The 56,154-nt window shown below is 54.0% G+C and carries 55 protein-coding genes and 1 pseudogene (2 of these 56 cut by a window edge); 33 read left to right on the top strand and 23 right to left on the bottom strand.

Annotation, left to right across the window (positions count from 1 at the left end; all coding sequences use genetic code 11):
* Positions 1-540, bottom strand: the 5' portion of a protein-coding gene (locus tag ACVLVH_RS01350; RefSeq protein WP_498948468.1) for a Vmh family MBL fold metallo-hydrolase. Its footprint begins 312 nt before the window's first position; 540 of the gene's 852 nt are visible here — the first part of the coding sequence; its start codon is at positions 538-540; the stop codon falls past the left edge of the window.
* Between the two features lie 122 nt (positions 541-662).
* Between ACVLVH_RS01350 and ACVLVH_RS01355 the strand changes: the two genes are divergently transcribed.
* A complete protein-coding gene (locus tag ACVLVH_RS01355) occupies positions 663-1,541 on the top strand; it encodes a LysR family transcriptional regulator (RefSeq protein ID WP_498948470.1) in 879 nt (292 codons plus the stop codon).
* 119 nt (positions 1,542-1,660) lie between these two features.
* Here the strand turns inward: ACVLVH_RS01355 and ACVLVH_RS01360 are convergent, their stop codons facing one another.
* Positions 1,661-2,431 (bottom strand): AraC family transcriptional regulator, encoded by a 771-nt coding sequence (locus ACVLVH_RS01360; RefSeq protein WP_498948472.1) that lies wholly within the window; start codon positions 2,429-2,431, stop codon positions 1,661-1,663.
* Positions 2,432-2,548: 117 nt separating this feature from the next.
* On the opposite strand from ACVLVH_RS01360, the gene ACVLVH_RS01365 reads away from it, so the two are divergent.
* Entirely contained in the window at positions 2,549-3,337 is a 789-nt protein-coding gene (locus tag ACVLVH_RS01365; RefSeq protein ID WP_498948474.1) for a sulfite exporter TauE/SafE family protein, read from the top strand.
* Positions 3,338-3,594: 257 nt separating this feature from the next.
* On the top strand, positions 3,595-3,864 hold the full coding sequence (locus ACVLVH_RS01370; protein ID WP_498948476.1) for a hypothetical protein: 270 nt from the start codon (positions 3,595-3,597) through the stop codon (positions 3,862-3,864).
* On the opposite strand, the gene ACVLVH_RS01375 is transcribed toward ACVLVH_RS01370, so the two are convergent.
* The 3 genes from ACVLVH_RS01375 to ACVLVH_RS01385 all read right to left on the bottom strand — a co-directional run bounded on the left by ACVLVH_RS01375 (position 3,851) and on the right by ACVLVH_RS01385 (position 6,314).
* Positions 3,851-4,579, bottom strand: coding sequence for a substrate-binding domain-containing protein (locus tag ACVLVH_RS01375; RefSeq protein ID WP_498948478.1), 729 nt, complete (start codon positions 4,577-4,579; stop codon positions 3,851-3,853). The two genes, ACVLVH_RS01370 and ACVLVH_RS01375, sit on opposite strands and share 14 nt — an antisense overlap.
* Positions 4,548-5,618 carry an ABC transporter substrate-binding protein gene (locus tag ACVLVH_RS01380; RefSeq protein ID WP_498948480.1) on the bottom strand — a complete coding sequence of 357 codons (1,071 nt, stop codon included), beginning with the start codon at positions 5,616-5,618 and terminating at the stop codon, positions 4,548-4,550. Before ACVLVH_RS01380 ends, ACVLVH_RS01375 begins: the two co-directional genes overlap by 32 nt.
* Positions 5,619-5,705: 87 nt before the next feature.
* On the bottom strand, positions 5,706-6,314 hold the full coding sequence (locus ACVLVH_RS01385) for a TetR/AcrR family transcriptional regulator (protein WP_498948482.1): 609 nt from the start codon (positions 6,312-6,314) through the stop codon (positions 5,706-5,708).
* Positions 6,315-6,579: 265 nt separating this feature from the next.
* On the opposite strand from ACVLVH_RS01385, the gene ACVLVH_RS01390 reads away from it, so the two are divergent.
* Complete coding sequence (locus ACVLVH_RS01390) at positions 6,580-7,023, top strand: DUF417 family protein (RefSeq protein ID WP_277975028.1); 444 nt, start codon at positions 6,580-6,582, stop codon at positions 7,021-7,023.
* 48 nt (positions 7,024-7,071) lie between these two features.
* The gene (locus tag ACVLVH_RS01395) at positions 7,072-7,407 is read left to right on the top strand and encodes a DMT family transporter (RefSeq protein ID WP_008106908.1); all 336 of its coding nucleotides are present in this window, start codon (positions 7,072-7,074) and stop codon (positions 7,405-7,407) included.
* Between the two features lie 39 nt (positions 7,408-7,446).
* Here the strand turns inward: ACVLVH_RS01395 and ACVLVH_RS01400 are convergent, their stop codons facing one another.
* Positions 7,447-8,499, bottom strand: a complete 1,053-nt coding sequence (locus ACVLVH_RS01400) for an SDR family oxidoreductase (protein ID WP_192413110.1) — start codon at positions 8,497-8,499, stop codon at positions 7,447-7,449.
* A gap of 97 nt (positions 8,500-8,596) precedes the next feature.
* On the opposite strand from ACVLVH_RS01400, the gene ACVLVH_RS01405 reads away from it, so the two are divergent.
* From ACVLVH_RS01405 to biuH, 4 genes are all read left to right on the top strand, one after another.
* The gene (locus ACVLVH_RS01405) at positions 8,597-9,496 is read left to right on the top strand and encodes a LysR family transcriptional regulator (RefSeq protein ID WP_498948485.1); all 900 of its coding nucleotides are present in this window, start codon (positions 8,597-8,599) and stop codon (positions 9,494-9,496) included.
* A gap of 199 nt (positions 9,497-9,695) precedes the next feature.
* A complete protein-coding gene (locus ACVLVH_RS01410; protein ID WP_498948487.1) occupies positions 9,696-11,144 on the top strand; it encodes an amidase in 1,449 nt (482 codons plus the stop codon).
* Complete coding sequence (locus ACVLVH_RS01415; RefSeq protein ID WP_498948489.1) at positions 11,137-12,447, top strand: purine-cytosine permease family protein; 1,311 nt, start codon at positions 11,137-11,139, stop codon at positions 12,445-12,447. Before ACVLVH_RS01410 ends, ACVLVH_RS01415 begins: the two co-directional genes overlap by 8 nt.
* Positions 12,440-13,147: a biuret amidohydrolase gene (gene biuH, locus ACVLVH_RS01420; RefSeq protein ID WP_101761567.1), complete on the top strand. Its 708-nt coding sequence runs from the start codon at positions 12,440-12,442 to the stop codon at positions 13,145-13,147. Before ACVLVH_RS01415 ends, biuH begins: the two co-directional genes overlap by 8 nt.
* Here the strand turns inward: biuH and ACVLVH_RS01425 are convergent.
* A complete protein-coding gene (locus ACVLVH_RS01425; protein WP_498948492.1) occupies positions 13,144-14,046 on the bottom strand; it encodes an alpha/beta hydrolase in 903 nt (300 codons plus the stop codon). The two genes, biuH and ACVLVH_RS01425, sit on opposite strands and share 4 nt — an antisense overlap.
* Before the next feature lie 183 nt (positions 14,047-14,229).
* Here ACVLVH_RS01425 and ACVLVH_RS01430 point away from each other — a divergent pair.
* Positions 14,230-14,412: pseudogene (locus tag ACVLVH_RS01430) on the top strand (PIN domain-containing protein); the annotation flags it as partial.
* A 42-nt stretch (positions 14,413-14,454) separates the two neighbouring features.
* Here the strand turns inward: ACVLVH_RS01430 and betA are convergent.
* From betA to betI, 3 genes are read right to left on the bottom strand one after another with little or no spacing between them, the layout of a single operon-like run.
* On the bottom strand, positions 14,455-16,134 hold the full coding sequence (gene betA, locus ACVLVH_RS01435) for a choline dehydrogenase (RefSeq protein WP_498948494.1): 1,680 nt from the start codon (positions 16,132-16,134) through the stop codon (positions 14,455-14,457).
* Between the two features lie 28 nt (positions 16,135-16,162).
* Positions 16,163-17,635: a betaine-aldehyde dehydrogenase gene (gene betB, locus ACVLVH_RS01440; protein ID WP_192413098.1), complete on the bottom strand. Its 1,473-nt coding sequence runs from the start codon at positions 17,633-17,635 to the stop codon at positions 16,163-16,165.
* Between the two features lie 13 nt (positions 17,636-17,648).
* A complete protein-coding gene (betI, locus tag ACVLVH_RS01445; protein ID WP_101761563.1) occupies positions 17,649-18,242 on the bottom strand; it encodes a transcriptional regulator BetI in 594 nt (197 codons plus the stop codon).
* 255 nt (positions 18,243-18,497) lie between these two features.
* Here betI and ACVLVH_RS01450 point away from each other — a divergent pair, with 255 nt between their 5' ends.
* Positions 18,498-20,528 carry a choline transporter gene (locus tag ACVLVH_RS01450; RefSeq protein WP_192413096.1) on the top strand — a complete coding sequence of 677 codons (2,031 nt, stop codon included), beginning with the start codon at positions 18,498-18,500 and terminating at the stop codon, positions 20,526-20,528.
* A gap of 83 nt (positions 20,529-20,611) precedes the next feature.
* A complete protein-coding gene (gene uvsE / locus ACVLVH_RS01455; protein WP_192413094.1) occupies positions 20,612-21,586 on the top strand; it encodes a UV DNA damage repair endonuclease UvsE in 975 nt (324 codons plus the stop codon).
* On the opposite strand, the gene yfiB is transcribed toward uvsE, so the two are convergent.
* From yfiB to yfiR, 3 genes are read right to left on the bottom strand one after another with little or no spacing between them, the layout of a single operon-like run.
* Entirely contained in the window at positions 21,573-22,046 is a 474-nt protein-coding gene (gene yfiB / locus ACVLVH_RS01460; RefSeq protein WP_192413091.1) for an outer membrane lipoprotein YfiB, read from the bottom strand. The two genes, uvsE and yfiB, sit on opposite strands and share 14 nt — an antisense overlap.
* On the bottom strand, positions 22,043-23,257 hold the full coding sequence (dgcN, locus tag ACVLVH_RS01465) for a diguanylate cyclase DgcN/YfiN (RefSeq protein ID WP_137387329.1): 1,215 nt from the start codon (positions 23,255-23,257) through the stop codon (positions 22,043-22,045). Before dgcN ends, yfiB begins: the two co-directional genes overlap by 4 nt.
* Position 23,258: 1 nt before the next feature.
* Entirely contained in the window at positions 23,259-23,915 is a 657-nt protein-coding gene (yfiR, locus tag ACVLVH_RS01470; RefSeq protein WP_225614491.1) for a regulatory sequestration protein YfiR, read from the bottom strand.
* 378 nt (positions 23,916-24,293) lie between these two features.
* On the opposite strand from yfiR, the gene ACVLVH_RS01475 reads away from it, so the two are divergent.
* Positions 24,294-26,342, top strand: coding sequence for an FUSC family protein (locus ACVLVH_RS01475; protein WP_192413089.1), 2,049 nt, complete (start codon positions 24,294-24,296; stop codon positions 26,340-26,342).
* A 174-nt stretch (positions 26,343-26,516) separates the two neighbouring features.
* Here the strand turns inward: ACVLVH_RS01475 and ACVLVH_RS01480 are convergent, their stop codons facing one another.
* Positions 26,517-27,953, bottom strand: coding sequence for a 6-phospho-beta-glucosidase (locus ACVLVH_RS01480; RefSeq protein ID WP_192413087.1), 1,437 nt, complete (start codon positions 27,951-27,953; stop codon positions 26,517-26,519).
* A gap of 11 nt (positions 27,954-27,964) precedes the next feature.
* Entirely contained in the window at positions 27,965-29,416 is a 1,452-nt protein-coding gene (ascF, locus tag ACVLVH_RS01485; RefSeq protein WP_192413085.1) for a PTS cellobiose/arbutin/salicin transporter subunit IIBC, read from the bottom strand.
* Between the two features lie 249 nt (positions 29,417-29,665).
* Here ascF and ACVLVH_RS01490 point away from each other — a divergent pair, with 249 nt between their 5' ends.
* A complete protein-coding gene (locus ACVLVH_RS01490) occupies positions 29,666-30,685 on the top strand; it encodes a LacI family DNA-binding transcriptional regulator (protein ID WP_312462077.1) in 1,020 nt (339 codons plus the stop codon).
* Positions 30,686-30,870: 185 nt separating this feature from the next.
* Here the strand turns inward: ACVLVH_RS01490 and ACVLVH_RS01495 are convergent, their stop codons facing one another.
* Entirely contained in the window at positions 30,871-31,260 is a 390-nt protein-coding gene (locus ACVLVH_RS01495; protein WP_192234762.1) for an acyl-CoA thioesterase, read from the bottom strand.
* Between the two features lie 232 nt (positions 31,261-31,492).
* On the opposite strand from ACVLVH_RS01495, the gene ACVLVH_RS01500 reads away from it, so the two are divergent.
* The 8 genes from ACVLVH_RS01500 to ACVLVH_RS01535 all read left to right on the top strand — a co-directional run bounded on the left by ACVLVH_RS01500 (position 31,493) and on the right by ACVLVH_RS01535 (position 38,019).
* Entirely contained in the window at positions 31,493-31,918 is a 426-nt protein-coding gene (locus ACVLVH_RS01500) for a RidA family protein (protein ID WP_008106850.1), read from the top strand.
* 13 nt (positions 31,919-31,931) lie between these two features.
* On the top strand, positions 31,932-32,606 hold the full coding sequence (locus tag ACVLVH_RS01505; protein ID WP_192413082.1) for a DUF1028 domain-containing protein: 675 nt from the start codon (positions 31,932-31,934) through the stop codon (positions 32,604-32,606).
* Positions 32,607-32,614: 8 nt separating this feature from the next.
* Positions 32,615-33,766: an acetylornithine deacetylase gene (gene argE / locus ACVLVH_RS01510; RefSeq protein WP_498948501.1), complete on the top strand. Its 1,152-nt coding sequence runs from the start codon at positions 32,615-32,617 to the stop codon at positions 33,764-33,766.
* 39 nt (positions 33,767-33,805) lie between these two features.
* Positions 33,806-34,954 (top strand): ABC transporter ATP-binding protein, encoded by a 1,149-nt coding sequence (locus tag ACVLVH_RS01515; RefSeq protein ID WP_498948503.1) that lies wholly within the window; start codon positions 33,806-33,808, stop codon positions 34,952-34,954.
* Positions 34,955-34,972: 18 nt separating this feature from the next.
* On the top strand, positions 34,973-35,971 hold the full coding sequence (locus ACVLVH_RS01520) for an NAD(P)H-quinone oxidoreductase (protein WP_498948505.1): 999 nt from the start codon (positions 34,973-34,975) through the stop codon (positions 35,969-35,971).
* Positions 35,968-36,579 carry a glutathione S-transferase family protein gene (locus ACVLVH_RS01525; protein WP_192413074.1) on the top strand — a complete coding sequence of 204 codons (612 nt, stop codon included), beginning with the start codon at positions 35,968-35,970 and terminating at the stop codon, positions 36,577-36,579. The genes ACVLVH_RS01520 and ACVLVH_RS01525 overlap by 4 nt, the downstream gene beginning before the upstream one ends.
* A 64-nt stretch (positions 36,580-36,643) precedes the next feature.
* On the top strand, positions 36,644-37,093 hold the full coding sequence (locus ACVLVH_RS01530) for a type II 3-dehydroquinate dehydratase (protein ID WP_192413071.1): 450 nt from the start codon (positions 36,644-36,646) through the stop codon (positions 37,091-37,093).
* Positions 37,090-38,019, top strand: a complete 930-nt coding sequence (locus tag ACVLVH_RS01535; RefSeq protein WP_498948508.1) for a 2-hydroxyacid dehydrogenase — start codon at positions 37,090-37,092, stop codon at positions 38,017-38,019. The genes ACVLVH_RS01530 and ACVLVH_RS01535 overlap by 4 nt, the downstream gene beginning before the upstream one ends.
* A 32-nt stretch (positions 38,020-38,051) precedes the next feature.
* Here ACVLVH_RS01535 and ACVLVH_RS01540 read toward each other — a convergent pair whose 3' ends face one another.
* Positions 38,052-39,014, bottom strand: a complete 963-nt coding sequence (locus tag ACVLVH_RS01540) for a LysR substrate-binding domain-containing protein (RefSeq protein WP_137387342.1) — start codon at positions 39,012-39,014, stop codon at positions 38,052-38,054.
* A gap of 79 nt (positions 39,015-39,093) precedes the next feature.
* Between ACVLVH_RS01540 and ACVLVH_RS01545 the strand changes: the two genes are divergently transcribed.
* From ACVLVH_RS01545 to ACVLVH_RS01565, 5 genes are all read left to right on the top strand, one after another.
* Positions 39,094-39,393 (top strand): hypothetical protein, encoded by a 300-nt coding sequence (locus ACVLVH_RS01545; RefSeq protein ID WP_277975009.1) that lies wholly within the window; start codon positions 39,094-39,096, stop codon positions 39,391-39,393.
* Positions 39,383-40,414: a polyamine ABC transporter substrate-binding protein gene (locus tag ACVLVH_RS01550; protein WP_192413067.1), complete on the top strand. Its 1,032-nt coding sequence runs from the start codon at positions 39,383-39,385 to the stop codon at positions 40,412-40,414. The genes ACVLVH_RS01545 and ACVLVH_RS01550 overlap by 11 nt, the downstream gene beginning before the upstream one ends.
* 63 nt (positions 40,415-40,477) lie before the next feature.
* Positions 40,478-41,332 carry an ABC transporter permease gene (locus ACVLVH_RS01555; protein ID WP_101761544.1) on the top strand — a complete coding sequence of 285 codons (855 nt, stop codon included), beginning with the start codon at positions 40,478-40,480 and terminating at the stop codon, positions 41,330-41,332.
* Between the two features lies 1 nt (position 41,333).
* On the top strand, positions 41,334-42,152 hold the full coding sequence (locus tag ACVLVH_RS01560; protein ID WP_498948512.1) for an ABC transporter permease: 819 nt from the start codon (positions 41,334-41,336) through the stop codon (positions 42,150-42,152).
* Between the two features lie 126 nt (positions 42,153-42,278).
* Positions 42,279-43,529, top strand: a complete 1,251-nt coding sequence (locus ACVLVH_RS01565; protein WP_217548293.1) for a flavin-containing monooxygenase — start codon at positions 42,279-42,281, stop codon at positions 43,527-43,529.
* Between the two features lie 90 nt (positions 43,530-43,619).
* On the opposite strand, the gene mqo is transcribed toward ACVLVH_RS01565, so the two are convergent.
* Positions 43,620-45,266 (bottom strand): malate dehydrogenase (quinone), encoded by a 1,647-nt coding sequence (gene mqo / locus ACVLVH_RS01570; RefSeq protein ID WP_110866851.1) that lies wholly within the window; start codon positions 45,264-45,266, stop codon positions 43,620-43,622.
* A gap of 456 nt (positions 45,267-45,722) precedes the next feature.
* Here mqo and leuC point away from each other — a divergent pair, with 456 nt between their 5' ends.
* Genes leuC through ACVLVH_RS01590 form a run of 4 tightly spaced genes read left to right on the top strand, consistent with a single transcriptional unit; the run spans position 45,723 to position 49,686 of the window.
* Positions 45,723-47,144 carry a 3-isopropylmalate dehydratase large subunit gene (leuC, locus tag ACVLVH_RS01575; protein WP_498948515.1) on the top strand — a complete coding sequence of 474 codons (1,422 nt, stop codon included), beginning with the start codon at positions 45,723-45,725 and terminating at the stop codon, positions 47,142-47,144.
* A gap of 1 nt (position 47,145) precedes the next feature.
* Positions 47,146-47,781 (top strand): 3-isopropylmalate dehydratase small subunit, encoded by a 636-nt coding sequence (gene leuD, locus ACVLVH_RS01580; RefSeq protein WP_498948517.1) that lies wholly within the window; start codon positions 47,146-47,148, stop codon positions 47,779-47,781.
* Positions 47,778-48,692, top strand: a complete 915-nt coding sequence (locus ACVLVH_RS01585; protein WP_312462710.1) for an alpha/beta fold hydrolase — start codon at positions 47,778-47,780, stop codon at positions 48,690-48,692. Before leuD ends, ACVLVH_RS01585 begins: the two co-directional genes overlap by 4 nt.
* 31 nt (positions 48,693-48,723) lie before the next feature.
* Positions 48,724-49,686 (top strand): LysR substrate-binding domain-containing protein, encoded by a 963-nt coding sequence (locus tag ACVLVH_RS01590; protein ID WP_498948519.1) that lies wholly within the window; start codon positions 48,724-48,726, stop codon positions 49,684-49,686.
* A gap of 129 nt (positions 49,687-49,815) precedes the next feature.
* Here ACVLVH_RS01590 and ACVLVH_RS01595 read toward each other — a convergent pair whose 3' ends face one another.
* Together ACVLVH_RS01595 and kup are read right to left on the bottom strand one after the other, a co-directional pair.
* A complete protein-coding gene (locus ACVLVH_RS01595) occupies positions 49,816-50,121 on the bottom strand; it encodes a YdgH/BhsA/McbA family protein (RefSeq protein WP_101761538.1) in 306 nt (101 codons plus the stop codon).
* Positions 50,122-50,471: 350 nt separating this feature from the next.
* Positions 50,472-52,340, bottom strand: a complete 1,869-nt coding sequence (kup, locus tag ACVLVH_RS01600; protein WP_309837536.1) for a low affinity potassium transporter Kup — start codon at positions 52,338-52,340, stop codon at positions 50,472-50,474.
* Positions 52,341-52,688: 348 nt separating this feature from the next.
* Between kup and ACVLVH_RS01605 the strand changes: the two genes are divergently transcribed.
* The gene (locus tag ACVLVH_RS01605; protein WP_192413049.1) at positions 52,689-53,798 is read left to right on the top strand and encodes an SDR family oxidoreductase; all 1,110 of its coding nucleotides are present in this window, start codon (positions 52,689-52,691) and stop codon (positions 53,796-53,798) included.
* Between the two features lie 41 nt (positions 53,799-53,839).
* Here ACVLVH_RS01605 and ACVLVH_RS01610 read toward each other — a convergent pair whose 3' ends face one another.
* The 3 genes from ACVLVH_RS01610 to ACVLVH_RS01620 all read right to left on the bottom strand — a co-directional run bounded on the left by ACVLVH_RS01610 (position 53,840) and on the right by ACVLVH_RS01620 (position 56,006).
* The gene (locus ACVLVH_RS01610; protein WP_101761535.1) at positions 53,840-54,640 is read right to left on the bottom strand and encodes a MetQ/NlpA family ABC transporter substrate-binding protein; all 801 of its coding nucleotides are present in this window, start codon (positions 54,638-54,640) and stop codon (positions 53,840-53,842) included.
* A 91-nt stretch (positions 54,641-54,731) separates the two neighbouring features.
* Positions 54,732-55,535 carry an MBL fold metallo-hydrolase gene (locus ACVLVH_RS01615; RefSeq protein WP_312462729.1) on the bottom strand — a complete coding sequence of 268 codons (804 nt, stop codon included), beginning with the start codon at positions 55,533-55,535 and terminating at the stop codon, positions 54,732-54,734.
* 141 nt (positions 55,536-55,676) lie between these two features.
* Complete coding sequence (locus ACVLVH_RS01620) at positions 55,677-56,006, bottom strand: gamma-glutamylcyclotransferase family protein (protein ID WP_312462702.1); 330 nt, start codon at positions 56,004-56,006, stop codon at positions 55,677-55,679.
* Positions 56,007-56,140: 134 nt separating this feature from the next.
* On the opposite strand from ACVLVH_RS01620, the gene ACVLVH_RS01625 reads away from it, so the two are divergent.
* Positions 56,141-56,154: the beginning of an MBL fold metallo-hydrolase gene (locus tag ACVLVH_RS01625; protein ID WP_312462701.1), read on the top strand. Its footprint extends 1,006 nt past the window's final position; only the first 14 of its 1,020 coding nucleotides appear in the window; the start codon lies at positions 56,141-56,143; the stop codon falls past the right edge of the window.

The raw sequence follows: 56,154 nt of genomic DNA on the forward strand, positions 1-56,154 counted from the left end.
AGCCACGCCGGTGCCGCCTAGAATCGCTTTGTTCGCCGGGATCCAGACGTAGGCGGCGTAATCATTGGCGTGACGCAGTTCCAGCGTTTCACCATCAATTTTAAACGTCGTGGCATGCGTAACCTGCGGAACATACAACTGCTTTGGCGCGCCGTCCTTCATCTGCGGACCCCAATACGCCAGCTTGGCGGCTTTGCTGGCTTCGATGTGTTTTACCACATCCGGCGTCGCCACGATCTTCACCTGAGGGAACGCTTTTACAATCGGTTCCAGACCAAAATAGAAGTCAGGATCGCCGGAAGTGATGACAATCTGCGTCAGTTTTTTGCCGCTGGCTTTGATCATCTGCACCAGCTTCTCGCCGTCTTTGGTGCTGAACTGCGCATCAAACAGTATCGCTTCATGCGGGCCTGAAACCAGCGTCGAAGAGACCGGGAAAATGCCGTTCTCCTGCGGGTTATACACTTCTAAATTGAGTGGCGCAGCGAAGGCAGGCAGGGCGGCAAAGGCCAATGCCAGTGTTAGCGTTTTCATTTTCATCGAATTTTCCTTTATCCGGCACCTTGCCGTCTTTGAGGGCTTTATTGTAGAGAAATTGCTGGCTGGTAGAATTCCCGAAACTGGGTATGATCAGTTTCATAAAACGATCAGATGGAGCCCACATGGACAGAGTTACGGCGGCAACGGTGTTTAACCGCATTTGCGAGCTGGGCAGCTTAAGTGCTGCGGCGCGTGCATTGGATATTTCGCGGCCGATGGTCAGCCGCTATCTGGATGAAATGGAGAAGTGGGCTGGTGCACGTTTGCTGCACCGATCATCGCGCAAACTGACCATTACGCCCGCTGGCGAGAAGATCCTCGAAAAATCGCGCGCGCTGACGAGATTGGCTGAAGAGATTGCCGAGCAGGGCGCGGATAGCGAACCGCACGGCACCTTGCGCGTCGCCTGCGCGCACTCCACCGCCACGCATATTTTGGGCCCGATAATTCCGGCATTTCTCGCGCGTTTTCCGGCGGTGCGCATCGAGCTGGAGATCAACAATCAGCCGGTCAGTTTAATCGGCGAGCGCATTGATGTGGCGGTGCGGATTACCGACGATCCCGAACCAGGCGCCATTGCGCGCCGCTTAGGCGAGTGTATTTCGGTGGTGTGCGCCTCGCCAGACTATTTGCAGGCGCGCGGTGCGCCGCAAACGCCTGCCGATCTCGCACAGCATAATTGCCTGCATTACAGCCGTTTCGCCGGGCAGAGCTGGCAGTTTTCAGATGCGCAGGGCGAAACTGTTTCAGCGGCGGTGCACGGCAATTTCAGCGCCGGTATCTCGTCGGTGTTGTGTGATGCGGCGATTGCCGGTTGCGGTTTAGCGATGGTGCCGGAAATGGAGGCGCGTCACGCCCTCGACAATGGACAGCTACAAACCGTGCTGCCGGCTTATCAGCCAAAAACGCTGGCGATCTATGGCCTCTACATGTCGCGTGAACGGCAACCGGCGGCGCTGCGGGCGTTTTTAGATGCGGTGCAGCAGCAGTTAACCGACTGAATTTCGACACGTATCTGTTTCAAAATAAATTAGATTATTTTCAGTGTGTTATGCATGAGATCGTAGCCTCAGAAAGCCGATTTCAGCCTGAAATCGCCAAATGAGTGGTGAAACTTTGCTCAGTTATGGTCGATGTAAAATGATGGCGCCTGACCGGTGACGCGACGGAACATGGTGGAGAAAGCGGAGCTGCTGTCATAGCCGAGCGAGAGCGCTACGTCGTTAACGGATTTGCCCGCCACCAGCCACGCCAGCGCCGTCACCACGCAGGCGCGCTGTCGCCAGGCGGAAAAAGACAAACCGGTCTGCTGCAGGAAATGGCGGCGGAAGGTGCTGGGACTCATAAACAGTGTGCTGGCCCAACGTTCGGCCGGGTCGTGAATGGTTGGTGCTTGTAAGAAGTTCTGGCATTGCGCCAACAGCGCCGGATGTTGCGGCAGCGGAATATCAAATTCCCTTACAGGCATCGCCGCTAACTCAAGCAGCAGCAACTGCACCAGCGCTCTATCGCGATCGGATGCGTATAACAGCGGTAATTCAACGGCTTCAATCAATAGCTGTCGCAGCAGCGGCGAGACGCTGATGACGCGACAGCGATCGCTTTCACGCAGAGCTGCCGCACAAACCGGCTCGATATACAGACTGCGCGTAGAAACACCCACAAACTTAACGCTGTGCGCGGTGTCAGGCGGAATCCACACCGCATGCTGCGGCGGTACCACCCATTCGCCCGCCTGCGTTGCGACGTGCATCAAACCCGTTGCGCCATACAGCAGTTGCGCGCGACGATGGCGATGCGCTGGCAGCACAAATCTCTGCGCGTAGTCATTGCCCAGCGCCACCACGTCACGATCAATATGGTCGTATTCATCAATGTGGCTATTTCGCATCCCCGACATCCACCGCAAATTGACTGATTTGCAAGGGTAATTGAGCGCTGCACAAATGGGAAGCTGGCAGGTTGCTGCGTAAGCTACATCACTCTTTTCATGACGCAGAGAAAGACGATGAACGAGCTGTTAATCATTGGGCTGGCGGGTTTTGCTACCGGCATCACCACGGTGCTGTTTGGTTTTGGCGGCGGTTTTGTCGTGGTGCCGTTTGTCTATCAATTGTTGTTGCAGCAGCCGTTACTGGCGGCTCAGGCGATGCATATCGCGGTGGCGACCTCGACCGCCGTGATGATTTTCAACGCCGGCTGGGCCAGTTATCAAAACTGGCGGGCTGGCAAATTGCATGATGTTCCTTTGTTGCCGCTAATTTGGTTTATCGCGCTCGGAGCGGTGATGGGATCGTGGCTGGCGGGCGTGATGAGCGACATTTGGGTGCGCAGGCTGTTTATGCTTTACATGATGGTGACTATCGCTGATTGCCTGCTGCGGAAAGGCTTCTTTAGCCGCACTGCACCGCGAAGGTTGTCACGGTTGACCGTCAGCGCGGGCGGCACAATGATTGGTGTGATCGCCGCCATGCTCGGCGTTGGCGGCAGCGTAATGACCGTGCCGCTGCTGCGGCGTCATGGTTATGCCATGCGCGACTGTGTCAGCGCGGCCAATCCGCTGTCGCTGCCGGTCGCCGTTTTTGGCGCGATAACTTACGCCATCAGCGGCTGGCAGCAGATTCCCCTCAGCGGTTATCTCGGCTTTATCAGCCTGAAGATATTGTTGCTGCTGGTGGTCGCCGGATTTTTAGGAATTCTGTTTGCCCGGCGCTGTATTCCGGCGGTGCCCGATGTCTGGCATGCGCGTATCTATGTGCTGCTGTTGTGCATGGTATTGTTGGCTATCGCTGTGTAAACCGGTTAATCGTTAAGCCAATTCTAAGCTTCGCCACGTACAGTGCCCTCATTGTTACAACCATCAGTAAACGAAGTCAGAATGAGAGGGCGATCGCCGAACTCCTGCAGATTGCCCGCGTCTACAGAGCTTACTGAGCTTTGAGTTAAGCGCTGGAGTGTTCATTTGTTGCGATTACTGTTTCTGCTGATGGGTGGGCCGGCACTGAGATCCGGCTGGCCGTATCTCGCCGCGTTTCACGTAACTGTTCCACCAGCGTGATTCAGGCGCTGGATGTCGCCACCGAAGGTCTATTGGGCGAGCGCGGTTTGCAGGGTTTATGGGTGCTGTTCAATCCTGACTTCTGGCTGTTGAGCCTGGTGCGCAGTCGCGCGGAAGGCATGACCTGGACGCCGGGATTGGTGATGGATTATTGCCTGCTGCTGCGCCAGGTTTTGGCACCGGCAGAGCGCTTGAGTCGCTATAAAAGGGCGGCGAGTTGGCTGCAGCAGCAACCTGGTAATAAGCGTTCGGCTACCGATCCGTAAACGGCATAAAACCGTGCTGCTGCAGAATCGTTTGCGCTGCTGCGGATGAGAGAAAAGTTGCAAAAGGCTGCGCGGCAGCTGAGCAGCACGCCCAGCCGTATTCGGCATGAATGTTGAAGGGCACGGGGATGTTTATCACCTGTAGCTGCGGGCAGCGCCGCAAACGCGGCGCATAGCTGGCGTAACCAATAAACATGTCAGCATGTTGCTGCTCAATTAACCATTGTGCCGCCAGCTTACCAGTAGGCATCACCAAACTATCTATACCGCCGACCAAAGTACGCGCTTTGGCTTTCAGCATCATCCCTAATCCGGGATGGCGTTGCTCAATGTTATCAAACAGTTGCCAGGTGTAATCGCCCGAAGGATCGCAGAGCGGCGTTGAGGTCGCTAAGCGCAAATCATCCCGGCATAGCAACGATAACCAATCATCCGCTTGCGTGACATTGTCACGCTTCACTGTCAGGCACAGCATATTAGCGGCAAACAATCCTACTTCTGCTGCGCGTCCCGACAGCAACAGCGCTTTAGGATGCCGTCGATTGGCGGAAGCAAAAAAGTCGCAGGGTTCACCTGCTTCGATGCGCTGGCGCAGCAGGCCCGCCGGTCCGAAATCGGTGGTGACTTTGAGGCCGGAAAGCGCGCTAAATGCCACCACTAAATCCGGCCATACGCCGCGCAAACTACCGGCCGCCAGAATCTTCAGCGTGGTCATGATAGTGCGTCCGGTAGAAGCGCTGATACCAGCGATCGGCTTGTTGTTGCATATTGATGTCGCGGAATTTTTCCGGGTAGAGCTTTTTCGCCATCCACAGCTCTCCGAGGCCAATCGCTTCTGGCATCGGATAGCCCCACGCTTTGGCGTATTCCGGCATCAGCCACACCCGATGATTTTTCACCGCGTCAATGGTTTGCCAGCGCGCATCCTGCTGGATCTCCTGCACCACGTTGGGATAGCGATCCTGCACGAAGATTACCTGTGGGTTCCACGCCACTACTTGTTCCATGCTCACCTGCTTGAAACCCTGCACGGTCGCGGCCGCGACATTGAATGCGCCCGCATGCGCCATCATCAAGCCAGTGTATTTGCCCGAGCCGTAAGTGGTGAGGTCGGGATTCGCCATATAGGCACGCACGCGCTGCTGTTCAGACATATTTTTTAAACGATCGCTGATGATTTTGCGTCCGGCAAAGGCGGCATCAATCAGTTCCTGCGCCTGTTTTGGCTTGTTAACCACATTGCCAATTAGCGTGATGCCTTCCTTAATGCCGAGATCGTAAGCCTGATCTTCATTCTGCATACTGGGATTGATTTTGCCTTGCTGACCGGCGTCATCGTGACGCAGTGAGATCGCCAGCACCGGAATGCCCAGGGCAGAAATCTGGTCGATCATCTCTTCCGGCGCATAGTTGGTGACAAACACTACCTGCGGATGCAGTGCCACCAGCTTTTCGAGATCGACATGCGTCAAATCACCGAGCATTGCTTTGTGCGTCAGTTCCGGCACTAATTGCGCATAACCCTCACCTAACTGCTGTTTCCAGTTCGCCAAAATCCCGACGATTTTATCGGTGGCGTTGAGCTGCACCAGCAGGTTCAGAGTTTGGTGCTGCAGCACCACCACGCGATCAATCCTGTCCGGAATCTCCACCTGACGACCAATTTGATCGGTGACGATGCGGCTGGCATAGCTATGAAACGAGGTGAGAGTGAGTAATTCCGCCAGAATAATCCGCTTAAGAGAGGTATGCATAAAAGCTCCTGAATTCGATATGCACCGGAGTATATAGCGATTAAGTGAGCGGAGATATGGCTGTTTTTAACATCACAATGCTCAGTATCACTCGCACATTACTGCATCGATCACCTTATCGATCATACTGTTAATCACTTCCTGGTCGGGATTATCCAGCGCCATCAGGGCTAAACCACTTTCAAAAGTCAGAATAAATTCAGCGGCTTCGTCAGGAGATAATTTGCCTGAAAGGGTGTTGTTCTGCTGTGCAAGCTGCGCTTCCTCGATTATCCACGCTTTAAATGCATGACGTTCGTTGAATAACTCCGCGCCTAACGATGAGGCTTCAGGGCGAAATGTGAGCGCGGAAAACACCAACAAGCAGCCTGGCGGTTTGCCTTCGCAGGAAAAAAGGTTAAATGCCGAAAACAGGAACTGCTTAATCTTGTTGCTAAAACTCAATTCTTCAGAGGAAAGAATTCCCTCTAAATCTGGCAGCCACGTCGCTTTGTAATGTTCAAGCGCAGCGATAAACATCCCTTCTTTATTACCAAAAGCCTGGTACAAGGTGGCGGGCTTGGTACCGGTTGCCTGGGTAAGATCGTTAAGTGAGGTGGCTTCATAACCTTTGTTGGCAAAGATCGAGAACATGATGGCTGCGAGCTCTTCTTTTGGGAGAAGACGTGGTCTGCCTGATTTTTTGTTGACATTCATTGACATAACTCCCATGAGATCTGAATTTTCTGATAAATTCGTCATGTATTTTAGTTTTCACTAATAAATGTGGTGCGTTTTGTGTTTGGCTGCGTTATATATTTTAGTGAACACTAACAAAAGGAAGTTATCATGAAAAGCGCCCTCAAGGTGAGGCCACCGCAACTTATATGCTCGCGACTAGATGTAATTGCCACCATGAACCATGACTTTTAGCCAGCTCAACTCTTAACGAACCGGCCACATAAATAGCGGGAGATTTACCATGACAACAGCCAAACAAGTCTATGCTTCACGTGCGATTCATTTTCTCACCAGCAAAGAGCCGCTGGTATTAAGATTATCAATAATTATTATTTTCCTGGTTTTTGGTATGGCAAAGTGGTTTGAATTTGAAGTTCAGGCGCTGGAACCCATATTTATAAAAACATGGCTGAGTATATTTCCCTACTTCCTCGGTCTCCATGGCAGCAGCTATTTCCTGGGCGTAGTAGAGATGACGACGGTTATTCTGCTCATCGCAGGCTTTAAACGTCCACTGTTAGGTATGATCGGCGCTGGATTGTTGATACTTACCGGGTTAGTTACCTTAAGTCTGTTACCGCAGTTAGGCGGACTCGATTCGTTTATTTTTAAAGATATTATGGTGGTGGCGATTGGTCTGACGTTACTGAAGCGCGATTTAATCCGTTGGAAAAACAACCTCTAACAGCTACTCTATAACGCGTGTTTACTCTCGGGCATTTAAGAGGGCTTTATGAATAATGTTTACGTGATACTGGCGATATCCATCGTCGCTGAGACGATTGCCACAACCATGATGAAGGCCTCGCAAGGATTCTCACGCCTTATTCCCAGCGTGGTTGTGGTAATAGGTTATGCCATTTCATTTTATGGATTATCTCAAGTGGTTAAACAGATGAATGTCGGCATTGCTTATTCTATCTGGGCCGGAATGGGTATATTTTTGGTGTCGGTCATGTCTTATTTTTTCTACAACCAGAAACTGGATTTCGCTGCAATGGCGGGCCTGATGTTAATCGGGTTAGGCATTGTGGTGATTCAGGTTTTCTCCAAAACCATTCTGCATTAATGAAGTAATAACAGGGAAGCACAGGCTTCCCTGTTAGCGTTAAGGGATAATGCGTGCTGCGCGTAATTGCGCAAACAGAGCAAAGAACATCTCATCCGTCGCCTGATAGCCGTTAAAACCTGCGCGCCGTAATTTGCTGCCATCACCAAACATGTCGTAATCCCAGCCAAAAACAAAATCGGCAAACTGCCCATCATTCAGCTGCAAGATATCTGGCTCTATCAGTTGATGTTCTATAGCGATGGTTTGCCATAGCGCGCGGTAATCCTGAAACAGCTGAGAAAACGACAGATTCACCGCCGGCGCGCTTTCCAGTTCAAACCAGCGGGCAATCGCAGGCCACAGCTCACTCCAGCGCCATAAATCGCCGTTGTTAACGTTGAAAGCCTGATTGCGCGCGCCGGGCGCATTGGCCGCCCACAGCGTGGCCTGCGCGAGTAATCCCGCATCGGTATGATCGACCATGCTGTGCCAGGCGTGCGATGAACCGGGAAAACGTAGCGGTAAGCCCTGAGATTTACACAGAGATGCGTAGAGCGCGATGCTCAGCGCCAGGTTCATGGCATTACCGGGTACCGCGCTGCCGACCACACCGGGTCGCAAGGCGTGCCAGTGCCAGCTTTTACCGCGCTGAAAGTCACTTAGCCAACGCAGCTGTTGCGCATTGAATTCGGCTCCCGCGACGCCGGGATCGCTTTCACGCGCGGGCGTTTTGAACGCTCCCAGATGCGCGCCATACACTTTGTATCCCTGCATCAAACTAACGCTGCGCAACGGCGCGCTTTTATCGATGTTAACCACCAGATTGCGCAGCATGGTCACGTTGGGTTCGACCATTTCACGCCAGTTGGCTGCATTCAGCCAGGCGCTGTAGAAAATATGCGTGACCTGATTGAGCGGGGCCAGCGCCTGTGCACTGTGCTGCGCATCCAGCAGATCGACATGGATGAAAGGGATATTCTGCGTTGAGATTGCAGGCTGGCGCGTCAGGCCGATCACCTGCCAATCCTGCTGACGCAGTGTTTTTACCAACTCACTACCGACAATGCCGGTTGCGCCCGCGACCAGCGCGACGTGATGTGTTTTCGACATGATGATTCTCCTGTGAACAAGACAGGCACAGTGTTATCTATTATTTTTATTGCTGATATCCCACTATCCAGATGCCACTTATCAGAAAAATCATTAAATGAATAATAAACTCAACGCCATCAATACCTTCCTTCGCGTGGCGGAAGCCGGATCGTTTTCGGCAGCAGCGCGCCTGAGCGGGATGAAGCAATCCGCCGTGAGCCAGCAAATCGCGGCGCTGGAGGAGGAACTCGGCATCGTGTTGTTGCACCGCACCACACGCGCGATGAAATTGACCGAGCAGGGCAAGCGATACTTACAGCAGATGCAGCCGCTGCTGGCCGCGATGCAGGACGTTGAAAGCCAGTTGCGCCCGGCGCAGCAAGCGCTGCAAGGCAGCGTGCATATCCAATTACCCAGCGGATTAGGTCAGCGCTTGCTGCCGCCATTGCTGGCGCTGCAACGCGCGAACCCAGAACTGCATCTGACCATCGCGCTCGACGATCGTGTGGCTGAACTGGTGAGCGAAGGCGTGGATATCGCGTTGCGCCTGAGTGAAATGCCGCCTGAGATGTTTCCGGCGCGCTTACTGGCGCGTATTGAAACGCCGCTGTTTGCTGCGCCTGAGCGGGTACGCGCAACACCGATTACCTCGCTGGCAGAGCTAGCCGCGCATCCGCATGTTCGCTTTAGCGGTATCGACAAACAGGCACCGCTGCGCCTGATATCCAACCAGGAAACTGTAGCGCTAACCGTGAATACCGTGTTTCGCGCCAACAGCAGCGAAGGGTTGTTGCAGGCGCTGCAGGCGGACATCGGCGTCGGCGGCATGCAGTTACCGCTGGTGCAGGAGTCATTAAAATCAGCTTCGCTGGTGCGCATCTTGCCGCAATATCGTCTGCCAGACCGTTTTCTCTACGCGGTATTCCCGGATGCGCGCTTTATACCTCTGCGCGTCAAACGTGTGGTGGAAGTGATCGAACAGGTTGTGGATGCGTTAATTCCTGCAGCCGATTAAGCCGCTCTCCATCGTGGCGCAAGACTGCGCCATTTTCGTGCTTCCTATCGCAACCGCTGCATTGTAAAGAAACATAAGTATTCGATCTTGTATCCAAGAGCGTATCCCATCTGGCCTGGCCGCTAGCGCCCTCGTTTATGGAATTTTCTGGCACGCAAACTGCAACGTTTCCGATAAGTGATAAATCGGGAGTATTCGCATGTTTGATGCACTGTTGGATGAAGATGCCACTACGCTGGCGGCGTTAATTCGCGGCGGAGACGTTTCGGCGCAGGAAGTGACGCAAGCCGCCATCAATCGCATGGAGCAGCGCGAGCCGCAGATTCAGGCGTTTTGTACCGCTACGCCACAGCTGGCGCTGCAACAGGCGGCCGCTGTTGATGCAAAACGCGCGCGCGGCGAAGCGCTGGGGGCGCTGGCGGGCGTTCCACTGGCGGTGAAAGACTTGATTTGTACCGCAGGCGTGAAAACCACTTCTGGATCGCATGCCTACGCTGATTTTGTCCCGGAAGAAGATGACATCACCGTTGAACGCCTGCTGGCGGCCGATGCGGTGCTGCTGGGGAAAACCACCGCACCGGAGTTTGGCTATAGCGGCGTTGGGCACAATCCACTGTTTCCATCACCGCGTAATCCGTGGGATCTCTCTAAAACGCCGGGCGGATCGAGCGCCGGTTCCGGAGCGGCATTGGCGGCGCGCCTGTGTCCGATTGCGCTAGGCAGCGACGGCGGCGGTTCGGTAAGAATTCCCGCCGCGCACTGCGGCGTGTTTGGCCTGAAAGCGTCGATGGGGCGCGTACCCTTATGGCCGGGCTGTCGCGACGAGCGTTATCCCGGCGTTTCCAGCTGGGAGTCGCTGGAGCATATCGGCCCGATGACGCGTTCGGTGCGCGACAGCGCGCTGATAATGTCGGTGATGGCGGGGCCAGATATGCGCGATCGCCACTCGATTCCCTGCAACGACGTGGATTGGCTGGCCTCGCTGGAAAAACCGCTGACCGGTCTGCGCATCGCTTTCAGCGCGGATTTCGGCTACATTGCCGTTGATCCCGAAGTGCGTGACATTGTCACGCACGCCGCGCGTCGTTTTGCCCGTGAGCTCGGCGCTGAACTGGATGAAGTCGATCCCGGTATCGCCGATGAAGGTGCCACCTTTGCCGCGCTGGTGGCTTTTGAGAGCGATCTCACCGGCATGCGTCACGTGCACGCCGAGTTGGGGGCACGCATGTCACCGCATCTCAGCGCCATGCTGCAACATGACTGGCGCGCTGAAACTTTTACCGACGCCAATACCGCACGCAAAAAGCTGTGTAACCAGATGTGGCGCTTCATGCAGCATTACGATCTGCTGCTGTCGCCGACGCTGGCGGTACCGCCTTTCCCGCTCAATATGCAGGGACCCGAGATCATCGATGGCCGCATGGTGCGCAGCGATCACTGGCTCTCATTCTGCTTCCCGTTCAATTTCACCGGCCAACCGGCGGCGTCTGTTCCTGCGGGCTTTACCGCGAGTGGATTGCCGATTGGCATGCAAATCGTGGGTCGTCATCTGGACGATGGCCTGGTGCTGGCGGCGAGTGCCGCGTTCGAGCGCATACAACCCTGGAATCACATCACACCTGTTTCAATCGGAGTTGCCCATGACTAACAAAAATTCACCGGCTTTAGAGCAGGAGTTCGAGCATGAACCGGTTCCGCTCAGCCATCGCCACTCGACGGGTTCGGTGTCGGCGGTGTGGTTTGGTTTCCCGATGATCCTCACCAATGCGCTATTTGGCGGCATCATTACCTGGCATCTCGGCTTCTGGCCGGCGCTGATTGCCATTCTGCTGGGAAATCTGGTGCTATTTGCCTATGTGGGTGCGCTGAGCTGGTTCGCCGGTAATACCGGCATGAACTTCGCGCTGCAGGCGAAACGGACTTTTGGCACCAAAGGCTACATTTTGGTTTCGGGCTTCCTTTCTACTGTAGTGATCGGCTGGTACGCCTTCCAGACCGGGTTAACCGGCACGGTGATCAACCAAACCTTTGGCTGGAATGCGCTGGCGGTGACGGCGTTTGCCATGGTGCTGTATACCGCCATCACCTTCCTCGGCGTGCGCGCATTGTCCGTGCTCGGCATGATCGCTGCGCCGCTGTTCGTGGTGTTGGGATTGGTGGCGCTGTGGCTGATCAGAAAGGATCACGATTTCAGCACCATCACGCAGTTTACCGGCAGCAGCAGCGCAGTGGGCGCGATGAGCATGGGCACCGCCGTCACCATGGTGGTGGCCGGTTTCGCCGATTCAGGCACCATGACGGCAGATTTCACCCGCTGGTCAAAAGACGGTAAATCGGCGGTGATTGCCGCGTTCTCAGCGTTCCCGGTGGCGAACGTTATCTCTTATCTGTTTGGCGTGGTGATTGTGGCGGTGGGCGCGGCGGTTGATCCGGCGAGTAACGGCGGCAACTTCCTGCCAATGCTAATGGGGCACGGCATGCTGCTGTCTGTGATTGCTTTCCTGTTTGTGTTTATCAATCTCGGTTCGGTGTGTACGCACTGCCTGTATAACGGCGCAGTCGGCTTTAGTCATCTGTTCAGCAGCAAAATGCGTTTGTGGACGGTGATCCTTGGCGTGATTGGCGGGGCGCTGGCGCTGGCTGGCGTGTGGTCCTATTTCCTTGAATGGCTGAGCTTGCTCGGCATCGTGGTGCCGCCGTTTGGCGCGGTGATGATTGTCGATTTGATCTTCATGGCCAAAATCAGCGAACAGCGCCAATTGCGCCGCATGCGCGGTAGCGCCTTTGCCGCCTGGGCGATTGGTAGCTTGTGTGCGGTGATTGCGCACATCGCCTTCCCACAGTTCGGTGAAGCGGTGATTGGCCTGGTGACTGCTGCCGCCAGCTATACGCTGATTGTGAAACTAAAAGGTGAAAGCACAGTAACGGTGATGGAGGAAAAAAATGCCTGATTACGCCATTGATTCAACCCCTTACTCGTGGCCGTATGACGGTCGCTGCAGCCCGCAGGATACCGCACTGATCGTTATCGATATGCAAACCGATTTCTGCGGTAAAGGCGGTTACGTCGATAGCATGGGCTACGATATTGCCTTAACGCGCGCGCCTATCAAACCGCTGCAGCAGGTGCTGGCAACGATGCGCGAGTTGGGCTTCCCGATCATCCATACGCGCGAAGGGCATCGGCCGGATTTAAGTGATCTGCCCGCAAATAAGCGTTGGCGATCCAGGCGCATGCAGGCGGAAATCGGCGCGCCCGGTCCGTGCGGGCGCATTCTGGTGCGCGGTGAACCGGGCTGGGAAATTATCCCGGAACTGGCGCCATTGCCGGGAGAAGTCATCATCGATAAACCGGGCAAAGGCTCGTTTTACGCTACCGATCTCGAACTGATTCTGCGTAGCCGCGGCATTCGCAATCTGATCATCAGCGGCATCACCACTGATGTCTGCGTCCACACCACACTGCGCGAGGCTAACGATCGCGGCTTTGAGTGTTTGGTGTTGTCAGATTGCTGCGCGGCGACGGAGCTGAAACACCACGAAGCGGCGCTCAGCATGATCCATATGCAGGGCGGGATTTTTGGTGCCGTAGCCAGTTCGCAGACCCTGCTGGCGGGATTAATTAGCAAGCAAACGGTTGAGGTGGATTAGCTCTTTAACCACTTTTCATAGTGCTCTGGCCACGCCATGGTCGGCGTGCCGGGCCTGCCCATACCAAATCCATGTCCGCCGCTGCTGTAGCGATGCATCTCAACCGGCACATGCTCACGCTTACAGGCGTCAGACATAATCAGCGTGTTATGCGGATCGGAGATCGGATCGTCCTCTGCCTGCACCAGAAAGAAGGGCGGTGATTGCGGATTGACAAACTCCTGCACTGACCATGCGGCGTTTTCACTGGCGGGCGCGTGGTTACCAACCAGCATTTTGTGGGTTGAAGTGTGGGTGTAAGGCGCTTCCAGCGTGATGATGGAATAGATCAGCGCCGCGCGATCGGCCGTGGCGGGCAGGTTATCCAGGGCATCGGTTGCCCAATAAGATCGAAAATCTGCTCGCGTGACCGCCATACCGAGCAGATGACCGCCAGCGGAAAAGCCTAACACGCTGAGATATTTTTCCCGTTGCCGCACCAGGCGCAGCGCGCGCTGTGCATCCTGCAGTGAAACCATCGCACCATCTTTCCAGCCTTCATGCGGTAAACGATAACTCAGCACATAAACGGTATATTCGCGCGCCGTCAGCCAGGCTGCGGCAGGCCAGGCTTCTTTACCCATTTCAATGCGCGAATAGCCGCCACCTGCGGCAATCAATACCGCGCGACCATTAGGCGAGGGCGGCGTTAATACGGTGAGTGTGGGCTGTACGATATTACGCTGCGCGCCTTTGGTTGAAATCACCAGATCGCCAGCAGGACCGCCACCGCCCGGCGGTAAATCTGGCCATAGCGGCAAGATTTGGGTTGTTACGCGTTTCGAAGCAGCCCAGATTAGCCCGCTGCGCACTGTCAGCGCCGAAAGAGTGAGATACGACAAAAAATGGCGGCGCTTCATGGCAGATCCTCACGAAATCGGAGACTTATTGAAGCAGATAAATCAGCAGAAAAGATGAAGAGGGCGTTGCTATGTATGAACAAATGCGACGGGACAAGCATTAAGGTTTGTAGTTACAACATACTTTTAATTGTTTTCTTAATCGTGAGCCTGGCAGCAGTGCGGTTGTCGTTTTGACAGTGAAGGGCGGCTATAGATGCTACGACGAAAGTGACAATGGCCTTGGCTGCGTCTGGTACTCCTATTGGTGCTAATGATGCGGCGATCGGCGGCCATGCCATTGCGGCAGGCACAATTTTAGTCACTAACAATACGCGGGTATTCGCTCGGGTAGTGGATTTGGATCTTCAGGATTGGGCTAGTTAGCCACCAAAGAAAAGGGCGACCAACGTCGCCCCTAAATCAACCTCAACCACGCATCGGTTCAGTGCGGACCGGTTTATCACCGGCAACAAAGTAATCCGCTTCGCTGCGCGGCAGCGGCTGTTGACCACGAATGTTATCTGCGATTTTCTCGCCGATCATGATGGTCGTCGCGTTCAGGTTACCGGTGATGATCAGCGGCATGATTGAAGCATCTACCACGCGCAGGGCTTCAACGCCGTGAACGCGGCCTTCACCATCGACGACAGACATCTCGTCGTTACCCATTTTACAGGTGCCACACGGGTGATAAGCCGTTTCGCCGTGATTTCGCACAAACTCATCCAGCTGTTCATCGGTCTGGCAATCCAGGCCTGGGCTGATCTCTTTACCGCGATATTTATCCAGCGCCGGCTGGTTGATGATCTGGCGCGTGATACGAATCGCATCGCGGAACTCCTGCCAATCCTGCTCATGTGACATGTAGTTGAACAGAATCGCTGGATGGCGACGCGGATCGCGTGATTTCAGGCGTACATGACCGCGGCTCGGTGAGCGCATCGAACCAACGTGGCACTGGAAGCCGTGCGCTTCCACCGCGTTCGAGCCGTTGTAGTTAATCGCCACCGGCAGGAAGTGATACTGAATATTCGGCCAGCTGAACTCTTCACGGCTGCGGATAAAGCCGCCGCCTTCAAAGTGGTTGCTGGCACCGACGCCGGTGCCATTAAACAGCCACTCCGCACCGATTTTCGGCTGGTTCCACCACTTCAAGGCCGGGTAGAGCGAAACTGGCTCTTTGCACTCATATTGCAGGTACATTTCGAGGTGATCCTGCAAGTTCTCACCCACGCCCGGCAAATCATGCACCAGCGGGATATCGAACTGTTTCAGCAATTCAGCGGATCCGACTCCGGAACGCTGCAGAATCTGCGGCGAGGCGATGGCTCCGGCGCACAGCAGCACTTCACGACGTGCATGCGCCTGGTGCGAGGTATTGCTGGAACCCAGCAGATACTGCACGCCAACTGCGCGTTTACCTTCAAACAGAATGCGGTCGGTGGTCGCATGGGTGACGATTTTCAGGTTCGGACGGGTTTTCGCGGTATCGAGATAACCGCGCGCGGTGCTGGAGCGGCGACCTTTCGGCGTCACAAAGCGATCCATTGGCCCGAAACCTTCCTGCTGATAGCCATTCAGGTCATCAGTGCGCGGATAACCTGCCTGCACGCCGGCTTCAATCATCGCCGCAAACAGCGGATTGTTATCAGGTTTACAGGTGGTAATGCTCACCGGACCTTCGCCGCCGTGATAATCATTGGCACCGATATCGCGCGTTTCTGATTTGCGATAGTAGGGCAGGCAGTTCAGGTAGCTCCAGTTTTCCAGACCAGGCTCCCTGGCCCAGTTATCGAGGTCCATCGCGTTACCACGGATGTAGCACATGCCGTTGATCAGCGACGAACCGCCCAAACCTTTACCGCGGCCGCACTCCATTCGGCGGTTGTTCATGTACGGCTCAGGTTCAGTTTCATACGCCCAGTTGTAGCGTTTTCCCTGCAGCGGGAACGCCAGCGCCGCAGGCATCTGCGTGCGGAAGTCGAAGCGGTAATCTGGGCCGCCGGCTTCTAAAAGCAGCACATTGACGCTGCTATCTTCGGTCAGTCTTGTTGCCAAAACGTTCCCTGCGGATCCGGCTCCGATAATGATGTAATCAAATTCCATTAGTCGTTCCTCAGGTTAAAAGCCAAAATTAAAATACGGACTGAAAACGGGTCATTTCGAGCTGCACAGATTTCACCTGCGTGTAGTTTTGCAGCGTCATCAGGCCATTTTCACGGCCCACACCCGAATGTTTGTAACCGCCCACCGGCATTGCGGCGTCAGATTCGCCCCAGGTATTGATCCAGCAAATGCCCGCTTCAATCTGGTGAATTACGCGGTGCGCGCGGTTAAGATCCTGGGTTACCACACCGGCCGCCAGGCCAAATTCGGTGGCGTTGGCGCGGCGAACCACTTCTTCTTCGCTTTCATAAGTCAGAATCGACATCACTGGCCCGAAGATCTCTTCACGCACAATGGTCATCTCATCGCGGCAGTCGGTGAACACGGTCGGTTCCACCCATGCGCCGTTATCGAAAGCCGCACCGCTCAGACGTTTACCGCCGCACAGCAGGCGCGCACCTTCGCTGATGCCGGATTCAATAAAGCGCATCACGTTGTCGCGATGCGCGAAGCTCACCAGCGGACCGAAGTTGGTATCTGGATGGTTGAGATCGCCGGCCTTAATACGCGCCACGCGCTCAGCGATTTTGGCTTCAAACGCCGCTTGCAAATTAGCTGGGATAAACACGCGCGTGCCGTTGGTGCAAACCTGGCCCGAGCTGTAGAAGTTCGCCATCATCGCGATGTCAGCGGCGAGATCGAGGTCAGCGTCATCGAAAATGATCAGCGGAGATTTGCCGCCCAGCTCCATGGTGACATCTTTCAGCGTCGAACCGGCCGCATTGGCCATCACTTTCTTACCGCTGGCAACGCCGCCGGTGAAGGAGACTTTATCGATGCCCGGATGATCGGTAAGCAGCTGGCCGGTGACCGCGCCGCGACCGTTCAACACGTTGAACACGCCGTTCGGCACGCCCGCTTCAGTATAGATTTCCGCCAGTTTCAGCGCGGTCAGCGGCGTGACTTCGCTGGGTTTGAAGATCATCGCGTTACCGGCGGCCAATGCTGGCGCGGATTTCCACAGCGCGATCTGAATCGGATAGTTCCACGCGCCGATCCCGGCTACCACGCCCAGCGGTTCGCGGCGGGTGTAAACGAACGAGGTATCGCGCAGCGGGATCTGCTGGCCTTCCAGAGAAGGAATCAAGCCCGCGTAGTACTCGAGCACGTCGGCACCGGTGACGATGTCCACGTATTGGGTTTCGCTCAGCGGTTTGCCGGTGTCGAGGGTTTCCAGCGCGGCCAGTTCGTCATTGCGCTCACGCAGAATATCGACCGCACGACGCAGAATGCGTGAACGTTCCATCGCGGTCATCGCCGCCCAGATTTTCTGGCCTTTTTTCGCGGCGGCAACAGCGCGATCAACGTCTGCGCGTTCCGCTTCATGCACGTCGGCCAGCACTTCGCCGTTCGCCGGGTTGATGGTCTGGAATGTGTTACCTGCCGCAGCGGGAACCAACGCGCCATCAATATAAAGGTGTTGCTCGGTGAATCGGGACATGATTTCTCCTTCCTCAGTGATTCTGGTCAGCCAATTGCTGACGAATGAATTGGGTGGTGAGCTGTCTGGCGATAGCCAAATCGAACGGTTTGCCGCTGAGTGCTGCGCGAAGCCACAGGCCATCAATCAATGAAGCGAGGCCATGTGCCGCCAGACGCGCCTTTTCACGCGGGATAACGCGACGAAACTCGGCTGCCAATGTGGAAAACAGGCGCCGGCTGCTCACGCGTTCTAAGCGGCCCAACTGTGGCTGATGCATGCTGCTGGCCCAAAAATCCAGCCAGGCTTTCATTGCGGCGCTGTGCACCTGAGAATCATCAAAGTTGCCTTCCACAATCGCCAGCAGGCGCGCTTCCGTTGTGGCGTCTGCCAGCGGTTTTAACCTTGCTGCTACCGCATCACGTAGCTGACGTGTTACGTCACGCATCGTGGCTTCCAGCAGACCGTTCTTGTCTTTGAAGTAGTGGCTAATGATGCCTGTCGATACGCCAGCACGTCGCGCAATCTGCGCAATGGTGGCATCGTTGATCCCGACTTCGTTGATGGTGCTCAGGGTCGCATCAATCAGTTGCCGACGACGTATCGGCTGCATTCCCACCTTTGGCATAACACTCCAGCTCCACTTCAATCTTAGAACACTATTAAAACTTTTTTTGATTGCACGTTCAATATAAAAAAGAAATTTGTTAGGATGCTGTGCTTGGATTGTTACAAAAACGAAGCGGGGAAGCGAAGGGACTCAGCGGATGCGTATGCACGCGCATCCCACGAAAACCGCATTTTGCCTCGTCGGGATGCCGTTAATGGCGATCTCCGCGAGCTTCTTTGGCACGTACTACAGGAAATTAACCAGAGGTAATCGATGATTAATCCACCTGCCAGTGAAAAAGACAGAATCAATCCTGTGGTGTTTTACACCTCCGCCGGACTGATTCTGACATTTTCACTTGTCACGATTTTTTACAGCGAACTCGCTGCCAGCTGGCTTTTGACCGCCGTTAACTGGGTCACCTCCACGTTTGGCTGGTACTACATGCTCGCTGCCACGCTGTACATCGTTTTCGTCATCTATATGGCGTGTTCGCGCTACGGCGCCATCAAGCTGGGGCCGGAGCAATCCAAACCCGAGTTCAGCTTGCTGAGCTGGTCGGCGATGCTGTTTGCCGCCGGCATCGGTATTGACCTGATGTTCTTCTCGGTTGCCGAGCCGGTAACCCAATACATGCAGCCGCCAGAAGGTGCAGGGCAGACCATGGAAGCCGCGCGTCAGGCGATGGTATGGACGCTGTTCCACTACGGCGTCACCGGCTGGTCGATGTACGCATTAATGGGCATCGCGCTCGGCTACTTCAGCTATCGCTACAACCTGCCGCTCACCATCCGTTCGGCGCTCTATCCGATTTTCGGCAAACGCATTAATGGCCCGATTGGTCACACGGTGGATATTGCCGCGGTGATCGGCACCATCTTTGGTATCGCCACCACGTTGGGGATTGGTGTGGTGCAGCTGAACTACGGCCTCAACGTGCTGTTCGATGTGCCGGAAGGTTTCACGGCGCAGGCCGCGCTGATTGTGCTGTCGGTGATCATCGCCACCATCTCAGTAACATCCGGCGTGGATAAAGGCATCCGTATTCTTTCTGAGCTGAACGTCGCGCTGGCGCTGGGCTTAATTCTGTTCGTGCTGTTTATGGGCAAAACCGATTTCCTGCTCAACGCGCTGGTGCTGAACGTTGGTGATTACGTCAATCGCTTTATGGGCATGACGTTGAATACCTTTGCCTTCGATCAGCCACGCGAGTGGATGAATAGCTGGACGCTGTTCTTCTGGGCGTGGTGGGTTGCCTGGTCGCCGTTTGTCGGTCTGTTCCTCGCACGTATCTCGCGCGGTCGTACCATTCGTGAGTTCGTGTTGGGTACGCTGATTATCCCGTTCACCTTTACGCTGCTGTGGCTGTCGGTGTTTGGTAACGCGGCGCTGTATGAAATCATTCACGGCGATGCCGGCTTTGCGCAGGAAGTGATGGCGCATGCCGAACGCGGCTTCTATAGCCTGCTGGCGCAGTATCCGGCGTTTAAATTCAGTGCTTCGGTGGCCACCATCACCGGCATGCTGTTCTACGTGACGTCGGCGGATTCCGGTTCGCTGGTGCTGGGTAACTTCACCTCGAAGCTGAAAGACATCAACAGCGATGCACCGAACTGGCTGCGTATCTTCTGGTCGATTGCGATTGGTGTGCTGACGATGGGCATGCTGATGACCAACGGAATTTCTGCCTTGCAGAACGCCACGGTGATCATGGGCTTACCGTTTAGCTTTGTGATCTTCTTTGTGATGGCCGGGCTGTATAAATCGCTGAAGGTGGAAGATCACCGCCGCGCCAGCGCCAGCCGCGATACTGCGCCGTACATTCCGGCCAGTAACGATCGCCTGAGCTGGAAGAAGCGCCTGTCGCGTCTGATGAACTATCCGGGCACGCGCTATACGCAGAAGATGATGGAAGAGGTGCTGTTCCCGGCGATGCAGGATGTGGCGAAAGAGCTGGAGCTGCGCGGTGGACGTGTATCGCTGGAGCGTGCCGAGCCAGAAGAGGGGCAGCCGCTGGGCCACCTTGATCTGCGCGTGTTGCTGGGCGAGGAGCAGGATTTCGTTTATCAAATCTGGCCACAGCAGTATTCGGTACCGGGCTTTACCTATCGCGCACGTAGCGGTAAATCGACCTATTACCGCCTGGAAACCTTCTTGCTGGAAGGCAGCCAGGGCAATGATTTGATGGACTACAACAAAGAGCAGGTGATCATCGACATTCTCGATCAGTACGAACGTCACCTGAACTTTATCCATCTGCATCGTGAAGCGCCGGGCAGCAATATGACCTTCCCAGACGTGTGATCTCAGCCAGGTGCGCCGCGATGCGCACCTGGCACTTTCTCCGATCGCAGCTACACTTTCACGCTGATTAAACGGGGGATGAAATGAAATTAGGCTTTGCTTGTAAGTATCTGGATCAACAGGCTAAACAGCCGTATCCCTTCAAAAGCACCACCCGCACGCGCTTTCTTAGTCTCGATGATGAATCACGCATCACGCTGCTAAACCAACTGGCGCAAAACAATCTGCAAAATCTCACTCTCACGCTTGAAAAGCTGGCCACGCAGCCCGACGCGCTGCGCATGATGCGCATCGGCAGCGATCTATTGCCGCTTTACACGGTGCCGCAAGCAACTCAGCTCTACGGTGAATTATTGCCCGATCTTACGCCGTTACTACGCCGCTGCGGCGAGCTGGCGCGCGCTAATAATATTCGGCTTTCATTCCACCCCGGCCAATATACGGTGCTGGCCTCCGATAATGACGGCGTGGTCGATCGCGCGATTGAGGATGTGGAGTATCACGCCACCTGTGCGGTATTAATGGGTTATGGCCGACAGTTTCAGGATTTCAAAATCAACATCCATATGAACGGCAAAAAAGGCTTTGAGGGATTCCGCGCCGCGTTTCTGCGGCTCACCCCTGAAGCGCGCAATATGCTGACGGTGGAGAATGATGAAATATCCTGTTCGCTGGACGATGTGTTGCAGGCGCGTGAGTTGTGTCCGGTAGTGCTGGATATTCACCATCATTGGGTGAAAGAGAACCACTATATTCAGGCTGATGATGCGCGCATCGCGCTGATAAAAGCGTCGTGGCGCGGTGTGCGGCCAGTTTTGCACTATTCGATTGCGCAGGAAGGTTTGATTCCCGATCACGGTTTCCCGGATCAGCAGGATTTAGCGGTGTCGAAAACCAAACTTCGCGCCCATGCCGATTATTACTTCAATCAAAGCTTAAATGACTGGGCGCTGTCGTTTGATGCCTTCGATATTATGTGCGAAGTGAAAATGAAAAATTTAGCGCGCGACCGTTTGTACGATTATGCAGTCGAGCGCCAGATCATCACGGCGCCGTAATCACAATCGCCACGCGGCGGTTTTGCGCACGGCCCTGCGGGTTATTGTTGCTGGCAATCGGCGCGCTCATTCCTAAGCCGCGCGTAACGATATTTTCGCGCGGAATGCCTGCGCCTTGCGCCCATTGTGTCGCAACGGCGTTGGCTCTTTTCAACGACAGCTGCTGGTTGTAATCCGCTTTGCCGTAATTATCGGTATGACCATCAATACGCACATGCTTAATGCCGGTCGTCGCCAGATTTTTCGCCATTGTCTGAATGGTGTTTTTACTGGCGGGAGTGAGTTCCGATTCGTTGACGCCAAACAGAATTTTGTCCGATAAACCTAATCCCCAGCCTTCGCTATTTTGGCTGAAACCGGCATTACGCATCGCCGCGATCTGTTCATCACTGAAACGTCCTTTTGCCTGGCAACCGACCAGCGCCAGCACACACACCATCAGGAAAATTTTCATCTTCATCTCCGCACCTTACTCTTTCCCTTATTTTTGTACATGTTCATATCTGCGCGTTCCAGAATCGACTCAACCGTATCGCCGTGCTGCGACCAGGCGTAGCCAATGGTCACCGAGGTGGAAATCGGAGTGCCTTCAGCAATAACAATTTTCTGGCTGATGGCTTCATTAATATCCTGCATCAGCAACTGCAATTGCGCCTCGCTGGCGCGGCTGCTCACCAGCATGGCAAACTCATCGCCGCCTAAACGCGCGACTAAATCCTGTTTATACGCCAATGCGGAAAGGCGCGAACCAATCGCTTTCAGTACTTCATCACCGGCGGCATGGCCCCAGTTATCATTGATGCTTTTAAAGCGATCGCCATCGAGAAACAGTAAAACAAAGCGCTCTTTCGCCAGTTGCTGATCGAGCAGTTGAGTTAAACGCGCCACAAAGGCGGCGCGGTTGGCGAGGCCGGTCAGCGGGTCTTCCAGCGCTTTGGCGGCCAGCGTGCGATTATCGCGGATCAGAGAAGCCTGCAGCGTCTGCATCTCTGTCAGCAACGAGTTGAGGTCATTGGAAAACAGCTGAAATTCGCGCGTCGGGCTTTCCGGGATACGTAAGGAAAAATCACCAGAATGGATCACGTAGTGGATCGAGCTGGTGATATTACGCAATGAGGCAAGTATGCCGCGATGGAGAAATTCACTCAGCAGGAAGGAGATGATTAACACGCACAGCATGCCGCTGGTCAGAATCATCAGCGAATAACGGATGAAATCGGCCGCACCGGTAACGGTGCCTTCCAGCGTCAGCGTACCGACATTGGCTTCCGAGTGGTTAATATTAACGCTGAGCGGTTTAAGATAAATCCACTCACGTAATAATCGCGGATACCAGCCGGTCTGTTCTTGTCGATCATGCCAGTCAACTAAAACAGTGTGATCGTCAGTCACCAGTTTGGCGGAATCGAACATGCCTTCATTGCCGAGGCGCGCGATTTTATTATGCGCGTCGTAGCTGTCTTCAAATACCGTGGCGGCCGTCAGCGTGGTGCTGAGCGTGGCGGCAATTAATTCCAGATTTCTTTTCTCGTAGCTTTTAATAAACAGCAGGGAAGTCGATGAGAGCAGCAGCCAGCACAGCAATAAAATCACCGCAGAGTTGATGGTGCTAATCTTGCGCAGCTTGTTACGAATCGATGATTTGTCATTTAGTGAATTTTCTATTTTCATCTTATTTGCTTCCATTGCGGGACAGCAACAGTACGTCCGGACTCACCTTGACGCCGCTCCTGGCAAGCGAATCAAGGTTGACTGAGAACAGCGTGTGGTCGGGTTTAAAAATCAGGCAGAAGGCGGCGCCAATGGTACATTCCGCATTGTTTTCAGCGAGGGTTAATACCGCCTTACCTTTGAGGTGATTAAAAAGTTCAACCTGTTGTTGCGGCGTCTGATCGCCAAAATAGACCGCATCGCAATGCTGCGTTGCCAGTTCACTTTCACTGGCGAGATAAACCACGCTAAACGGAACGGCTGAAGGCACACTATTTTGTGGCAATGAGAGATGTTGCGCGGAGGAAAATACGCAGAGTTGCGGCGCGCCGGTTAAACCCGGCCAATGGGTAAAACTAATAATACCGCTGACAATGCGATTGGCTTTATCGTCTTTTATTTCAGCAATTGCTGAGCGAGAAATAAACAGCAGCAGAAATAGGGCAGTTACGACGATTTTGCAGATATGGAGCAGGGAAAGCAGTACGTCGGCTTCCCGATGAAGTTGATGTTTACGTAACATACTGCGTTCCCGAGAGTTCTTCGCATTATTCAGCGCGCAAATAGTAGCACCGCTACGGTTAAAAATGTACCTACAGTTCGTAGGGCCGCTATTCATGGCGATTTTCTCGCAAAATACTCACCCGAGCATTCCACAAATTTCTGCGATATTTGTAGACGGCATTGCGCGAAATTATTTTATGGATAAACGACCAAAAAGGGCGCACTTCACCAAAGTGTGATCCAGCACACATTTATCGGCCTGATAACTGCTACGCGTTAAAACGGCTTAAATCGCTGATGCCGGATAAATTAGCGACAAAACCGCATCTTTAACGTGGATTTTCATTAGCCGTGCTTACGCATCTGCGCCACATGCAAACCGCGCGATGAACATGGTTTTCGATTACGAAATAATTCGACATATTTATCGAGGTGAGGCTTTTTCACATTCTGGCAGGATACGCAACATTCAGTACATCCTGGTCACCGTGTCATGCAGTGGTTTTCAAAAAACGCCGTTTTTTTTGCTGTAAAAACCTGTTTGGCCGCCTTTCTGGCACTCTATTTCGCACTCGAACTGAATCTGGATAAACCGGCGTGGGCGGTGACCACGGTATTGCTCGCATCACAGCTCTATTCCGCCTCAACCATTTCCAAATCGGTGTTCCGTCTGCTGGGGACACTATTGGGCGGCGTATTCGTCTTCTTTATCTTTCCGCCGACCGTTCAGCATCCGCTGCTGTTCTGTTTCTGCATTTCGTTATGGGTCAGCGTTTGCCTCTATCTGTCACTGCACGACCGCACGCCGAAGAGTTACGTGTTTATGCTGGCCGGTTACAGCGCGGCGATCATGGGTTTTCCGGAAGTCACCACGCCGCTGTCGATCACCAGCACGGTGATTTCGCGTATAGAAGAGATCACGCTCGGCATCGTCTGCAGCAGCCTTGTGCATGCGCTGTTGTTTCCGGTATCGATGCGCAGTCTGTTGGAGCAGAGTGTCAGCCACTGGTATCTTAACGCGCGCAAACTGTGCAGCGATTTGCTTTCCGGCATTCCCAGCGATAGTTCGCCTGAGCGTGACGATATTCTGATCCGCATGGCAACGCATCCGCAGCAGGTGGAAGTGCTGATCACCCACTGCGTTTATGAAGGTGACGCCGCGCGGAGACTGATTCGCCTGGTTAGCGTGCAGTATCAACATCTCTCCTATTTGATCCCGACTCTCACGGCTATCGAGATGCGCCTGCAGCGGCTCTCGATACTGCAGATCGCCTTTCCGGAAAACGTGGCGCAAACCTTTCAGCTGTTTCTACAGTGGCTCAATGATGGTGAAGCGGTAGGGGAAACCGGCGGCATCCAGCAGACGTTAAGCGCTTGTCAGGCTGAACTTAACCTCGCCTGGCAAAACGGCGACTTGCCTACTGAAAACTGGCTGCTTTTTACCGGATTAATGGAACGGCTGGCGGATTTTGTCCGTATTGCCGGGGCCTATCAAAGCGTTGGTGGATTGGTAAGCGACCTGTCGGGCGACACCACACTGGCGCGCGGCAAACGCACGCACCGCTTTTTCGATAAAGGGTTAATTCGGCTTTCGGCGCTAACCGCGTTCTGTGCCACCTTCGGTTCCTGCTTGCTGTGGATGGGATCAGGCTGGCGTGATGGCGCATCGGCACCGGTGATGGCGGCGATTCTCTGCTCATTGCTCGCCAGCCAGGATACGCCGCTGACTTCAATGAAGCTGTTTGTGCGTGGCGTAATCGTGGCGATCATTATCAGCGTAATTTACGTGGCGCTGCTGCTGCCGCAAGCCACTTCGTTTGAGGCGCTGATGATTTGTCTTGCACCCGGACTGATGATTCTGGCGCTGATGATCGCGCGGCCCTCGACCAACATGATAGGCCTGAGCGTAGCGATTCAGATCCCCGGCTTTATCGGCCTCGGCCACCATTTAAAACCCGATTTGGTGCTGCTAATCAATAACGCGATTGCCACCATGGCGGGCGTGATGTTTGCGGTAATCATCACCGCCATCATGCGTAACAAACGCCCATCATGGACCGCGCGCCGCGCCGTGCGACAAGGTCTGCGCGAGCTATTGCGCTTTATTAAAGAGACCGAACGAAACGGTTCGTCACTGCTGGGACGGCAACGTTTTATCAGCCTGATGCTGGATAAAGTGAATGTGGTGTTGCCGCGCTTACGGCTCGATCCGCATCCCGATATGCGTTCAGCCGGCATGTTGCTCAAGGAAGTGTGGCTGGGCGTGAATAGCTTTGATTATTACGCGCGCCACAAAGTGCTGCTGCAGCAATATCATCTGGATAGTGGACAGATGTTTCATGAGCTGGCGCTGTTTCTCAAACGCCGCCTGAAGTCACTGCAAACCCCACCGCATGCGGATTTGCAGGAGGAGCTGGATTTACTGTTGCTGAAGCTGGAACAACTGGCGAAGCGCGACGAAAGGGTGCTGACGCCGCTGTTCCATCTGTTCAGTATTCGGCTCTATCTGTTCCCGCAACAAGCGTGGCCAATCATTAAGTAGGGTCGCCATTCATGGAGTAATGCTCGTCAGTTAAGACATGAAACCCTCATCACCGAGATCACACATTGTAGCGGCGCAATTCATTGCGCGATAAATCGCGCCGCTACGGAAGGTGCGGTGATTTGAAACGGCGCTTAACTGATCGGCATTACGCCATTCATGGCGACCACTTATTTACAGCGCCTCCAGATTTCGCCCGTTGCTGGCGATCACTTGCTTGTACCACCAGAATGATTTTTTGCGGATGCGTTCCAGGCTGCCGTTGCCTTTGTCATCACGATCGACATAAACAAACCCGTAGCGCTTACTCATTTCGCCGGTCGAGGCCGCCACCAAATCGATGCAGCCCCACGTGGTATAACCGATCAGCGGGATACCATCGGCAATCGCTTCGCCCATCGCCTGAATATGCTCCTTCAGATAGCTGATGCGGTAATCGTCGTTAATCTCGCCGTCGGCATTGATTTCATCGTGCGCGCCGAGTCCGTTTTCCACCAGAAACAGCGGCTTCTGGTAGCGGTCATACATCATGTTCATGGTGATACGCAGACCGAGTGGATCGATGCCCCAGCCCCAATCGCTGCGTTTGACATGCGGATTGGTCAGCGATTTCACCACGTTGGCGGCGCTGCTGTTTTGCTCGTTCATCTCTGCCGAGGCGCAGCGTGAGGCGTAATAGCTGAAGGAGACGAAATCAACGGTGTGACGCAGCGTAGCGGCATCTTCCGCTTCCATCGCAATCTCTATGCCTTTTTCGCGGAACACCCGCGCGGCATACGAAGGATAAGCGCCGCGCGCCTGCACATCGATAAAGAACAGGTTTTCGCGATCCTTCTCCAGCGCGGCCCATACATCCTCCGGCTTACATGACCACGGATAGAAGTTGCCACCCGCCAGCATGCAGCCGACCTGGTTTTCCGGGTTAATTTCATGGGCGATTTTAGTCACCAGCGCGCTTGCCACCAGCTCGTGATGCGCCGCCTGATACTTCACCTGCTCCGGGTTTTCGCCCGGTTCAAACACCAAACCTGCGCCAGAAAACGGGCTGTGCAGCAGGATATTGATCTCGTTAAAGGTCAGCCAATACTTCACCAGACCGTTGAATTCTTCAAAGCAGGTACGCGCGTAGCGGCTGAAAAATTCGATCATTTTGCGATTGCGCCACGAACCGTATTCGGTCACCAAATGCATCGGTACATCGAAGTGGCACAGCGTCACCAGCGGCGTGATGCCATATTTCTGGCACTCTTCAAACAGGCTGCGATAGAACGCGATGCCTTCCGCGTTAGGCGTCAATTCATCGCCTTGCGGATAAATACGGCTCCAGGCAATCGAGGTACGGAACACGGTAAAACCCATTTCTGCCATCAGCGCGATATCGTCTTTATAGCGACGGTAAAAATCGATGGCGTTATGGCTTGGGTAATACTCATCGCTGCGCAGTTCGAAGCGCTTTTCCAGGCCCAACTTTACCGGCATGCGATGCGCACCGTGGGGGATCATATCCACCGTGGTTAAACCTTTACCACCCGCCAGATAGCTCCCCTCTGACTGATTAGCGGCTAATGCGCCGCCCCACAAAAATCCCTCTGGAAATGTCACTTCAGACATAAAAACCTCATTTACACCTTGGATAAATTAACGTTGGCGGGATTGGCATCATCCGTTACCGGCTTTGGCTGTGCGGGCTCGGTGACCGGGATATCTTCAAAGCCGAGAATCAACGTCAGAATGAAGGAGAGCACCACCGACAGCACCATCACGCCAGCGACCCACACGATGCTCATCGGATTGGTGGGATCGAAAAACTGTACGCTGGTGAACAAGCCTGGTGAGGCCATTGAATGGCTGGCAAGCCCACCAATCCCGGCCACTGCGCCGCAGATAAAGCCGCTGATCAGGCTAGCGATCAGCGGACGTTTCAACCTGACCGCCACGCCATACAGCGCCGGTTCAGAAATGCCCGCGACAATCGCCGATGCCGCCGCCGCAAACGCAGTTTGACGCAGTTCAGGGTTCTTGGTTTTGAATGCCACCGCCAGCGAAGAACCGCCCAGCGACAGGTTGGCCCCGATCTCCGACGGCATCACCATGCCTTCTTTGCCGGTTTCGGCGATGGTTTGAATGATGGTGGGGGTAAATACGCGATGCATCCCGGTCATCACCAGCAGCGGCCACAGCGCGCCCATAATCGCCACCGACAACCAGCCAAGATAGCCGTGAATGGTGTAGACCAGCGCGGAAATGCCGCTACCAATCCAGATGCCGAGCGGTCCAATCAGCACAATGGCAATCGGCGCGGCCACCAGCACAATCAGCATCGGCTTGAGGAAGTTCTTGGTAACCGCAGGCGTGATACGATCAACCCAGTATTCGATATGCGACAGAATCCACGTCATCACTAACGCCGGAATAACCGTGTAGGTGTACTTCACCGCCGTCACCGGAATGTAAGCAAATTCCACCGCCTGGCCTTGTGCGGCTTTCGCCATTAAATCGACAAAGTTGGGATGCACCAGCACACCCGCGATGGCAATCGCCAGCGACATGTTGGTTTTGAATTTCAGCGCGGCGGAGGCGGCCACCATAATCGGCAGGAAGAAGAACGCGCCGTCACCTATCACGTTGAGGATGATCAGTGTGGAAGAGTCTTTCTCCAGCACGCCGCTCATCTCCAGTACCATCGCCAACAGCTTTACCATCGAGCCACCAATAATCGCCGGGATCAACGGTGACATGGTGCCCACCAGCGCATCAAGAATACCGGCACCGATGCTGCGTAGGGTGATTTTGCGTTTCACTGGCGCGGCGCCTTCGCTGTTCGGCGTGCCGAGCTTCAACACTTCCTGATAAGCGAGGTTCACATTGTTACCAATGATCACCTGACACTGCGTGTCGGTGTGCACCACGCCCATCACGCCGGGAATGGCTTTCAGTGTGGCGTTATCAATGCTGGCGCTGTCTTTCACCACGAAACGCAGGCGCGTCATGCAGTGCGTCACCGCTTCGATATTGTTCAGGCCGCCGAGCGCAGCCACGATGGCGCGCGAGACATCCGCATAATTTTTAGCCATGGATTTTTAATCTCTGATTATTTGGTAGGGGTACAACAGTTTCTGCGTGATTTTTCATCATGAGAAACCGGTTTCACAAAATCATGAAGATGCAATGTAATCCAGGCAAGAAATTTAAAATTCGATAGTTGAAAGTGTGAAGTTGATCGCTTTGACTAACTGGACGGCTATGCGGTGATGGCAGAAAAATTGCCGCCTATTTCGTGGCTTAGGTACACTGCTGCAATGAGCATGGAAAAAGAGTGAAACATGGCGACGATAATCGAGGTGGCAAAAGTAGCAGGCGTATCCAAAGCGACCGTATCGCGTGTGCTGTCTGGCAACGGCTATGTCAGCCAGGAAAAACGCGAGAAGGTGTATCAGGCGATTGCCGCTACTGATTTCCGTCCTAACTTGCTGGCGCGCAATCTGGCGACCAAATCCAGCCAGACCATTGGGCTAGTGATCACCAATACCCTCTACACCGGCAGCTACTTCAGCGAGTTGATGCAGCACTCTGCGCGCCTGATGGAACAGCAGGGACGTCAGTTGTTGCTGGTGGATGGTAAACACAGCGCCGAAGAGGAGCGTGCGGCCATTCAGTTCCTGCTTGATTTGCGCTGCGATGGCGTGATCATCTATCCGCGTTTTCTCACCACCGATGAAATGGACAGCATCATTGCGCAGCATAAACACCCGATTTTGGTGATCAACCGCCGTCTGCGTCAGCACGACAGTTACTGCATTTACTCTGATCAACAGCGCAGCAGCAGCGCAGCGGTGGAGCAGCTGATTGCGCTGGGCCATCGCGACATCGCCTTTATCACCGGTTCACTGGATTCGCCGACCGGCCGCGAACGTCTGGCGGGCTACCACGCGGCGCTGACCAAACATGGCATTGCCGTTGAAGATGCGCTGGTGGTCGAAGGAAAATGGCAGGCGCAAAACGGCATGACAGCGGTGCAACAGTTACTGAAGCAGGGCAGAAATTTCACGGCGCTGGTGGCCAGTAACGATGATATGGCGGTGGGCGCGCTCAAAGCGCTGGCGGCCGCGCAGATTGCGGTGCCTGCACAAGTGGCAGTGATCGGTTTCGATGACATCCCGCTAGCGCCGTTTACCATTCCGGCGTTATCCAGCGTGAAAATGCCGGTAACCGAGATGATTCAGGAAACCATTGAACGCCTGATTTCCATGCTGGATGGCGGCGAAATGCGCAATGACAAAACCTTTGCCGGTGAATTAATTATGCGTGAATCAGTGGGGCCGGGACCGCATCACCCTCTGTGATGAAAATTGGGGTTTCTGATTCCAGTCATTGAGCCACTGATGTTATGTGGAAATTTATTTCTGTATTAACAGGCTGAGGGGGAAACGGGTTCCCCCCCCCCCCCCCCGCACCGCCATCCGGTGCGGGAGCTAATCATTCTCCTGGTCAAACGCCCGCCATCATGGCGACCATGACCAAAACCGCATTACGCTTCCGCTAACGCGTTCAACACCGCATCTGGCATGGAAGGGCGTCCATTCTGCAGGCAGGTGGCAACAAAAGTGGCATCGGCATACACCACACCATTCACCAGAATCTGTTGCACAAAATTGACGCGATTGCGCTTCTCATTCTTTGCCAGCACGCAGGTCACTTCCACCTTGTCACCTTTCACCAGGCTCTTACGAAAGCGCAGGGAATACTCCAGCACCATGTAAAGTTTGCCCTGTTTAAACTCTTCTTCAATATCGATACCTAAAGCTTCACGCATATAAGCGTGGCGCGTCCACTCCATATAAAACGGATAATAAAGGCCATCGACCACGCCCTGAAAATCGATATGCTTTTCATCCACCTCATACTGCTTTGCAAACATTTTTATATCCTTATCTGAGAGTTAGGGGAATAAGCAGGGTGGTATACCTCAGAACGCACGTCCGGTAAACGCCGGTTAGTCGGCAGGTGATGATGTTCACAATTTAATGCTAAAAATCATCACCGTTAGCTCCTTCGGATTTTTCAAAGCAACACCTCGGTTAATGCTGTTTTCGCTGCCAGGCGTAGGAGGGTATACCTTGCGAAACCCTTTTTTCGCAGAGCAGGCCAGCATGACCACACATACTCGCATCCGTAAATTCAACACCAAAGAAACCTATCCCAATCAGGCACTGGATAACGATCTCTGTCAGGCGGTGCGCGCAGGCAATACCGTGTATGTCCGTGGGCAAATTGGCACCGACTTTGCGGGCAACCTGGTAGGATTAGGCGATCCCGCCGCGCAAGCCGAACAGGCGATGAAAAACGTTAAACAGCTACTGGAAGAAGCGGGCAGCGATTTATCGCACATCGTCAAAACCACCACTTACATCATTGATCCCCGCTATCGCGAGCCGGTGTATCAGGTGGTGGGCAAGTGGCTGAAAGGTGTGTTCCCGATCTCCACCGGTTTGGTGATTTCCGGTTTAGGTCAACCGCAATGGTTGATGGAAATCGATGTGATCGCGGTTATTCCTGACGACTGGCAAGCGGAATAAGAGGCGCGAAACGATGACGTTATCCATTGTGGGACGCTGCGACGCAACCGGTCAAATCGGCATTGCCATTAGCTCATCCAGCATTGCGGTAGGCGCACGTTGCCCATGGCTTCGCGCGGCAGTGGGCGCAGTATCAACTCAGAACATTACCTTACCCGCGCTAGGCCCGCGCATTCTTGATCGCCTGCAACAAGGCGACAGCGCAGAAGCCGCGCTCAAAGCCGGACTCGCCAGCGACGACTCTTCCTCTTATCGCCAGGTGACGGTGTTAGCCGCCGATGGCCAAACGGCCTGCTTTAGCGGTGACAAAACGCTGGGCATTCATAACGCGCAAACCGGTCATCACTGTGTTGCGGCGGGCAATCTGCTGGCTAATCCTGAGGTAATTCCGGCGATGGTAAGCGCCTTCGAACAGCATTCCGGTCATTTAGCTGAGCGCTTAATGGCAGCGCTGCAAGCGGGCATGCAGGCGGGCGGGGAAGCGGGGCCGGTGCACTCTTCTGCCTTGTCGATCGTTGATGATCAGGTGTGGCCGATTGTCGATCTGCGTGTTGACTGGACGGATGGCGATCCAACTAGCGAACTCGACCAGTTGTGGCTGGCTTATCAACCGCAAATGAACGATTACGTGACGCGCGCCATTGATCCAACGCAGGCACCCCGTTATGGCGTGCCGGGCGACGAGTAGGAGTTTCCATGTTTACCAGCCGACAACTGCTTGAAAAGCTGGTGGCGTTTGACACCACCAGCCGTGAATCCAACCTGGCATTGATCGATTTCGTCTGGCGTTACCTGAATGATTTGGGTGTAAGCGGTGAGATAATTCACAACGCGGAACGCAGTAAAGCCAATTTGTATGCACGTCTTGGACCCGCTGGCGATGGCGGCGTGATGCTCTCCGGCCACAGCGATGTGGTGCCGGTGGAGGGACAAAACTGGAGCGTGCCACCGTTCACGCTCACCGAACGTGACGGCAAGTTATACGGGCGCGGCACTGCTGATATGAAAGGTTACATCGCCTGCATGCTGGCGGCAGTGCCCCATTTTCTGGCACAGCCGCTAAAGCAGCCGCTGCATCTGGCAATCTCCTATGACGAAGAGGTCGGCTGCCTGGGCGTGCGCACCTTGCTGGAGGCGCTGTTGCAGCGCCCGGAAAAGCCGTCAATCTGCCTGATTGGTGAACCCACCGAATTGCTACCGGTGCTCGGTCATAAGGGAAAACTGGGTGTGCGCTGCGAAGTGAAGGGCGCGGCTTGCCATTCTGCCTATGCGCCGCAGGGTGTCAATGCCATCGAATATGCTGCGCAGCTTGTTCATCAATTAACGGCGATCGGCGAGCGCCTGGCGCAGACTGAACAACATGACACACGTTTCGATCCCCCTTTTACGACGGTGCAAACCGGCATTATTCGTGGCGGCACCGTATTGAACATCGTGCCCGCTGAATGCGTCTTTGATTTTGAAGTGCGCACCTTGCCCCAGCATGACGCGCAAGCCGTTGCCGCTGAGATCGAGACCTTCGCGCAATCAGAGCTGGTGCCGCGTATGCAGGCAGTCGCAGTGGATAGCGCGATCCGTTTTTATCCTATCAGTGGCTACCCCGGGTTATTAACCGATGCGCAAAGTGATGCTGCGCGATTGATCGCCTATCTCACTCAATCCAGCGACTTCAGCACGGTAGCCTTTGGCACCGAAGGCGGCTTGTTCCACCAGGCCGGTATTCCCAGCGTGATTTGTGGGCCTGGCAGCATGGCGCAAGGTCATAAACCCGACGAATTCATCAGCATCGCTCAGTTGGATGCCTGTGACGCCATGATGCAGCGCTTAGCCGCATGGATGCGTCAATAATTACTGTGACAACGTCACATAAATTGCTTTGGAGAGTTCATGTTTAGTGCAGAAATCACCCGATTCCCACAGCCCGATATGCCGCGCCCCGCAGTGAAAAGCAGCAACATCGCCGTACAGTTAGATGGCGTGCTGAAGAAGTTTGGCGACGCTATCGCACTGCACAAAATTTCCCTGACTATTGAGGAAGGGGAATTTATTACTCTGCTTGGCCCCTCGGGCTGCGGCAAAACCACGTTGCTCAATTTGATGGCCGGTTTTGCTGAAGCTGATGGCGGCGAGATTTTTATTGATGGCGAATTGGTCACGGAAATCCCCCCTTACCAGCGTGAAATCGGCATTGTGTTCCAGAACTACGCGCTGTTTCCGCATATGACGGTGGAGAAAAATGTGGGTTATGGCCTGCGAATGCGCGGGGTGCCAAAGGCCGAAATCGCGGAGCGCGTTGAGCAAGCATTAGCGTTGGTCAAATTGGCGGGTTACAGCCATCGCAAACCGCGTGAACTCTCCGGCGGACAACAGCAGCGTGTGGCACTGGCGCGTGCGCTGGTGATCCGTCCAAAAGTTTTGTTGCTGGATGAGCCATTTTCCGCGCTGGACAAGAATCTGCGTTTATCGATGCAGGTCGAACTGAAAGCCATCCAGCGCAAGTTAGGCGTCACCACGGTGTTTGTCACCCACGATCAGGGCGAAGCGCTTAGCATGAGCGATCGCGTGGTGGTGATGTCGGCGGGGCATGTGCGCCAAATCGGTACACCGGATGAAATCTATCGCCAGCCGCGCGATCCGTTTGTGGCGGGCTTTGTCGGTGACGTCAACATCTTGCCTGGACGTTATGCCGGGCGCGATCACGCTGCGGTGCTTGAGCTGGGCGGCAACGCGCTGCGTCTGCCGGCAGAACGCGTGCAGGCGAGCGTTGGCGAGCGACTCGATGTGTACGTGCGTCCGGAAAACATTCAATTGGGGCCGCTCTCTTCGCATTGTTTCCTGAGCGCCACGGTGATCACCCATGTGTTTCAGGGCGATCACGTTGATGTGCATCTTGATGTGCCAGCCCTCGGCAGCGCCTCGCTGTTTGCGCGCCAGTCGGGTCTGGAATCCCTAACCCGCTGGCCAGTGGGTAGCGTAGTGGGCATCACCTTTGATGATGAAGGCGTGTGCGCCTTTACCGCCGCTAAGCAAGGATAAAATCCGATGGTGCCTGAAATGATGAACGCGGTAATTGCCCGCCAGCCGGGCGGCGCAGAGGTGTTAACGGTGGTAGAACGTGCCGTGCCACAACCTGCGACGGGTGAAGTATTGATTCGCGTCGCCAGCGCGGGCGTTAATCGTCCTGACATTATGCAGCGTAACGGCATGCCAATCCCACCGGGCAGCTCAGATGTATTCGGTCTGGAAGTAGCAGGTAACGTGGTGGCGTTAGGTGCAGGGGTTAGTGGTTTCGCCATCGGCGACGCAGTAATGGCGCTGCTGAACGGTGGCGGTTATGCCGACTATTGCGTGGCGCGCGCTGAGTTGTGTTTGCCGGTGCCCGATAATCTGCCTTTGGCGCATGTAGCGGGCATCCCCGAAGCGGCGTTTACTGTGTGGCACAACCTGTTTGAGCTGGGCCGTTTAGCCCCCGGTGAAACCGTACTGATTCACGGTGCCGCCAGCGGCGTTGGCACCTTTGCCATCCAATGTGCGCACGCCTGTGGTGCACGTGTGGTGGCCACCGCAGGCGGTGCCGACAAAATTGCGGCGCTGCAACAGCTTGGCGTCTGGCGCGCCATTGATCGTCATAAAGAGGATTTTGTCGCGGTGATTGCAGCGGAAACCGCAGGGCAAGGCGTGGATGTGGTGCTGGATAACGTGGGTGGTGATTACGTGGCGCGCAATCTTAGCGTATTAGCGCAAGGCGGACGTCATGTGAGCTTGTCATTTATGCAGGGCGCGAAGATCGAGCTCGATCTGCAATTGGTGATGCGTAAAGGACTGAGTTTGACCTCTTCCACGCTGCGCCCCAAAAGCGCTGCTGAAAAGGCGCGCCTGGCGGTGTGCATCCGCAAACATCTGCTGCCGCTGATCGTAGCAGGCAAAATCGTCCCCACGCTGCATCAAATTTTGCCGCTGGCGCAGGCGGCGGACGCACATCGAATCCTTGAGGCCAACGCCAACATTGGCAAAGTGTTGCTGAGCGTGGATCAGCAAGGAGCGATGGCATGATGCAACTGTTTTACGCCAACACGTCTGCCTATGTGCGCAAAGTGATGGTGACTGCGCATTGTCTTGGGCTCACGAATGAGATTGAGCTTCTGGATTCGGCGGCGCATCCGGTTGAACGTGATGAGCGCATCGCCATCGTTAATCCGTTAGCCAAAGTGCCCGCACTGCGAACCGAACAAGGGGCATGTCTGTACGACAGCCGCGTGATTTGCGAATACCTCAATGCCCGCGCGCAAGGCGGTTTAATCCCGTCACAGGGTGATGCGCGCTGGTTGAGTTTGTCGCGCCAGGCGTTAGGCGACGGTTTGATCGATGCCGCCTTGCTGGCGCGTTACGAGTTCAGTGCCCGCCCATTGGAAAAGCAGTGGCAAGGCTGGGCCGATGCTCAGCTGAAAAAAGTCCATGCGGCGCTACGGGAAATTGAGTGTCAGGTTGCGGGTTTTAGTACGCAGCCTGATGACGTGGGTTTGATTGCCATCGGCTGCGCGCTCGGTTATCTCGATTTCCGCTTCGATGCTCTTAACTGGCGGGCAAACCATCCGCTGACTGCTGCGTGGTTCGCCCTGTTCGATGCCCATCCCGCGATGGCCGCCACGCGCCCGCATTGATCGCCATTAATCGTCATTCGGTCACCCTTTCGGGCGACAACTGTACAGTGACTCAGGAGCTCAGATGACACAGCAGATTTTTTTCCTTAACGGCCCGAACGCTAATCTGTACGGCATGGACAAGAACGGCACTTACGGCAGCGAAAGCTTTGCCAGCATTGATGAACGCTGCCAGCGCCGGGCAGCATCACACAACATCACACTGCAATTTCGCCAAAGCAATCACGAAGGCGTGCTGGTTGACTGGATTCAGGAAGCGCGTCAGCAGACTGCCGGATTGATCATTAACGCCGCCGGTTTAACCTACAGTTCGGTGCCGATTCTCGATGCATTGCTGATGTTTGATGGCCCGATCATCGAAGCGCACATGAGTAACATCTGGAAACGCGAGCCGTTCCGCCATCATTCACTGGTATCAAAAGCCGCCACTGGCGTGATTGCTGGCTTGGGCGTGGTTGGTTACGAACTGGCAATAGATGCGGTAGTTGAGTTGATCAAGGCGAATGCGGCATGAGTATTTCGGTCTTTTACAGCGAGTTCGACAGTTTTGAACAGTGGTCAGCGTTGCTCGCACCGCATCTGCCGGGCGTAACGCTTTGTCGGGCGGAAGAGGTGCAAAACGATGATGAGGTGCATTTCGCGTTGGTGTGGAAGCCGCCGCAAGGTTTTTTCGCCCCTTATCGCAAGCTGAAACTGCTTATAAATCTGGGCGCGGGCGTTGATTCGCTGGTCGGGCGCGATGATTTACCGGATATCCCCATTGTTCGTTTGTCTGACCCGCATATGGCGCGGATGATGGCCAGCTTCGTGCTGTTTGCCGTGCTGCGTTATGTGCGTGACATTCCGGCTTTTGAGCGGGCACAACGTGAACGACGCTGGCATTACCTGCATCCGCGTTCGCCGGAAACCGTGCGCGTTGGCGTGCTGGGATTGGGTGAATTGGGCGCGCACGCCGCGCAGGAGCTGGCGCGCCAGGGATTGGATGTGCGCGGCTGGTCACGATCGCAGAAAACCATCGATGGCATTACCTGTAGCAGCGGAATAGACGCGCTGGATGCTTTCCTCGCCAGCAGCGATATTTTGGTAGTGATGCTGCCGCTCACGCCGCAAACCCAGGGCTTACTGAGTGCTGAACGACTGGCACGGTTACCGCACGGCTGCGCGTTTATCAATGTGTCGCGCGGAGCGATTGTTGATCAGGCGGCGTTAACGCAGGCGTTGCAGCGTGGACAGATCGCCGAGGCGACGCTGGATGTGTTTGACCGCGAACCGTTGCCGCCCGAAGATGCGCTGTGGGGTATGGATAATGTATTGATCACGCCGCATCTGGCTTCGGTTGCCATTCCGGCCAGCGCGGCACCGCAGGTCGCCGCGAATATCCAGCGCGCCGCACGCGGCGAAGCGGTATTGCATCAGGTCTTCCCGCAGCAGGGGTATTAACCGCTGGTCGCCATTCACGGCGACCAGGGATCTCAAGCCACTCGCACCACTTGCGGATCGAAATAACTCGGTGCCGCCATGCCGGGAATATATTGGTCGGAAATAAACATGCGGCAACGCTCGGCAAAAGCGCTCACCACCCTGGATTGCTGTACCTGCGCCATGGTGGCATAACCCAACTGCATCGCCTTATTAACCCCTGCCAACCGCACGCGAATCAAGCGTTTACCATCCTGAGACATATGCGCTTTAGGTCGTACGTTAGCGATACCAAAGCCGACACCGTTGGCCACCATCGCGCGCACCGTTTCCATACTGCTGGATCGCATCACCACATTCGGCGTCACCCCGGCTTCGCTGAACAAGCCAAGAAAATATTCACGACTCCACGGCATATCCAGCAGCACCATCGGCGCTGCAGCCAGATCCTGCATCGAAACCGCGGACTGTGTGGCGAACGGATGATGCTCGCCCACCATCACGTAGGGCGGCAGTTGCGCCAGCGACTGGAAAGTCACATCGCTGGCGGGAACCAAATCATAGGTGAGGGCGATATCGATATCCGCTGAACGCAGCTGTTTTAACAGCAACTCATGATTACCTTCCACCAGCGAGATACGCACGCCGGGAAAGGCGCGGCCAAAGCCAAACACCAATTCCGGCGTCAACATTGGCGCTAACGTATCGAGGCAACCGACACGCAGCGGGCCGCGCACGTTGTTCATTGATTCCGATGCAATGGTGTAAAGGTTCGACATCTGTTCGAGGATCAGTTTGGCCTCTTTTAATACCTGGTGGCCGATTGCGGTGAGTGAAACGCCCTGGGCATGGTGACGCACAAACAGCTGCACGCCAAGCTCAGACTCAATGTGGGTGATGGCGGCGGAAATCGACGGAGAGGAGACGTGAATACGCTCCGAGGCGCCAATAATGCTGCCCGCTTCACCGGAAGCGACAAAATATTCCAGCTGACGCTGGGTGATGCGACTGAGCATGCAGGTTCTCCTGAGATCGCTGACACGCTCATGTCGCGTCAGTCATTCTAATAAGGTCGATTCAACTCAAGCATTTCTCATGCCAAATTCCGACTTACAGCATAATCACCTGTCCATGCGCCAGCGACCATTCGCGTCTGCCTCACTCCTGCTTCAGAAAATCCTTGTTAAGCAGGCCACTTTTTTAGCCTCAGAAATCCTGATGCAACAGCGAGGGAAATGCTGTTTTACCCAATCTCACCGCAACGGCATTATCGCTTCAACACCCGAGAGCCGCCTTCGCACTGTTTTAGAGCATTGCGACGCGATGGACCAGACGGTGGTGCAAAGCAGCGACAACAGCCATTTCATTCATTGGGGACAAGAATATGTTGCGTAAGATGGGTGCCTTAACGTTATTGACCACGTGTGTATTGAGCGCAGGTAATGCAGTGGCCGCAGATAAGCTGATTGTCAGCACCTGGGGCGGCAGCTTTAAGGATCTGATCGATCAAACTATCGCCAAAGAGTTCACCAAAGAAACCGGCGTAGAAGTGCAGTTCGTCACCGGTGGCACCATCGATCGTTTGAACAAAGCCAAGCTGGCGGGCGGTTCGCCGGAAACTGACGTCACCTTTACCACCGCGCATGTCGGTTACCTGTATGCCAACAGCGGCCTGTTTGAAAAGCTCGACATGAGCAAAATCCCTAACGCGGTGAATCTGGTACAGCAGGCCAAAGTCAGCCCGTATCACCTTGGCGTGTGGGGCTACGTTTACACCATCGGCTACCGGCCAGATTTAGTGCCGAAGGGTGAAGAATTTACCAGCTGGAACGATCTGTGGCGTCCGGAACTGAAGAGCTCGATTGCGCTGCCAGATTGGGATCCGAGCCATATCATCGCGGTGTCCGCCAAACTTTCTGGCTCGGATGCAGCGCATTGGGAACAAGGCCAGTCCAGGCTGAAAGCGCTGATCCCGAACATCAAATCCTTCTATACCGATGATGCCAACAGCCAGCAGCTGATCTCCACGGGCGAAACGCCGGTACAGGTGATGCTGTCGATGAACGCCTACAGCATGATTGCAGAAGGCGTCAACATTAAGCTGGCAGTGCCAAAAGAGGGCGCGATTTTGGGCGTTGATACCGTCGGTATCAATAAAGGCAGCAAACATGCGGAACTGGCCTACAAGTTCATAAATATTGCGCTGAAACCGGAAATCCAGCAGGAAGTGGCGAAAATTTATCGCGGCAGCCCAACGGTGACCAATGCGCATATCGATCCAGAACTGGCGAAGCTGCCTGGCATGCTGACCACGCCTGAACAGTGGAATGCCACCATCAACACCGATCCGCAACTGCGCGCGGAGAAAACCGCCGAGTGGCGGCAGTGGTTCTCTGAAAACATCATGTCACATTGATAAATAGCGGCGGCCGATTGGCCGCCCGGTGAGTCGCAACACTTTATTCAGGCAGCAACGTCTATGACGAAAAAACCGACATTCTTACCCTGGTTCATTATCCCCGCTACGTTCACGGCGCTTGGGCTGGTGGTGGCCATGTTTGCCGTGATGCAGTTTAGCGTGCGGGCCTATATTCCAGGATCGCTAGATGTAGGCGGATTCACGCTGGCGAACTTTAACGGTCTATTCAAGAAAATCTATGCCGATGCGTTTATCAACACGGTGATGCTCAGTGCGAAAACGGCGATTTTTGGGCTGCTGATGAGTTATCCGCTGGCGTATGCGCTGGTGAGAACGCGCACCACCTGGATCAAATCCACCATCTTGATTATCGCCATTACGCCGCTGTTTCTCGGCGAAGTGGTACGGACATATTCGTGGATCATCGTGCTGGGTAATAGCGGCTTCCTCAATAGCTTGCTGCTGGCGATGGGTCTGATAAACAAGCCGATCCAGTTTATGTTTACCCAAACCGGCGTGGTAGTTGCGCTGGTGCATGTGACCATGCCAATCATGGTGATGATGCTGGCAACTGCGCTGTCGCACATCAATCCTGATTATGAGAAAGCCGCGACCAGTCTGGGGGCGGGGCCGATTCGCACCTTGCTGACGGTGACCATTCCGCTATCGATTCCCGGCATCGTTTCCAGCCTGACCACCGCGTTTGCCTGGACGTTCAGCGCCTTCGCTACGCCGCAGCTCATTGGTGGTGGACGCGTCAGCACCGTGGCTACCATGGTGTATCAGCTGGGTTTCTCATCGATGAATTTTCCGTTTGCCGCTGCGCTCAGCATAGCGGGTTTGATTCTGACCATTCTGCTGCTGATGGCGCTGAAACGTATGAGCCGCTTCCTCCATGCGATGGGAGACCACTGAAATGACCCGATCCCTCAACGACAAACTGATTACCCTGGCGGGACGCTCGCTGGTGATTGCGATTTTGTTGTTCGTGTTGCTGCCAACCATTGTGGTGTTGATCTCTTCCTTCAGCAGCACCTCGGTGCTGTTCTTCCCACCGAAAGGCTGGTCGCTGCGTTGGTTTGAGCGTGCGGTTAACTACGATGACTTCCGCCACGGCTTCTATTCAGGTTTGATTGTGACGGCATGGGCCTCAACGCTGGCGGTAATTATTGGCGCCACGCTGGCGATTGCCATTGAACGTTACACTTTCCCCTGTAAACAGGTGCTGGAAGGCGTGCTGTTGTCACCGCTGTTTATTCCGCACTTCACCATTGGCCTCGGCTTACTGATGCTGGTCTCGCAGTTGGGCATTGGACGCGGTTATTCACTGGTGATCTTCTGCCATGTTGTGCTGGTGCTGCCGTTTGTGCTGCGCAGCGTGTATGTGTCGCTGAAAAACCTTGAGCAACGTATTGAAATGGCGGCTGCAAGCCTCGGCGCTTCGCCGTTGCGTGTGGTATGGACCATAACCGTGCCGTTGATTTTGCCGGGCTTGTTTGGCGGTTGGTTATTTGCCGCAATTCTCTCCTTCAACGAATTTACCGCTTCGCTGTTTATCACCACGCAAGCGACGCAGACCTTGCCGGTGGCAATGTACAACTATGTGCGTGAATTTGCCGACCCAACGCTGGCTGCACTGTCGGTTATTTATATTGCCGTAACGGCGACGATGTTAATTATCGCGAATAAGTTTCTAGGCTTGGGGAGAATATTGAACTTCGAAGCAGGGCATTAATGTATTCGCACGTAATGCTGTGTTTATTGAATAGCACAGCATTTATTAATCTGAATAGTAGTCATCCGGCACCTGATTACTCTTTTCCATGAAAAGATCGGGGTCGATCATCTTTAGGGATCTCACATGTCAGTAGAAAAAATTAATACCGTGGTGGTCGGAGCGGGTCAGGCAGGTATTGCGATGAGTGAACATCTGTCGTTAATGGGCGTGCCACATGTGGTGTTAGAGCGTAGCCGTATTGCTGAACGCTGGCGTTCAGAACGTTGGGATTCATTAGTGGCCAATGGCCCAGCCTGGCACGATCGTTTTCCTTCAATGAAATTCGATAATATTTCTCAGGAAGCGTTCCCACCGAAAGAGCGAATGGCGCAATATTTCGAAGACTACGTAAAAATGCTCGATGCGCCGGTGCGCACCGGCGTGGAAGTCCATTCGGTTGAGCGTCTACCAGAACGTAGCGGTTTTAAGATACTGACGTCGGCCGGTGAATTTGAAGCCGACAATGTAGTGGCGGCAACCGGTCCTTTCCAGAAACCCGCTTTCCCGCAGATCGTGCCGGAAAGCGCTGCGCTGCATCAGATCCATTCATCGGCGTATAAAAATCCGCAGCAGCTGCCGCAGGGCGGCGTGCTGGTGGTGGGCGCTGGTGCTTCAGGCTCACAAATTGCGGAAGAGTTGCGTAAATCTGGCCGTGAAGTGACGCTCTCCATCGGCGAACATTACCGTCCGCCACGTTCCTATCGTGACCGCGATTATTGCTGGTGGCTGGGCGCGCTGGGCTTGTGGGATGAAGTCAAAATCAAGCCGAAGAAACAGCACGTTGCTTTTGCCGTGAGTGGTTATGAAGGTGGCAAAACGGTCGATTTTCGCCGACTGGCGCACATGGGCATTACGTTGGTGGGGATCACCAAAACCTGGGATAACGGCGTGCTGAGCTTTGCTGAGGGTATAATGGACAATATTGCTGAAGGCGACAAAGCGTATTTCGACGTACTGCGTGATGCCGATGCCTATATTGAACGTAATGGCCTGGACTTACCGCCCGAACCGCAAGCATGGGAATTATTGCCAGATCCAGAATGTTTAATTAATCCATTATCAGAACTGGATCTACAGGCCGCAGGTATTACCAGCATTATCTGGGCCACCGGTTTTAAATTTGATTTTAGTTGGCTGAAAGTGGATGCCTTTGATGCTAATGGTGCGCCGTTCCATAAACGCGGTATTTCCGCCGAACGGGGTATTTACTTCCTTGGCTTGCCCAATCTGGTGAATCGCGCATCATCGTTTATTTATGGCGTATGGCACGATGCCAAATATATTGCCGACCATGTGGTTTTACAAAACGCCTACACTGATTATAAAAAGTCGTAAAAATCTCCGTGAGATCGCCGTTAATGGCGCCCCTAGAAAAGACAATAAAAAAGCCGGACAGTGTCCGGCTTGATTCACTTCTGGCGGGAATTACAGCGCCATATCCTGTTTGCCTGATTCAGTACGCGGCTTAGCCTGCGTTGGCGCAACCGTCTGATCACCCATGTTGATGACCGGCGGCTTGGTCAACAGCAGCGTCGCTGCGGTGTTGTCCCAAACTTGCTGCGTCAGCGCGGTGTTGCCGTTCAGCTTCTGGCCGAAGCTTGGCACGATAGCGCGGATCTTCTGCTGCCACTCTGGCGAAGCGAACTGCTCAGGGAAAAGCTTTTTCATCACGTCGAGCGTAATGGGTGCAGCAGTCGATGCGCCCGGTGACGCGCCCAACAGTGCCGCCAGGGTTTTCTGCTGATCGGTCACGATTTCGGTACCCAGTTTCAGCAAGCCACCTTTTTCGGCATCTTTCTTGATGATCTGCACACGTTGACCCGCCTGAATCAGTTTCCAGTCCTCTTTACGCGCGTTCGGATAGTACTCTTTCAGCGCGGCAAAACGGTCGTCGTCATTCAGCATCACCTGACCAATCAGGTATTTCACCAGGTCGAAGTTGTCGATGCCAACATGCGTCATCGGCATAATGTTGCTGGTGGTGGTCGCGCTCAGCAGATCGAACAGCGAACCGTTTTTCAGGTACTTGGTGGAGAAGGTGGCGAAAGGTCCAAACAGCACCACTTTCTTACCGTCGAGGGTACGTGAATCGATGTGTGGAACCGACATCGGTGGCGCACCCACAGAAGCCTGACCGTATACTTTTTCCAGGTGACGATTAGCGATCTCTGGGTTCTCGGTCATCAGGAACGAACCGCCGACCGGGAAGCCGCCGTAGTTATCTGCTTCCGGAATGCCGGTTTTCTGCAGCAGCTTAATCGCGCCGCCGCCAGCACCGATGAACACGTATTTCGCATCAACTGAACGCTTATCGCCGCTCTTCACATCTTTAATAGTGACGTGCCACGAGTTATCGCCGTTACGCTTGAAATCAGTGACTTCTGACGAGGTTTCCAGCTTGAAGTTCTGATCTTTCTTCAGGCTACCGATCAGCTGACGGGTGATTTCACCGTAGTTAACATCGGTGCCGACTGGCGTCCAGGTTGCCGCAACTTTCTGGTTCGGGTCACGACCTTCCATCACCAGCGGCGCCCATTGCTGGATCTGCTGATGATCGGTAGAGAATTTCATGCCCTGGAACAGGGTGGTTTTCTGCAGCGCATCGTAACGCTTCGTCAGGTACTCGACGTTTTTGTCGCCCCAGACGAAGCTCATGTGCGGCGTAGAGTTAATGAAGGAGTGCGGATCGTGCAACACACCGCGCTGCACCTGCGATGTCCAGAACTGGCGCGAAATCATGAAGGATTCGTTAATTTCCAGCGCTTTGCTAACGTCGATTGAACCGTCTGCACGCTCAGGCGTGTAGTTCAGCTCCATGTTAGCAGAGTGACCCGTACCGGCATTGTTCCAGCCGTTGGACGATTCCAGCGCGACGCCGTCCAGCTTCTCAACCATCAGCTGTTTCCAGCCCGGTTGCAGCTCTTGCAGCCAGGTGCCGAGCGAGGCGCTCATGATGCCGCCGCCAATCAGCAGAACGTCAGTTTTTTCTGGTGCGTCTTCAGCGCGAACCGCTGATGAGACAAGCAGCGCTGCCAGCGATAGGGCAGACACGATCTTTTTGGTGTGAGTCATTCCAGTCCTACTTATTATGCAATGCAGGTGAACGTTAAAAATTCGGTTTGCACATTAAGAGATTGTTACGGAATGATTAACTTGTTTTTAGTTAATAAAGTATTGGTGTTAATTAATTAACTTAAAAAAATAAAATAGCGTGAAATATAAGCAGAAGGGGGAATTACTCGGAGATAAACCGCTTAAGCTGCGCGGTTATTCTTTATATCGATAGACGCGACTTAGGTCAAATAAAACTCCTGCTATTTTACGCACATTGCGTAGCGGCGCGATTGATCGCGCAATCAATTGCGCCGCTACAAAGCGTTCGCGATGTTTCTGCCATTCATGGCGACCAACTTACCTACTGCACATTTCATAAAACATCACTTCACGAAGCGTGTTCGTTCCCAGCGCACAAACTGATTTACCCTAACGTCTCTAATGACTTGTTATACTTTTCGCGTGGGCAACGGCATGGCTAACAAAACACTGTATGAAAAACTGATCGATCAGCATGTGGTTCGTAAGTTAGATGACGAAGGGCATGTGCTGCTCTACATCGATCGCTCGATTCTCAATGAGTACACCAGCCCGCAGGCGTTTAGCGGCCTGCGCGATCACCAGCGTCTTGTGCGCAATCCGGGCACCATTTTGCTGAATGTCGATCACGTTAACCCGACGCGCCCCGAGCGTGATGAGGCGATGACCGACGTGGGCGGACAGTTACAAGTCGATTACTTCCGCCAGAACGCCGCGCATTTTGGCATCGAACTGTTCGATGTGCTTGACCCGCGTCAGGGCATCGAACACGTTGTGGCGCACGAGCAAGGCCTGGTAATGCCCGGTATGGTGATTGCCGCAGGCGACAGCCATACCACCACTTACGGCGCGTTTGGCGCGCTCGGTTTTGGCATCGGCACCTCGGAAATCGAGCACCTGCTGGCGACGCAAACCCTGATTTATCGCACCCTAAAAACCATGCTGGTGACGGTGAGCGGTGAGCTGCCGTTTGGGTGTTCGGCGAAGGACATCATCATGGCGCTGATCGAGCAGATTGGCGCATCAGGCGCGACCGGATTTGCCATTGAATTTGCCGGTGTTGCCATCGAAGCGCTGAGCATGGAAGGGCGCATGACACTGTGCAACATGGCAGTGGAAGCCGGTGCACGCGGTGCGATAATCGCACCGGATGAAAAAGTGTTTGCCTATATCGCCGGCAAACCGCAAATGCCGACCGGCGAGTTGTGGCAGCAGGCCGTTGCGGAGTGGCGCGATTTACGCAGCGATGCGGACGCGCGGTTCGATAGCCGCATCGCCATCAACTGCAGCGATCTTGAACCCAAAGTGACATGGGGAATCAGCCCGGATCAAGCCAGTGCCATTACCGGCCACGTGCCCGACCCGGCGCAGGAAACAGATGCGGTGAAACAGCAGACGCTGCGGAGCGCGCTGCAATATATGGGGCTGGAACCCGGCACGCCGTTAGCGGAGATCGCCATCACGCATGCCTTTATTGGTTCCTGCACCAACGGGCGCATTGAAGATCTACGCGCTGCCGCTGCGATTATCGACGGACACAAAATCGCCCCGCACGTACGTGGCATTATCGTGCCGGGATCGACGCAGGTGCGTCAGCAGGCAGAAGCGGAAGGGTTAGCCGCAATTTTCGTCAACGCCGGTTTCGAATGGCGTCAATCGGGCTGCTCAATGTGCCTGGCGATGAACGAAGATGTGTTAGCGCCCGGCGATCGCTGTGCGTCCGGCACCAATCGCAATTTCCCTGGCCGCCAGGGCGCGGGTGCGCGCACGCACTTAATGAGCCCGGCGATGGTCGCCGCCGCCGCGATTGCTGGCCATCTGGTTGATGTCCGCAAATTCATGACTGCAGAGGTTTAAGATGGAAGCATTTAACAACATGACGGGCACGCTGGCACCATTACCGGCGGCCAATATTGATACCGATGTGATCATGCCAAAGCAGTTTCTCAAAGGCATCGATCGTAAGGATTTGGATCGCGGTGTGTTCTTCGACCTGCGCTTCCTGCCCGACGGCCGTCCAAATCCCGCTTTCATTCTTAATCAAGCCGGTTGGGAAAACGCCACCTTCTTACTGGTGGGCGCCAATTTCGGCTGTGGATCCAGCCGCGAACATGCGGTTTGGGGACTTAATCAGCTCGGCATCCGCGCCATTATCGGCACCAGTTTTGCCGGCATCTTCGACGATAACTGCCAGCGCAATGGCGTTTTGACGCTGACGTTAAGCGAAGAGGATTATCAGCGCCTGAGCGCGGTGGCGAACGATGCCACCAGTAATCGCATTACCGTGTCGCTGGAACAACAGGCGATCCTCTTCAATAATCAACGCATTGCCTTTTCGGTCAGTGCGTTGAAACGCGAGATGTTATTGGGCGGCGGCAGCGCGGTGGACTGGACGTTGCAGTACGAATCTGACATCACCCAGTTTGAAACGCAGCATTTTGCCCAGCGTCCGTGGCTGAAGCGCGATCAAATCCAACAGGATGCTCCAGCATGAGTGAGATTACGCCACGCGGTGATTCACCCTTTATCGACGGCTTTACGCTGAGTAATGTGCGTTTGGCGAACGGCGTGACGCTGCGCGTCGCGATGGGCGGCGAAGGTCCGCCACTGCTGATGCTGCACGGACATCCGCAAAATCATCTGGCGTGGCGCAAAATTGCGCCGCAGCTGGCGCAGCAGTATCGCGTAATCCTGCCGGATCTGCGCGGTTACGGCGACAGCGACAAGCCGCCGAGTGATGAGACGCATCGCGCTTACTCGAAACGGGTGATGGCGCAGGATATCAGCCTGTTAATCGAGGGGTTGGGATTAGAGCGCGTGGCATTTGTCGGGCACGATCGCGGTGCGCGCGTGGGCCATCGGCTGGCGCTTGATCATCCGGAAAAACTTTCCTGCTGCGTGTTTGTTGATATTGCGCCGACCGCGACCATGTACGCCTTAACCAACAAAGCCTTTGCCACGCGCTATTTCTGGTGGTTCTTCCTGATTCAACCTTATCCATTACCTGAAACCCTGATCGGCCACGATCCGGCATTATTCCTGCGTAAACACATTGATGGGCAATTAAAAACGCCGGGCGCCACCGAGGAGGTCATCTTCAACGATTACCTGCGCTGTTATCAAAATAAAGAGATGATTCACGCGGTATGCGAAGATTATCGCGCCGCGGCGACGATTGATTTAGACGATGATGCGCAGGACAGCGCTAAACGCATTGAAGCGCCGCTTCTGTTGTTATGGGGAGAAAAGGGCACGGTTGGCCAGTTATATAACGTGGTGGAAACCTGGCGGGATAAAGCGCGCAATATTCAGGGCAACGCATTACCTTGCGGTCATTCACCGCATGAGGAAGTGCCTGAACTGTTTTTAAGTCAGCTTCAGCCCTTTCTGGATTCTGTGTTATAACCGGCTAAATTTCGCTAACGCCGTGATGGTGATGAAAATACTGCTTGCCGGAAAAAGTTATCAGAAGCCGCTTCAGGGTTGGCCGTCGGTCGAAGATCTGTATGTCTTTATCAGCGTAGCGCGCTATGAAGGTTTTGGCCGCGCTGCGATTGAGCTTGGCCAGTCGCCATCCTACATCAGCAAGCGGATTGCCATCCTCGAAAAGCAGCTGGAAACCCGGCTATTTTTTCGCACCAACCGCGTGATGCGGCTGACGCCAGAAGGTGAAAAGGCGCTGGAAGGTGCGTTGCACGTGGTGCACGAAATGGATTCCTTCCTGAATAACTTTCAGCAGTGGCGCGGCGAATTAACCGGCGATCTGACTGTGGCCTGTTCATTTGGCTTTGGCCAGGATTATTTGTCCGATGCGATTGCCGAATTTATGACGCGTCATCCGTCACTGAACATCAAATTGATGCTCAGCGATCGCGATATTGATTTATTGCAGTCAGGCACTGACGTCGATATTCGGGTGGGTGATGATGTGAATAACGCCTACATTGCACGAAAATTAGCCGCCAATCGGCGTATTCTTTGTGCTACGGCAGATTATTTAGCCCGGTCACGTCCGCTGGAGACGCTGGATGACTTAATCGATCATAGCTGTCTTATTATTAATGAAAATAATAATACCTTTGGGCATTGGACGTTAACGGACGGCGAAAATAAAATCGTTTGTCGCCTTAATAGCCATTATTCATCGAACAGCGGAAAAGTGATTCTGAATTGGGCATTAAAATCGCACGGGATTGCGTTGCGTTCTGTGTGGGATGTGGCGCCGTATTTAAGCGAAAACCAATTGCTGCACGTATTACCGCAATGGTATCAGGAAGCGAATGTCTGGGCGGTTTACACCCAGCGTGCGTCTGAATCGCCGCGCATTAAAGTGTTTATTGATTTTCTTGTCGACTATTTTGCAGAAAAAAGCCTGCCGATGATGAAGGGTAAATTATAAATACCCTAAATAATTCGAGTTGCAGGAAGGCGGCAAGTATGTGAATCCCAGGAGCTTACATTAGTAAGTGACTGGGGTGAACATGCGCGGCCAACGCTCCTGCAACTTGAAGTATGACGGGTATTAACATTAGCCATAAGCCACTTTGCTATTGATGTGATAAAGGGTGGCAGTGGCGGCCATGACGTGCTGACCATCGTGCGCCGGTTCGTGGGATTCCACTTCGGTGATGTGATAACCCACCGCACCGGCAGCAACGGCTTTCTGCACAAAGGCGTCATTCAGCTCTTCCATTGAAGTCGCCCAGCTCACCGAAGTAAAGCCTACCGGATGAATCGATGAAAGTTCGCGATGGGTTAAATCGCCGCGAATTAAAACCGGTTTAACAGATTGCGGTGTGAAAATAGATATTACGTCATTAATTAATTGTTTCATGGCGATACTCCTCGCAAATAATAACTGAGCCAATGGCCGCAGCTACGAATCTTTCAATTGTTGGTAATGTGCTGACACCCTAAATGTTTACGGCGAGTGATGATTGCCGGTGAAGTTAATAAACACCTTTTCAAGTTAAGCGTTTTAGCTTTAATTGCTAATTAGATGTTAAGAAAGATTCAGCCACAACTCATTCAACCTTACGCGACTATTTTTGCATCTGGTTACATTTGGTGTGTTAACCCTAACAGTCGACAGGAGGTTGAATATAACGCCTGAACAGTAGCGGCGCGATTTATCGCGCAATGAACTGCGCCGCTACAATCCCTGCGCTTTATGTCATCGGCAGATTAAAATTCGCGCTGCCCGCCCAATTCAATGACCCGATTCGGTGGGATATTAAATTGCTCATGTGCGCGCTGCGCATTGCGCTGGCAGAAGTGGAAAATACCGCCTTTAATGCGCATCAAACCTTTTCTCTTCTTCATCACCAGCGTGTCGTGCGAGGTGAAGAACGAGGCTTCATTGACGGTACAACCCAATCCTTCCAACCCACACAAATGCAGGATCTCGGCCATCGATGGCGTCTCGCGCCAGCCGTAAGCGGCGGTCACCTGCCAGAACGTTGGCGACAATTGAGTGATGCTCAGACGCTTCTGGTTGTAGACGCGCGGGATATCGGTGGTGCGAATATGCAGCAGCACCACACGTTTATGCAGCACGCGGTTGTGTTTAAGGTTATGTAACAGCGCCTGCGGAATCTCATGCTCTTTACGTGAGAGGAAGATTGCGGTGCCCGGCACACGACTGGGCGGATGGGTTTCCAGCGATCGCACCAGCGCCTGCAGGCTCTCAGGATCGTTATTCAACTTGCGGATTAGGCGATTACGCTCGCTGCTCCAAATGAGCATCAATCCCATCATGCTCAGCGCCAGCAGCACCGGCACCCAACCTCCAGAAAGCAGTTTCATCAGGTTGGCGCTGAACAGCGGCACATCTATGCTTAACATACACAGCAGGAAAACCAGCGCCACCGGCAGCGGCCACTTCCAGTTACGCAGCGCTACCACGCCCGCCAGACAAGCGGTGATCACCATTGTGCCGGTCACCACAATGCCGTACGCCGAAGAGAGCGCCGAAGATTGTCGGAACGCCAGCACAATCACCGTCACCGCGACAAACAGCAGCCAGTTCACCACCGGAATATAGATCTGACCGGACTCCGTGTGCGAGGTGAAGATGATGCGCATCGGCGGCAGAAATCCCTGACGGATCGCCTGATGCGTCAGCGTATACACGCCGGTAATCACCGACTGCGCGGCGATCACCGTGGCCAGCGTTGACAGCACAATCAGCGGGATCTGTCCCCAACCCGGCGCGAGATTAAAGAACGGGTTATTGAGGGCCTGCGCATCGGCAATGACCAGCGCGCCCTGCCCAAAGTAGTTAAGCACCAGCGCGGGCATGGCGATCACCAGCCAGGCCATGCGAATCGGCGCTTTGCCCAGATGTCCCATATCGGCGTACAGCGCCTCCGCGCCGGTCACCGCCAGCACCACCATGCCCAGCGCGGCAAACGAAAGCGCTTTGTGGCTAAGCAGGAACGTCAGCGCATAGGAGGGATTCAGCGCGTAAAGCACTTCAGGATTAAGCAGGATGCCGCGAATGCCTAATAGGGCAATCGACACAAACCAGACAAACATCACCGGGCCGAACACTTTACTGACCTTTTCGGTGCCGTGTTTTTGAATCATAAACAGCAGCGTGAGAATCGCCACTGCCAGCGGCACCACATATTTATCCAGCTCAGGTGACACCACTTCGATACCTTCGATCGCCGACAGCACCGAAATCGCCGGCGTGATCACGCCATCGCCGTAGAAGAACGCGCCGCCAATTAAGCCCGCTAACACAATGATGTGCGAGGCTTTCGGCCCAACATGCTGGCGTGCCAGCGACATCAGCGTTAATACGCCGCCTTCGCCATCATGATCGGCGCGCATCACAAAGCAGACGTATTTCAGCGACACGATCAGCGTCAGCGCCCAGAAAATCAGCGACAAAAATCCCATCACTGCGGTGGTGGAGACGGCGCCATTAGGCAAAATGGAGAGGCACTCTTTAAGGGTATAAAGCGGGCTGGTGCCGATATCCCCAAACACGATCCCTGCGGCCGCCAGCATGCCAGCAGGCAAAGACTGTTTTTCACTTTGACTCATAGATTTCCTGTGTTTTATCAGGGTTGAGGCTAATGAGGGCGAACATACCTGTTTGCGATCGAAGCGAACAGTGGCAGGCGAATTTACGTACAGCATTTTTACGCGTAACGCCGATATTTTTACACCATTTTTATATCGCGCTCATTTTTCACGCTGAGCGTAGAGGAATATTTGACTGCGCACTGAGGCCCAAATATCACATTTAAACATATATAAACCAATGCTCACTGGAGCGGTTTTACCCGCAGGAAAGCACAGGGCATTTATTCATCATTTACCCACGCGAGCATAGATTCGAGCCAGCTAAATGCACAGTTTTTCCTGTAACGAACCGGTGGGTTAAAAAATATGAATACAGTACTCATAACGGGTGCAACTGGATTTTTGGGCGGTGCGGTCGCGGTTAATCTGCTCAAGAAAAGTGATCATTACCGACTACTTTTATTAGTGCGGGCTAATAGTCAAGCTGCAGGATTAGACCGAATTAAGGAAAACCTGATTAAATTTGGCGTTGAAGCTGGTCAATTAAACAGGCTCACCCACGAGAACATCTTAATAGGCGATCTTGCTGAGCCGGAACGGTTTATTGACGATGCGCGCTTGACCAAGGTTACGCATGTGCTTAACTGCGCCGCTGTCGCCTCGTTTGGCGCGAATCCCCTGATCTGGAAAGTCAATGTAGAAGGCACCTTCGCATTTGCCAGTCGTATGGCGCGGGTGAAAGGGCTCAAGCGCTTTGTGCATGTCGGTACCGCTATGTCGTGTGCACCCGAAGCCAATTCGCTGGTGGTAGAAAGTGAGTTGAATACGCTGCGCGAACAACACGTTGTGGAATATACGTGGAGTAAAGCAACAGTTGAAAGAATGATGAGCGAGATGTTACCTAATCTACCCTTAGTCATCGCGCGACCATCCATTGTGGTGGGGCATTCGGACTGTGGCTGTGCGCCGTCGCCGAGCATTTTTTGGGTATTTCGCATGGTGCTCACGTTAGGCAAATTTATGTGTGAGCTGAATGACCGTATTGATGTGGTGCCGGTCGATTACTGTGCCGATGCGCTGGAGTTGTTATTGACGGCTCCCAACGTGGAGAAAACGATTATTCATATTTCAGCGGGTGAAAATAGCAGCGTCACGTTTGCTGAGATTGATCAGGCGATGGCACAAGCCTCGGGACACGTTGCGGTGGCCGAAACGTATCAGAAAGTGAATTACCGTGAACTGGCAGCGAGCAGGAGCTCATTCTCTTCGCTGTTTGGTCCCTGTAATGAACGCATCTTATTACGCGCCATGAATCTGTATGGACATTTTTCAAAACTGAATGTGGTGTTTAGCAATGAAAAATTGCTTGAGCTGGGTATGCCGCCATCGTCAAAGTTTACTGACTATTTGCATCACTGTGTCGCTTCAACGCGTAATGCAACTATTGCGGAGTTGATGGAGGTCGATTTTAAATAAGCTGAAACTGCGCAGTTAATATCTGCGCAGTTTTCGCCAAATTACCAGCCTTTAATAATATCGCCTTTGTAGATCTCGTTGGCTTTATCCAGCACTTCCTGTGACTGGAAGGCTTGTTTCAGCTTCTGCACGTTGGCGCTGTCTTTATTATCTTCACGCGCCACAATTGCATTCACATAAGGTGAGGCTTTGCCTTCCATAAACATGCCGTCACGCGAGGCAGAGAGATTAACCAGTGCGGCGAAGTTGTTGTTGATGATCGAAAGATAAACCTGCGGATCGTCCAGCGTACGCGCCAGCTGCGGTGTATCCACCTCAACAATTTTCAGCTTCTTCGGATTATCGGTGATATCCAGCGTGGTTGGCAGCAAGCCCGCTTCGGGTTTCACTTTGATCAAGCCCTGCGCCTGCAACAGCAGCAGGCTGCGGCCGAGCGTGGTGGCTTCGTTGGAGAGGGTCACGGTGGCGCCGTCAGGCAACGCTTTCAGCGATTTAATCTTGCGCGAGTAGCCTGCAATCGGGAACACGAAGGTGTTGGTGACCACGGCGAAGTGGTAGCCGCGCTCTTTGGATTGCATCTCCAGATAAGGCAGGCTCTGGAAGGCGTTGGCATCGACATCTTTGTTGAACAGCGCTTCATTCGGCTGCACATAATCATTGAAGGCCACCACATCGACATCCAGCTGATATTTGTCGTGCGCCACTTGCTTCACGGTATCCCACAGCGCCTGGTCTGGTCCGGTATTAATGGCCACTTTGATTTGATTTTCATCGTCTTTGTTGCAGCCACTAAGCAGCGCCACGGATGCAGCCAGCAGCGTCGTGAGTAAAATTTTCTTCATTGCGCGGATTCCCTTTAAACGTAGGGAACGGACTATAATGGATGTTTAGACGTCTGTACATCCATCCGCAGCGCGTTTGCTTACAATTCGTTCAGGAGAGAGACTTCTGCAAGCAGGCAATATATTTCTCGCCCGACTGCATCACGATCCGCTGCGCGTCTGCGACAATTTCTCGCTGCTCGAACGCGCCGTATAAGCGCGAAAATTTTAGCGCCGCCAGCCGACGCATAATATCGCTGACTGCCGCCGCCGGTAACGGCAACATATTTGGATAGCTCCACATAAATGACACCGCATCCGCGCCGGGCGTAACTTGCACGATATCGCCACTCAACAGCACGCCGTCATCGTGCGTCCAATGCAATACGCATCCGCCAGCAAAATGCCCGCCAAGGCGGACCAGTTTCACTTCCGGCACAATTTCCAGCTCGTCATTTTGCCAAAGATGAATGTGCGGGCTGTCGCGCATAATCCATTCACTATCGTTAGCATGCAGATAGATCGGCGCGTCGAATGCCGCTGCCCAATCCTGCATGGTGCTGTAATAGTGCGGATGCGAAATAGCGATGGCGTGAATACCACCGAGCGCGGTAACAATCGCTTTGGTGGCATTATCGAAATTGGCGATGCAATCCCACAGAACATTGCCGTGCGGCGTTTGCAGCAGAAACGCGCGTTGATTAATAGCAAAGCTGGGCACGGTTTGCAGACTGAACACGTTGGCAGCGTGCTGCTGCCATTTATTGCAGTGTGTGGCTTGCAGGCTATGCAGTGAAGTCCATTTTTGCCCGCTGGCCGGCACAAACTGTCGTTCATCTTCACATATTTTGCAGTGTTCAATTTGACTCTGTTGCTCATCGTAAGATGTGCCGCAGGCGGTGCAGACTTTGATCATCATGAATTCCTCTCGTCTATTTGAGATTCATTCTAGAAGCCGAAATCAGGGCGTGCGCAGATCATTACAGATTGTATTGAGGACGTTGCACCGCATTTGGGGTGTAATACGAAATCGGGCGTAAATACTGGTATTGTGAAGTTAAAGTTGCGGCTGCAACTGATAAATCCACGCCGTGATCAGCTCGCCATTGCTGGTGGTGACATCAACTTCCACGCGATCGTAGCCATCTTCAAACTCATCCAGCATCGGCCAATGTGGCTCGAGCTTGTCAGACATAAACAGATAACCCGGCACGCGCGGGCCGTTTTCCTGCAACACAATGCCGGGAAAATCCGCTGCTGCGCCCCAGCCGCGTTCATAAAAGGTGCCAGAAACCGTTCCCGCCAGCCATTCGCCACCGATGTTTTCCAGAACATGCGCATTTGAATGGCCGGGCTGGAGCGTACCGTAAACAAATAAACGTTTCATTTTCCCTCATAAAATCAAGCAAAAGCGTTACTTTAACTCTCGGCGTTAGCGAAGTCATCAACCGCCCAATATGCGATGTGCGTTGCCGTAAAAGTGACTATTCTGAAGGACCCGGGATGAGAGGTAAAAGATCAATGTTGAATAGTTC

It is taken from the genome of Kluyvera sp. 1366 (genome assembly GCF_054823405.1).

Coding starts and splice junctions, on each gene's coding strand:
- ACVLVH_RS01395 (WP_008106908.1), top strand. CDS start 7,072: ATGAATAATGTTTACGTGATACTGGCGATATCCATCGTCGCTGAGACG.
- leuD (WP_498948517.1), top strand. CDS start 47,146: ATGGAAGCATTTAACAACATGACGGGCACGCTGGCACCATTACCGGCG.
- argE (WP_498948501.1), top strand. CDS start 32,615: ATGTTTACCAGCCGACAACTGCTTGAAAAGCTGGTGGCGTTTGACACC.
- ACVLVH_RS01550 (WP_192413067.1), top strand. CDS start 39,383: ATGTTGCGTAAGATGGGTGCCTTAACGTTATTGACCACGTGTGTATTG.
- ACVLVH_RS01590 (WP_498948519.1), top strand. CDS start 48,724: ATGAAAATACTGCTTGCCGGAAAAAGTTATCAGAAGCCGCTTCAGGGT.
- ACVLVH_RS01520 (WP_498948505.1), top strand. CDS start 34,973: ATGATGAACGCGGTAATTGCCCGCCAGCCGGGCGGCGCAGAGGTGTTA.
- ascF (WP_192413085.1), bottom strand. CDS start 29,416: ATGGCTAAAAATTATGCGGATGTCTCGCGCGCCATCGTGGCTGCGCTC.
- leuC (WP_498948515.1), top strand. CDS start 45,723: ATGGCTAACAAAACACTGTATGAAAAACTGATCGATCAGCATGTGGTT.
- ACVLVH_RS01500 (WP_008106850.1), top strand. CDS start 31,493: ATGACCACACATACTCGCATCCGTAAATTCAACACCAAAGAAACCTAT.
- ACVLVH_RS01405 (WP_498948485.1), top strand. CDS start 8,597: ATGAATAATAAACTCAACGCCATCAATACCTTCCTTCGCGTGGCGGAA.
- ACVLVH_RS01595 (WP_101761538.1), bottom strand. CDS start 50,121: ATGAAACAATTAATTAATGACGTAATATCTATTTTCACACCGCAATCT.
- ACVLVH_RS01375 (WP_498948478.1), bottom strand. CDS start 4,579: ATGACCACGCTGAAGATTCTGGCGGCCGGTAGTTTGCGCGGCGTATGG.
- kup (WP_309837536.1), bottom strand. CDS start 52,340: ATGAGTCAAAGTGAAAAACAGTCTTTGCCTGCTGGCATGCTGGCGGCC.
- ACVLVH_RS01410 (WP_498948487.1), top strand. CDS start 9,696: ATGTTTGATGCACTGTTGGATGAAGATGCCACTACGCTGGCGGCGTTA.
- ACVLVH_RS01360 (WP_498948472.1), bottom strand. CDS start 2,431: ATGCGAAATAGCCACATTGATGAATACGACCATATTGATCGTGACGTG.
- ACVLVH_RS01610 (WP_101761535.1), bottom strand. CDS start 54,640: ATGAAGAAAATTTTACTCACGACGCTGCTGGCTGCATCCGTGGCGCTG.
- ACVLVH_RS01400 (WP_192413110.1), bottom strand. CDS start 8,499: ATGTCGAAAACACATCACGTCGCGCTGGTCGCGGGCGCAACCGGCATT.
- uvsE (WP_192413094.1), top strand. CDS start 20,612: ATGAAATTAGGCTTTGCTTGTAAGTATCTGGATCAACAGGCTAAACAG.
- betI (WP_101761563.1), bottom strand. CDS start 18,242: ATGCCAAAGGTGGGAATGCAGCCGATACGTCGTCGGCAACTGATTGAT.
- ACVLVH_RS01490 (WP_312462077.1), top strand. CDS start 29,666: ATGGCGACGATAATCGAGGTGGCAAAAGTAGCAGGCGTATCCAAAGCG.
- ACVLVH_RS01385 (WP_498948482.1), bottom strand. CDS start 6,314: ATGAATGTCAACAAAAAATCAGGCAGACCACGTCTTCTCCCAAAAGAA.
- ACVLVH_RS01475 (WP_192413089.1), top strand. CDS start 24,294: ATGCAGTGGTTTTCAAAAAACGCCGTTTTTTTTGCTGTAAAAACCTGT.
- ACVLVH_RS01615 (WP_312462729.1), bottom strand. CDS start 55,535: ATGATCAAAGTCTGCACCGCCTGCGGCACATCTTACGATGAGCAACAG.
- ACVLVH_RS01380 (WP_498948480.1), bottom strand. CDS start 5,618: ATGCATACCTCTCTTAAGCGGATTATTCTGGCGGAATTACTCACTCTC.
- ACVLVH_RS01425 (WP_498948492.1), bottom strand. CDS start 14,046: ATGAAGCGCCGCCATTTTTTGTCGTATCTCACTCTTTCGGCGCTGACA.
- yfiB (WP_192413091.1), bottom strand. CDS start 22,046: ATGAAGATGAAAATTTTCCTGATGGTGTGTGTGCTGGCGCTGGTCGGT.
- mqo (WP_110866851.1), bottom strand. CDS start 45,266: ATGACTCACACCAAAAAGATCGTGTCTGCCCTATCGCTGGCAGCGCTG.
- ACVLVH_RS01605 (WP_192413049.1), top strand. CDS start 52,689: ATGAATACAGTACTCATAACGGGTGCAACTGGATTTTTGGGCGGTGCG.
- ACVLVH_RS01535 (WP_498948508.1), top strand. CDS start 37,090: ATGAGTATTTCGGTCTTTTACAGCGAGTTCGACAGTTTTGAACAGTGG.
- dgcN (WP_137387329.1), bottom strand. CDS start 23,257: ATGAAAATAGAAAATTCACTAAATGACAAATCATCGATTCGTAACAAG.
- ACVLVH_RS01415 (WP_498948489.1), top strand. CDS start 11,137: ATGACTAACAAAAATTCACCGGCTTTAGAGCAGGAGTTCGAGCATGAA.
- betB (WP_192413098.1), bottom strand. CDS start 17,635: ATGTCCCGATTCACCGAGCAACACCTTTATATTGATGGCGCGTTGGTT.
- biuH (WP_101761567.1), top strand. CDS start 12,440: ATGCCTGATTACGCCATTGATTCAACCCCTTACTCGTGGCCGTATGAC.
- ACVLVH_RS01560 (WP_498948512.1), top strand. CDS start 41,334: ATGACCCGATCCCTCAACGACAAACTGATTACCCTGGCGGGACGCTCG.
- ACVLVH_RS01585 (WP_312462710.1), top strand. CDS start 47,778: ATGAGTGAGATTACGCCACGCGGTGATTCACCCTTTATCGACGGCTTT.
- ACVLVH_RS01365 (WP_498948474.1), top strand. CDS start 2,549: ATGAACGAGCTGTTAATCATTGGGCTGGCGGGTTTTGCTACCGGCATC.
- ACVLVH_RS01495 (WP_192234762.1), bottom strand. CDS start 31,260: ATGTTTGCAAAGCAGTATGAGGTGGATGAAAAGCATATCGATTTTCAG.
- ACVLVH_RS01525 (WP_192413074.1), top strand. CDS start 35,968: ATGATGCAACTGTTTTACGCCAACACGTCTGCCTATGTGCGCAAAGTG.
- ACVLVH_RS01515 (WP_498948503.1), top strand. CDS start 33,806: ATGTTTAGTGCAGAAATCACCCGATTCCCACAGCCCGATATGCCGCGC.
- ACVLVH_RS01505 (WP_192413082.1), top strand. CDS start 31,932: ATGACGTTATCCATTGTGGGACGCTGCGACGCAACCGGTCAAATCGGC.
- ACVLVH_RS01555 (WP_101761544.1), top strand. CDS start 40,478: ATGACGAAAAAACCGACATTCTTACCCTGGTTCATTATCCCCGCTACG.
- ACVLVH_RS01390 (WP_277975028.1), top strand. CDS start 6,580: ATGACAACAGCCAAACAAGTCTATGCTTCACGTGCGATTCATTTTCTC.
- betA (WP_498948494.1), bottom strand. CDS start 16,134: ATGGAATTTGATTACATCATTATCGGAGCCGGATCCGCAGGGAACGTT.
- ACVLVH_RS01450 (WP_192413096.1), top strand. CDS start 18,498: ATGATTAATCCACCTGCCAGTGAAAAAGACAGAATCAATCCTGTGGTG.
- ACVLVH_RS01565 (WP_217548293.1), top strand. CDS start 42,279: ATGTCAGTAGAAAAAATTAATACCGTGGTGGTCGGAGCGGGTCAGGCA.
- ACVLVH_RS01540 (WP_137387342.1), bottom strand. CDS start 39,014: ATGCTCAGTCGCATCACCCAGCGTCAGCTGGAATATTTTGTCGCTTCC.
- ACVLVH_RS01620 (WP_312462702.1), bottom strand. CDS start 56,006: ATGAAACGTTTATTTGTTTACGGTACGCTCCAGCCCGGCCATTCAAAT.
- yfiR (WP_225614491.1), bottom strand. CDS start 23,915: ATGAATAGCGGCCCTACGAACTGTAGGTACATTTTTAACCGTAGCGGT.
- ACVLVH_RS01530 (WP_192413071.1), top strand. CDS start 36,644: ATGACACAGCAGATTTTTTTCCTTAACGGCCCGAACGCTAATCTGTAC.
- ACVLVH_RS01545 (WP_277975009.1), top strand. CDS start 39,094: ATGCCAAATTCCGACTTACAGCATAATCACCTGTCCATGCGCCAGCGA.
- ACVLVH_RS01355 (WP_498948470.1), top strand. CDS start 663: ATGGACAGAGTTACGGCGGCAACGGTGTTTAACCGCATTTGCGAGCTG.
- ACVLVH_RS01480 (WP_192413087.1), bottom strand. CDS start 27,953: ATGTCTGAAGTGACATTTCCAGAGGGATTTTTGTGGGGCGGCGCATTA.